At 59.9% G+C, this 57671-nt stretch carries 49 protein-coding genes and 1 pseudogene (1 of these 50 running past the window's edge); 16 read left to right on the forward strand and 34 right to left on the reverse strand.

All coding sequences use genetic code 11. The features are described 5' to 3' along the window. Positions 1 to 125: 125 nt before the first annotated feature. The 3 genes from ACEQFP_RS06060 to ACEQFP_RS06070 form a co-directional block, all read right to left on the reverse strand. Positions 126 to 1427, reverse strand: coding sequence for a TRAP transporter large permease (locus ACEQFP_RS06060; RefSeq protein WP_005282210.1), 1302 nt, complete (start codon positions 1425 to 1427; stop codon positions 126 to 128). Continuing rightward, entirely contained in the window at positions 1427 to 1930 is a 504-nt protein-coding gene (locus ACEQFP_RS06065) for a TRAP transporter small permease (protein ID WP_035598937.1), read from the reverse strand. Before ACEQFP_RS06065 ends, ACEQFP_RS06060 begins: the two co-directional genes overlap by 1 nt. Positions 1931 to 1996: 66 nt before the next feature. After that, positions 1997 to 2983 (reverse strand): TRAP transporter substrate-binding protein, encoded by a 987-nt coding sequence (locus tag ACEQFP_RS06070; RefSeq protein ID WP_035598940.1) that lies wholly within the window; start codon positions 2981 to 2983, stop codon positions 1997 to 1999. Positions 2984 to 3363: 380 nt separating this feature from the next. On the opposite strand from ACEQFP_RS06070, the gene ACEQFP_RS06075 reads away from it, so the two are divergent. The 6 genes from ACEQFP_RS06075 to pnuC all read left to right on the forward strand — a co-directional run bounded on the left by ACEQFP_RS06075 (position 3364) and on the right by pnuC (position 9183). Next, positions 3364 to 4284, forward strand: coding sequence for a LysR family transcriptional regulator (locus tag ACEQFP_RS06075; protein WP_005297531.1), 921 nt, complete (start codon positions 3364 to 3366; stop codon positions 4282 to 4284). A gap of 125 nt (positions 4285 to 4409) precedes the next feature. Further along, on the forward strand, positions 4410 to 5525 hold the full coding sequence (locus ACEQFP_RS06080) for an adenosine deaminase (RefSeq protein WP_005297528.1): 1116 nt from the start codon (positions 4410 to 4412) through the stop codon (positions 5523 to 5525). 3 nt (positions 5526 to 5528) lie between these two features. Beyond that, complete coding sequence (gene dcuC / locus ACEQFP_RS06085; protein WP_005282227.1) at positions 5529 to 6785, forward strand: C4-dicarboxylate transporter DcuC; 1257 nt, start codon at positions 5529 to 5531, stop codon at positions 6783 to 6785. A gap of 183 nt (positions 6786 to 6968) precedes the next feature. Continuing rightward, the gene (locus ACEQFP_RS06090) at positions 6969 to 7700 is read left to right on the forward strand and encodes a Crp/Fnr family transcriptional regulator (RefSeq protein ID WP_337977659.1); all 732 of its coding nucleotides are present in this window, start codon (positions 6969 to 6971) and stop codon (positions 7698 to 7700) included. Between the two features lie 8 nt (positions 7701 to 7708). Further along, entirely contained in the window at positions 7709 to 8455 is a 747-nt protein-coding gene (locus tag ACEQFP_RS06095; RefSeq protein ID WP_047059135.1) for a nucleoside phosphorylase, read from the forward strand. A gap of 2 nt (positions 8456 to 8457) precedes the next feature. After that, a complete protein-coding gene (gene pnuC / locus ACEQFP_RS06100; protein WP_035594290.1) occupies positions 8458 to 9183 on the forward strand; it encodes a nicotinamide riboside transporter PnuC in 726 nt (241 codons plus the stop codon). Between the two features lie 36 nt (positions 9184 to 9219). Here the strand turns inward: pnuC and ACEQFP_RS06105 are convergent, their stop codons facing one another. From ACEQFP_RS06105 to ACEQFP_RS06120, 4 genes are all read right to left on the reverse strand, one after another. Continuing rightward, positions 9220 to 9660 carry a GNAT family N-acetyltransferase gene (locus ACEQFP_RS06105; protein ID WP_047059133.1) on the reverse strand — a complete coding sequence of 147 codons (441 nt, stop codon included), beginning with the start codon at positions 9658 to 9660 and terminating at the stop codon, positions 9220 to 9222. Positions 9661 to 9761: 101 nt separating this feature from the next. After that, on the reverse strand, positions 9762 to 11015 hold the full coding sequence (locus ACEQFP_RS06110; RefSeq protein WP_005282243.1) for a nucleoside permease: 1254 nt from the start codon (positions 11013 to 11015) through the stop codon (positions 9762 to 9764). Between the two features lie 361 nt (positions 11016 to 11376). Further along, positions 11377 to 12639 carry a nucleoside permease gene (locus ACEQFP_RS06115; RefSeq protein WP_068870372.1) on the reverse strand — a complete coding sequence of 421 codons (1263 nt, stop codon included), beginning with the start codon at positions 12637 to 12639 and terminating at the stop codon, positions 11377 to 11379. A 220-nt stretch (positions 12640 to 12859) separates the two neighbouring features. After that, positions 12860 to 13717, reverse strand: coding sequence for an SDR family oxidoreductase (locus tag ACEQFP_RS06120; protein WP_012849808.1), 858 nt, complete (start codon positions 13715 to 13717; stop codon positions 12860 to 12862). Between the two features lie 28 nt (positions 13718 to 13745). On the opposite strand from ACEQFP_RS06120, the gene ACEQFP_RS06125 reads away from it, so the two are divergent. After that, positions 13746 to 14681 carry a LysR family transcriptional regulator gene (locus ACEQFP_RS06125; protein WP_370547202.1) on the forward strand — a complete coding sequence of 312 codons (936 nt, stop codon included), beginning with the start codon at positions 13746 to 13748 and terminating at the stop codon, positions 14679 to 14681. Between the two features lie 59 nt (positions 14682 to 14740). Here ACEQFP_RS06125 and ACEQFP_RS06130 read toward each other — a convergent pair whose 3' ends face one another. Next, on the reverse strand, positions 14741 to 15829 hold the full coding sequence (locus tag ACEQFP_RS06130) for an FUSC family protein (protein WP_396464019.1): 1089 nt from the start codon (positions 15827 to 15829) through the stop codon (positions 14741 to 14743). Further along, positions 15820 to 16842, reverse strand: a complete 1023-nt coding sequence (locus ACEQFP_RS06135) for a hypothetical protein (RefSeq protein ID WP_370547200.1) — start codon at positions 16840 to 16842, stop codon at positions 15820 to 15822. Before ACEQFP_RS06135 ends, ACEQFP_RS06130 begins: the two co-directional genes overlap by 10 nt. Before the next feature lie 296 nt (positions 16843 to 17138). Between ACEQFP_RS06135 and cfa the strand changes: the two genes are divergently transcribed. Both cfa and ACEQFP_RS06145 read left to right on the forward strand, forming a co-directional pair. Beyond that, positions 17139 to 18284: a cyclopropane fatty acyl phospholipid synthase gene (gene cfa / locus ACEQFP_RS06140; protein ID WP_370547199.1), complete on the forward strand. Its 1146-nt coding sequence runs from the start codon at positions 17139 to 17141 to the stop codon at positions 18282 to 18284. Between the two features lie 91 nt (positions 18285 to 18375). Further along, positions 18376 to 19338 (forward strand): LysR family transcriptional regulator, encoded by a 963-nt coding sequence (locus ACEQFP_RS06145; protein ID WP_370547198.1) that lies wholly within the window; start codon positions 18376 to 18378, stop codon positions 19336 to 19338. A gap of 48 nt (positions 19339 to 19386) precedes the next feature. Here the strand turns inward: ACEQFP_RS06145 and ACEQFP_RS06150 are convergent. The 12 genes and pseudogenes from ACEQFP_RS06150 to hyaA form a co-directional block, all read right to left on the reverse strand. Further along, positions 19387 to 20714: pseudogene (locus tag ACEQFP_RS06150) on the reverse strand (IS4 family transposase). A 117-nt stretch (positions 20715 to 20831) separates the two neighbouring features. Beyond that, on the reverse strand, positions 20832 to 21590 hold the full coding sequence (locus ACEQFP_RS06155) for a DUF1275 family protein (RefSeq protein ID WP_370547197.1): 759 nt from the start codon (positions 21588 to 21590) through the stop codon (positions 20832 to 20834). A gap of 173 nt (positions 21591 to 21763) precedes the next feature. Next, on the reverse strand, positions 21764 to 21853 hold the full coding sequence (cbdX, locus tag ACEQFP_RS06160) for a cytochrome bd-II oxidase subunit CbdX (RefSeq protein ID WP_015462307.1): 90 nt from the start codon (positions 21851 to 21853) through the stop codon (positions 21764 to 21766). 12 nt (positions 21854 to 21865) lie between these two features. Further along, positions 21866 to 23002, reverse strand: coding sequence for a cytochrome d ubiquinol oxidase subunit II (appB, locus tag ACEQFP_RS06165; RefSeq protein WP_005282265.1), 1137 nt, complete (start codon positions 23000 to 23002; stop codon positions 21866 to 21868). Positions 23003 to 23019: 17 nt separating this feature from the next. After that, the gene (gene appC / locus ACEQFP_RS06170) at positions 23020 to 24558 is read right to left on the reverse strand and encodes a cytochrome bd-II oxidase subunit 1 (RefSeq protein WP_005282268.1); all 1539 of its coding nucleotides are present in this window, start codon (positions 24556 to 24558) and stop codon (positions 23020 to 23022) included. Between the two features lie 216 nt (positions 24559 to 24774). Continuing rightward, complete coding sequence (locus ACEQFP_RS06175; protein ID WP_005282271.1) at positions 24775 to 24972, reverse strand: rubredoxin; 198 nt, start codon at positions 24970 to 24972, stop codon at positions 24775 to 24777. Then, complete coding sequence (locus tag ACEQFP_RS06180; protein ID WP_005282274.1) at positions 24965 to 25822, reverse strand: hydrogenase expression/formation protein; 858 nt, start codon at positions 25820 to 25822, stop codon at positions 24965 to 24967. Before ACEQFP_RS06180 ends, ACEQFP_RS06175 begins: the two co-directional genes overlap by 8 nt. Further along, positions 25819 to 26223 carry a hydrogenase-1 operon protein HyaE gene (gene hyaE, locus ACEQFP_RS06185; protein WP_005297516.1) on the reverse strand — a complete coding sequence of 135 codons (405 nt, stop codon included), beginning with the start codon at positions 26221 to 26223 and terminating at the stop codon, positions 25819 to 25821. The genes ACEQFP_RS06180 and hyaE overlap by 4 nt, the downstream gene beginning before the upstream one ends. Next, positions 26217 to 26810 carry a hydrogenase 1 maturation protease gene (gene hyaD / locus ACEQFP_RS06190; RefSeq protein ID WP_035600273.1) on the reverse strand — a complete coding sequence of 198 codons (594 nt, stop codon included), beginning with the start codon at positions 26808 to 26810 and terminating at the stop codon, positions 26217 to 26219. Before hyaD ends, hyaE begins: the two co-directional genes overlap by 7 nt. Continuing rightward, positions 26807 to 27541 (reverse strand): Ni/Fe-hydrogenase b-type cytochrome subunit, encoded by a 735-nt coding sequence (gene hyaC / locus ACEQFP_RS06195; RefSeq protein ID WP_005282280.1) that lies wholly within the window; start codon positions 27539 to 27541, stop codon positions 26807 to 26809. The genes hyaD and hyaC overlap by 4 nt, the downstream gene beginning before the upstream one ends. 18 nt (positions 27542 to 27559) lie before the next feature. After that, the gene (hyaB, locus tag ACEQFP_RS06200) at positions 27560 to 29353 is read right to left on the reverse strand and encodes a Ni/Fe-hydrogenase large subunit (RefSeq protein WP_005282283.1); all 1794 of its coding nucleotides are present in this window, start codon (positions 29351 to 29353) and stop codon (positions 27560 to 27562) included. Beyond that, positions 29350 to 30468 (reverse strand): hydrogenase 1 small subunit, encoded by a 1119-nt coding sequence (gene hyaA / locus ACEQFP_RS06205; RefSeq protein WP_005282286.1) that lies wholly within the window; start codon positions 30466 to 30468, stop codon positions 29350 to 29352. The genes hyaB and hyaA overlap by 4 nt, the downstream gene beginning before the upstream one ends. 805 nt (positions 30469 to 31273) lie before the next feature. Here hyaA and speFL point away from each other — a divergent pair. The 5 genes from speFL (at position 31274) to ACEQFP_RS06230 (ending at position 38519) form a co-directional block, all read left to right on the forward strand. Next, the gene (gene speFL / locus ACEQFP_RS06210; protein WP_109579372.1) at positions 31274 to 31378 is read left to right on the forward strand and encodes a leader peptide SpeFL; all 105 of its coding nucleotides are present in this window, start codon (positions 31274 to 31276) and stop codon (positions 31376 to 31378) included. Between the two features lie 311 nt (positions 31379 to 31689). Further along, complete coding sequence (gene speF, locus ACEQFP_RS06215) at positions 31690 to 33855, forward strand: ornithine decarboxylase SpeF (protein ID WP_109728498.1); 2166 nt, start codon at positions 31690 to 31692, stop codon at positions 33853 to 33855. A gap of 106 nt (positions 33856 to 33961) precedes the next feature. Then, positions 33962 to 35293 (forward strand): putrescine-ornithine antiporter, encoded by a 1332-nt coding sequence (gene potE / locus ACEQFP_RS06220; RefSeq protein ID WP_370547196.1) that lies wholly within the window; start codon positions 33962 to 33964, stop codon positions 35291 to 35293. A gap of 15 nt (positions 35294 to 35308) precedes the next feature. Continuing rightward, positions 35309 to 37450, forward strand: a complete 2142-nt coding sequence (gene cadA, locus ACEQFP_RS06225) for a lysine decarboxylase (protein ID WP_047059123.1) — start codon at positions 35309 to 35311, stop codon at positions 37448 to 37450. Positions 37451 to 37877: 427 nt separating this feature from the next. Then, the gene (locus tag ACEQFP_RS06230) at positions 37878 to 38519 is read left to right on the forward strand and encodes an RpiB/LacA/LacB family sugar-phosphate isomerase (RefSeq protein ID WP_068872210.1); all 642 of its coding nucleotides are present in this window, start codon (positions 37878 to 37880) and stop codon (positions 38517 to 38519) included. Positions 38520 to 38586: 67 nt separating this feature from the next. Here the strand turns inward: ACEQFP_RS06230 and ACEQFP_RS06235 are convergent, their stop codons facing one another. From ACEQFP_RS06235 to ACEQFP_RS06265, 7 genes are all read right to left on the reverse strand, one after another. After that, entirely contained in the window at positions 38587 to 39810 is a 1224-nt protein-coding gene (locus ACEQFP_RS06235) for an MFS transporter (protein WP_005290015.1), read from the reverse strand. A 146-nt stretch (positions 39811 to 39956) separates the two neighbouring features. Continuing rightward, positions 39957 to 40691 (reverse strand): LytR/AlgR family response regulator transcription factor, encoded by a 735-nt coding sequence (locus ACEQFP_RS06240; RefSeq protein ID WP_370547537.1) that lies wholly within the window; start codon positions 40689 to 40691, stop codon positions 39957 to 39959. Then, positions 40672 to 42363, reverse strand: a complete 1692-nt coding sequence (locus tag ACEQFP_RS06245) for a LytS/YhcK type 5TM receptor domain-containing protein (RefSeq protein WP_005290011.1) — start codon at positions 42361 to 42363, stop codon at positions 40672 to 40674. The genes ACEQFP_RS06240 and ACEQFP_RS06245 overlap by 20 nt, the downstream gene beginning before the upstream one ends. A gap of 89 nt (positions 42364 to 42452) precedes the next feature. After that, entirely contained in the window at positions 42453 to 43832 is a 1380-nt protein-coding gene (locus ACEQFP_RS06250) for an alpha-glucosidase/alpha-galactosidase (RefSeq protein ID WP_370547195.1), read from the reverse strand. Between the two features lie 39 nt (positions 43833 to 43871). Continuing rightward, positions 43872 to 44837 (reverse strand): ABC transporter permease, encoded by a 966-nt coding sequence (locus ACEQFP_RS06255; protein ID WP_005290007.1) that lies wholly within the window; start codon positions 44835 to 44837, stop codon positions 43872 to 43874. A gap of 4 nt (positions 44838 to 44841) precedes the next feature. After that, complete coding sequence (locus ACEQFP_RS06260; RefSeq protein ID WP_005290005.1) at positions 44842 to 45591, reverse strand: ATP-binding cassette domain-containing protein; 750 nt, start codon at positions 45589 to 45591, stop codon at positions 44842 to 44844. Further along, positions 45591 to 46589, reverse strand: a complete 999-nt coding sequence (locus tag ACEQFP_RS06265) for a substrate-binding domain-containing protein (RefSeq protein ID WP_005296267.1) — start codon at positions 46587 to 46589, stop codon at positions 45591 to 45593. Before ACEQFP_RS06265 ends, ACEQFP_RS06260 begins: the two co-directional genes overlap by 1 nt. 352 nt (positions 46590 to 46941) lie before the next feature. Between ACEQFP_RS06265 and ACEQFP_RS06270 the strand changes: the two genes are divergently transcribed. Beyond that, the gene (locus tag ACEQFP_RS06270; protein WP_005289998.1) at positions 46942 to 47358 is read left to right on the forward strand and encodes a hypothetical protein; all 417 of its coding nucleotides are present in this window, start codon (positions 46942 to 46944) and stop codon (positions 47356 to 47358) included. A 42-nt stretch (positions 47359 to 47400) separates the two neighbouring features. On the opposite strand, the gene ACEQFP_RS06275 is transcribed toward ACEQFP_RS06270, so the two are convergent. From ACEQFP_RS06275 to uidA, 5 genes are all read right to left on the reverse strand, one after another. Then, a complete protein-coding gene (locus tag ACEQFP_RS06275; protein ID WP_047059118.1) occupies positions 47401 to 48102 on the reverse strand; it encodes a 2'-5' RNA ligase family protein in 702 nt (233 codons plus the stop codon). Between the two features lie 245 nt (positions 48103 to 48347). Then, entirely contained in the window at positions 48348 to 49652 is a 1305-nt protein-coding gene (locus tag ACEQFP_RS06280) for an MFS transporter (RefSeq protein WP_109579371.1), read from the reverse strand. A gap of 472 nt (positions 49653 to 50124) precedes the next feature. Continuing rightward, positions 50125 to 51384, reverse strand: a complete 1260-nt coding sequence (gene uidC, locus ACEQFP_RS06285) for a glucuronide uptake porin UidC (protein ID WP_005289990.1) — start codon at positions 51382 to 51384, stop codon at positions 50125 to 50127. Positions 51385 to 51505: 121 nt separating this feature from the next. Beyond that, the gene (uidB, locus tag ACEQFP_RS06290; RefSeq protein WP_005289988.1) at positions 51506 to 52870 is read right to left on the reverse strand and encodes a glucuronide transporter; all 1365 of its coding nucleotides are present in this window, start codon (positions 52868 to 52870) and stop codon (positions 51506 to 51508) included. Beyond that, positions 52867 to 54678: a beta-glucuronidase gene (gene uidA / locus ACEQFP_RS06295; RefSeq protein WP_370547194.1), complete on the reverse strand. Its 1812-nt coding sequence runs from the start codon at positions 54676 to 54678 to the stop codon at positions 52867 to 52869. The genes uidB and uidA overlap by 4 nt, the downstream gene beginning before the upstream one ends. Positions 54679 to 55020: 342 nt before the next feature. Between uidA and ACEQFP_RS06300 the strand changes: the two genes are divergently transcribed. Continuing rightward, complete coding sequence (locus ACEQFP_RS06300) at positions 55021 to 56835, forward strand: cation:proton antiporter (protein WP_370547193.1); 1815 nt, start codon at positions 55021 to 55023, stop codon at positions 56833 to 56835. 75 nt (positions 56836 to 56910) lie between these two features. Here the strand turns inward: ACEQFP_RS06300 and ACEQFP_RS06305 are convergent, their stop codons facing one another. Further along, positions 56911 to 57671, reverse strand: the 3' portion of a protein-coding gene (locus ACEQFP_RS06305; RefSeq protein WP_116605390.1) for a LacI family DNA-binding transcriptional regulator. 274 nt of this gene lie beyond the right edge of the window; only the last 761 of its 1035 coding nucleotides appear in the window; its start codon lies beyond the right edge, outside the window; the stop codon is at positions 56911 to 56913.

The following is a 57671-nucleotide window of genomic DNA, read 5'->3' on the forward strand; positions in this document are numbered from 1 at the left end:
CTGGCATGGGCTTCCTTCAGGCTATAGCCTCACAGGGACAATCACCACCTCCCGAGGAGGTGGTTTAAAGCTGACAATAAAAAAGGCAGAGCCATGCTCTGCCTTATGTTGATGCCCTGTCTGGCTTACATCAGACCAAACAGGCGCGGTACAAACAGCGAAATCTGCGGGATGTAGGTGATCAGCATCAGTGAAGCAATCAACGCTAGGTAGAAGGGCAGCAACGGCTTGATCAGTTGCTGGATCTTCACCCCAGAGATGGAGCAGCCGACGAACAGGGCACTCCCCACTGGCGGCGTCAGCAGACCGATACACAGGTTAGCCACCATCATGATGCCGAAGTGGACCGGATCCATCCCCAACTCCTGCGCGATAGGCAGGAAGATCGGTGTGAAGATCAGCACCGCCGGCGTCATATCCATGAAGATACCGACGATCAGCAACACGATGTTGATCAGCAACAGGATGATGAGCGGATTCTCGGAGATCCCCATCAACGCATCGCTGATCATGTAGGGGATATCGGCATTGGTCATCGCCCAAGACATACCGACGGAGAAACCGATCAACAGCAACACGATCGACGTCGTCACCACCGACTCCAGGATCAGCTTCGGCAGATCGCGCCACTTCACCTCACGATAGATCAGCACCGACAACACGAAGGTGTACACCACGGCGATCGCCGAAGCCTCGGTCGCGGTAAACACCCCACCCAGGATGCCGCCCATCACGATAAACACCAACAGCAGACTCGGCCAGGCGTCCCAGAAGGCCTTCCCCGCCTGACGCAGCGTCGGACGCGCGCTAACCGGATAGTTACGCGACTTGGCGATAAAGGCGCACACCACCATGATCGACAGCCCCATCAGGATCCCCGGCAGATACCCCGCCAGGAACAGCGAGGCCACGGAGACACCACCGGCCGTCAGAGAGAAGACGATCAATACGTTAGAGGGCGGAATCAACAGACCGGTGATACAGGAGGAGACGTTCACCGCCGTGGAGAAGGCCGGATCATAGCCTTCCCGCGTCTGGATCGGATGCAGGGTACCCCCCACCGCCGCCGCCGCCGCCACGGCGGAGCCAGAGATGGAGCCAAACATCATGTTCGCCAGCACGTTAACATGCCCCAAGGAGCCAGGTACTCGCCCGACCATCACCTGAGCCAAGTTGATCAAACGGATGGCGATACCGCCGCTATTCATCAGCGTACCGGCAAAGATAAAGAATGGGATCGCCAGCAACGCAAAGTTATCCAACCCATTGGCCAGGCGCTGTGCCACGGTGATGGTGGCGATCTCCCAGGGGAACATCAGCAGCATCGAGGCGAAGGTGGCGATACCGATAGAGAAAGAGATCGGGACGCCGACAAACACCAGGAAGAAGAAGCTACCGAACAGGGTCAAGGCAATATAGCTATCCATCAGTGACTCACTCCTTGCTGGCCGGTCAGTTTCTTGATGCCATGGGCGACGAAATAGAGGTTATAAAAGATGATGATGGCGCCGCTCAGCGGCAGAATGAAGTAGACGTACCCCATCGGGATCTGCATCGCCGCCGACAGCTGCGCCGTCGCCAGCGTCTTGTCGATCAACATCCGCCCACCGACGATCATGACCAGGAAGGAGAACACCATCACCAGCAGATTCACCAACACGCTCAGCATGGCCTGAGTGCGGGCTCGAACCGACATGGCCAGCAGATCGATGGACAGGTGGCGCTGCGCGCCCACGGTGTAGGCGGCACCCAGCAGGCCAACCCAAATCATCAGAAAACGCGCCAGCTCATCGGTCAGGGTACTGGGCTGACTAAGCACATAACGGCTGAATACCTGCCAGACGACACAGGCCACCAACGCCACCATCACCACCACCGCAAACGAGGCGATGCAGCGGTCGACGATTTTTTTGATCCGATCGAGAATCATACAGTCTATCCAAATAGCGGGATGAAACGGCGCGGACAACGGATGTGCCCGCGCATAACGGCCTGATTACTGCGCGGCGGCTTCGAACTTGTCCAACAGGGCAGCCTGCTTCGGATCCTTACGGAACTCGTCATACAGCGGCTGAACGGCGGCACGGAACGGGGCCTTATCGACGCTAACAATGCTGGCGCCCATCGCTTTCGCCTGAGCACGAGATTCGGCATCGACCTGATCCCACAGCTTCTGCTGATACACTTCGGAGTCACGCGCGGCCTTGGTCAGGATCGCCTGCTGCTCCGGCGTCAACTTCTCCCAGGTCTTGGTGGCGATAACCAGGTAATCCGGAATCGAGGCATGTTCGTCTTCAGAGAGGACGTTAGCGATTTCGATATGGCGGGTCTGTACCCAGGACGGTACGTTATTCTCGGCGCCATCCACCACACCCTGCTGCATCGCGGTGTATACCTCGCCGAAGGAGATCGGCGTCGGTGAGCCGCCCATCAGCTCGATCATCTTGATGGTGGTCGGGCTAGCCTGGACGCGGATCTTCATCCCCTTCAGATCGGCCGGTGAGGTGATCGGCTTCTTGGCGTAGAAGCTACGCGTACCGGCGACATAGGCGGCCATAGAGAAGAAGCCCTTATCCTTGGTCGAGTCCATGATCTCTTTGCCGACCGGACCGTAAACGACGTTATTAAAGTGCTGCTGATCCTTAAACAGGTACGGCATATTATAAATGGCATACACGTTATCGAAGGATTCCAGATCGCTGGCGGAGCCTTTCGTCATATCCAGCGCCCCGTTCTGCAACAGTTCTAAGGTCTCACGCGCGCTCCCCATCTGGCTGCTGGGGTAGATGCGAATACGCATGGTGCCGTTAGAAAGTTGTTGTACCTCTTTCGCCATCTGCTCGAAGGCCTGATGTACCACGTGGCTGCGCTCCAGATTATGCGCCAGCTTCAACGTCACCTTCTCAGCCGCCTGCACGCCACCCGCGATCAGAGAAAGCACCGCTGCACAGAGGATATGACGGGAAAAAGTTTTCAGTTTCATATAGCAAGGCTCCCTGATATTGGTTGAATATGTGTTACTTTTGGTCTGGACAAATAAGTAATTGCATTAATTTCTGTATGACATCTTATTTTAGCTATCGGATAAGTAGGCAGTGCATGCCTCACATTTCCGTTAATTCATTTACCAGAGATACAATTCTGCGCTTGTGATCACCAAATAGTTCGCATTGAACAACTTAATTACATCGTAAATACCGATGTGTTTATGCCGTTATTTATCTCGCGAATTATTTTTCCCCAGCGCTTCTCGTCGAGAACGGGTTAGAATCGGTACGGCGGGGTTGTCATACCACCTGCCCTACAGGCAGGATAGCGCGATGAGAGATGAGGTTAACGAGGTTAACGAGGGGGGAGAGCGCAATGGAGATGGGGTGGCTGGAAGACTTTCTGGCACTGGCGGAGTTGCGTAATTTTTCCCGCGCCGCCGCCAGCCGTCATATTACGCAGCCCGCCTTCGGGCGCCATATCCGGGCATTGGAAGAGAGCGTGGGGCAACAATTGGTCGATCGCAGCACCACCCCTGTCACGCTGACACCGGCCGGCTATCAGTTCCGTTTACTGGCCCACGCCATGGTGACCCAATGGCGCGAGGGGTTAAATAGTCTGCAGGGACGCCCGCCGGTTCTGCTCCATCCGATACGCTTCAGCGCCCCACACTCCCTCTCTTCGCCCTTTCTACTCGATCTGGTGGCGGCGGTCGGCGCCGACGAGGCCACCCCCTTGCCTTTCGCCGTCGACATCCTACGTGTCGACTTCGCCGTCGAGGCCTTGATCGAAGGCGCCAGCGACTTCCTACTGGGCTTCGACAGCCACGCCCTGTTACAGCCCCCTTTCGACAATCTACTACTCGGCCACGGCGCGATGTTGCTGGTCGGCGCCCCCGGCCCCGACGGCAGGGTACGCTTTACGCCGGGCGAACAAGCGGTGCCGGTGCTACGCTACACGCCAGACTCCTACAGCGCGCGCATGGTCGAACGGCTAATGCCACAGCATCCGTTTGCGGCTCAACCGGTGTTCGAGGCCTCACTGTGTGACCTACACCGCCAGATGGCGCTACGCGGCCACGGGCTGACCTGGCTGGCCGACTGCCAGATCCACGCGGAGCTGGCCGAGGGCCGCCTGGTGGCGGTGGATCGCCAACGCTGGTGCGTGCCCTACCAGATCCGCCTGTACCGTAACCGCGCTCGTCTGCACCAACGCGCCGAGGCCTTCTGGCAACGCCTGGCGGCGCGCATCGCCGCCGGTGAGCGTTTCTGGCCGCCACGCGACGAACCGGCCTAAGCACCGCGTGGCGCCGAGCCAAGCATCATGCCGAATCGGCCTGGGCCATGCCGGAATAGCATTTCCCTGGCATGGCCGGCTCCCCTAAGATGCGCCTTTTCTCCCCGCTGTCACGAGAGACGGTCATGCCTGCGACGCAAACGATTACCTGGACTGAGTTCCTGACGCAATTTCCCAAGGTCGATCTGCACTATCACCTGCTGGGTGGAGTGCGCCTCACGACCATGCGTGACCTGGCGCGGCGCGCCGGTGTGGCGCTGAGTGAGCAAGAGGCCAAGAGTTTCTACCGCCGCTATCAGGCGGAAACCGGCCAGGCCAAAGGCGGCATCGCCGCGCTCAACTTCCTCTACCCGCTATTGCGCAGTCCGCAAGACTACTACCGGGTGATGCTGGAGGTCGCCGAAGACGCCGCCGCCACCGGGGTTCGTCATCTAGAGCTCTTCTGGAATCCCTCGGATACCCCGCTGCCTTATGACGAGGTCACCGCCGCCCTGGCGCAGGGGTTAGCCGACGCCGCTCGCCGCTGGGAGATCCACGCACTGTTCCTGCCGGCGATCAATCGTGAGAAGAGCCCCGAAGAGGCCGTGCGCATGGTGGAGACGGTATTGGCCCATCCCCATCCGCTGGTGGCCGGGATCGGCATCGACTACCGTGAACACGACGCGCCGATCGAGCACTTCTGGAAAGCCTACCGTCTCGCGCAACACGGCGGTCTGCGCCTGACCGGCCACTGTAGCGAGTTCGGCCTACACTGGCGCAACGTGGAGAGTGGCCTGGATCTGCTCCAGCTGGAACGCATCGACCACGGCTATAGCATCATCGACAACCCCGCACTGCTGGCGCGCTACGCCCGTGCCGGCATCCCCTTTACCGTGGTGCCGAGCAATACCTATTTCCTCAAGTGCTGGCCCGATCACGACGACTGGCGACGTCATCACCCGATCCGCCGCATGGCGCAGGCCGGCCTCACCCTGATCCCGGCGACCGACGACTGGCATATGCACGACACCAACGGTGCCGAATGTTACCGGGTGATGGTGGAGGAGTTTGGCTTCGATCTCGATGGTGTGCGCCACCTGCTGGCCAACGGTATCGATGCCTGCTGGCAACCGGAGGCGCTCAAGACGCGCTGGCGCGCGCAGTGGCTGGCGGAGTTTGATGCGTTGCGCGCCCGCCTGGAGCGAGAGCCCAGCCCCGAGGCGGGACACCACCTTATCTACCAACCTCATCATGGGGAGTAAGTCATGTTAATTCTTGTCGGCATCGCGATCCTGATCGTGACGATCATCCTGCTGATCAAGCGCCAGGATACCCGTACCGTCCTGCTGTTCTCCGGCCTGTTGATGTGCCTACTGGCCGCCGATCCGATGGCGGCGATGAACAGCTTCGCCCAGAAGATGGTGTCCGAAGGGCTGATCCAGGCGATCCTCTCCGCCATCGGCTTCGCCACCGTGATGAAGTTTACCGGCTGCGATCGCCATCTGGTGCGTCTACTGAGTGTTCCGCTACGCCGTGTAGGGCTGCTGCTGATCCCCGGCACCATCCTGCTGACCACCTTCGTCCAGCTGGCGCTACCTAGTGCGGCCGGAGCGGCGGCGGCGGCCGGTATCACCATGATCCCGCTACAACTGGCGGCGGGCATCCACCCGGTGATGGCCGGGGCCTCGGTCTTGGCCGGAACCTTCGGCGCCAGCCTGCTGAACCCCGGTAGCCCCCATATGGCGTTAGTCGCCAAGATCGTCGGTGGCGACGTGATGACCATCATCGCCTCACGCGCCATGACCGTGGTGTGGTTGGGGCTGCTGATCATGGTCGGCATGACCCTGACCGCCCTGTTACGTCGCGAACACAAGGGCTACCACTCGACGCTGGAGAGCGACATCCAGGCCGACCACCAGCCGATCAACCTACTGGCCGCGCTGATGCCGCTGCTGCCCGTCACCCTGCTGATGCTCGGTGCCTTCGGCGGCGTCGCCTGGCTGAAGATGGGGGTACCGCAGGCGGTGATGTGGGGCATCCTCGCCACCCTGCTGGTCACCCGAACCCATCCCGGCAAGGCGATCCCGGCCTTCTTCGACGGTATGGGCAAGGCTTACAGCGACGTATTCGGCATCATCATCTGCGCCGGGGTCTTTGTCGCCGGCCTCAACGCCATTGGCCTGATCGAGGCGGCCAAGACCCTACTGATCGACTACCCGCAGGCCGCCCGTTTCGGCGGCACCATCGGCCCCTTCCTGATGGCCATCGTGATCGGCTCCGGTGATGCGGCGGCCTATGCCTTCAACGAGGCGATCACCCCCCATGCCGCCGCCTTTGGCATGGATGGCACTAATCTGGGTACCGCCGCCGCCTTCGCCAGCTACCTGGGGCGCACCGCCTCGCCACTCTCCGCCGCGGCCATCGTGGTCGCCGGCATGGTCGGTGTCTCGCCCCTCGATCTGGTCAAACGTACCGCTCCCGTCATGTTGGTCGGGCTGCTATTACTGATCGCCCTGATCTAACCCGCGCTCCACACTGGCGATGGGTGAAAGCCGATCGCCATCACACATTACTCTCCCTTTCTCTCCGCCCGAGACATTTGTCCCGGGCGGATGTGTAATATCAGACCCCATCGACACTTTTTCTCCCGCTATCATGGTGAGTGCGGACGGGCGTCCTGTCCGTGAATTGAAGGAAAACCTATAGTGTTCAAAGTCAAACACACGCTGCAGAACGAGACCTGGTTAAGCCTCGTCGAGCTCGTCACCCGCAACGCCGTCTTATACGAGTGGGTAAAAAATTGTCCGCTGAGTGTCATGCGCAGCTGGATTGGGCAAACCGTCACTCCCGGCGAACTAATCTGCCGCCAAGGAGACACCTGCCAACACTTTTGGCTAATACTTCAGGGAGAAGCAGACATTTTCTTTGAGGCCGAGGACGGACGCCGTTATCGGCAAGCACGCTACCACCAGGGAGACATCTTGGGGGAGTTGGAAATATTTGAACAACGCCCCTATATTTGCTCGGTCGAAGCCACCCGTGAGACGCAACTGTTACGGCTCAACCGGGAAGACTTCCACCGTTGGCTGGCGCTGGATAACCATTTTAATCAACGCATATTGCGCACCAGCAGCCAGCAGTATTACCACTTGTCCGCCAAGGCGGGCGCCGACAGCCTGTATACCCTGCAACAACGGGTTGCGCTGGCATTGTGGCAACGTTTTACCCAACAGGGGCACGATCGCATCACGCTGGACAAGCAGCAACTCAGCCTCGAGTTCGCCGCCGCCATGCGTAGCATCAATCGCATCCTGTTTACGCTGAAGGAACAGCAGATCATCGCCGTCGAAGGCGAGAGCATTATCCTGCTAGACGCGGCGCGTCTACAGCGTGAGGCTGGCCTGCCAGGTGCAGCGGCCTATCATCCAGAGTCATAAGGAACCCGATGGAACTACAACCGCATATTCGCCTGAGCCGGGCCATGACCCAGGCGCGTTACGCCTTATTGCCCGGCGATCCGCAACGCGTAGAACATGTCGCCCGCTTCCTGGATGACGTCGAGCCATTGGGGCAAAACCGCGAATACCGCGCCCTGCGCGGCTATTTCCACGGTATTGAGATCCTCGTGCTCTCCACCGGTATCGGCGGCCCCTCCACCGCCATCGCCGTCGAGGAGTTGCGGCGTATCGGCGTCGATACCCTGATCCGCATCGGGAGTTGCGGCGCCCTGCAAGACGCCATGGCGCTGGGGGATCTGGTGATCGCCAACGCCGCCGTACGCGACGAGGGCACCAGCCACGCCTATGCCCCCGCCGCCTATCCGGCCTGCGCCGATCAGAGGCTCGTCGAGTTACTGCGACGCGAAGCCGCGCGCCTAGGCTACCCGGCACACTGCGGCTACGTACGCAGTCACGACAGCTTCTATACCGATCGCGAGATGCAGTTGGATGCCGAATGGTCGGCGCGCGGCATCCTGGCCGCCGACATGGAGACGGCCCCGTTGATGGTCGTTGGCGCGCTACGCGGCCTACGTACCGCCTCCATCCTCAACGTCGTGGTGACCCACAACGCCGAGCTGGAGCAAGGCATCAACGATTATCAGCAGCAGGAAGCCTGTAGCCTGCGCGGCGAGGCGCGGGAGATCGAACTCGCCCTGCACGCCATCCGTCTGGATCATAACAAGGAGAATTGATGATGGATTTCTTTAGCATTAACAATGTGATGGTTAACATTCCACTCGGCGAGGGTGGCTATGCTCTCTCTTGGATCGAGGCGATCGGTACCCTGTTCGGCCTGCTGTGCATCTGGTTCGCCAGCAAGGAGAAGATCATCAACTATCTGTTCGGGCTGATTAACGTCACCCTGTTCGCCGCCATCTTCTTCCAGATCCAACTGTATGCCAGCCTGTTGCTGCAGGTGTTCTTCTTCGCCGCCAATATTTATGGCTGGTATGCCTGGAGCCGCCAGAATGCCGATAACGAGGCCGCGCTTAAGGTTCGCTGGCTGTCGCGTGGTAAAGCGCTGACCCTGACACTGGTCTGCCTGGTCGCCATCGCCCTGATGACACGCTTCATCGACCCGGTATTCGCCGTGCTCACCCGCATCGCCATCGATCTGCTGCAAGGCATGGGTGCCAACGTGGTAATGCCGGAGCTGCAGCCGGATGCCTTCCCGCTCTGGGACTCCACCATGCTGGTCCTCTCCATCGCCGCGATGGTGCTGATGACCCGCAAGTATGTCGAAAACTGGCTGCTGTGGGTGGTGATCGACGTCATCAGCGTGGTGATCTACGCGATCCAAGGCGTCTACGCCATGTCGCTGGAGTACATCCTGTTGACGGCCATCGCCGTGATGGGCTCCTACACCTGGATCCACAGCGCGCGTCGCCACGGATCTCGCCCGCTGGCTAGCCTGGCCTAACCCCTCTGACACGCCGCGCCCGGTGCGCGGCGTGCTTCACGCGAGCGGCAAGCGGTAACGCACCCGCCGCGCTCCCGGCGTAAAACCCAACGCCTGATGCATCTGCTGCTGTCCTCGATCGTCTAAGCTGACCTCCGACACCAGCTCGTCACAGCCATGTTGCCGCCCCCAGGCGCAGGCCACCGCCACCAGCTCGGTCGCGACCCCCTGTAAACGCCGCTCCGGCAGGACAAACAGGCAGCCTAAACGCAACTGGGCCGGTGCCTGACGATGCAGCGCATCCGCTTGCAATGCCAGCTCGATAAATCCCAGCCCCTCCCCCTGCTGACCTAATGCCAGAAACGCCATAAAGGGCTCGGCATCCAGCAAGGCACACCCTTCGAGCCACTGCTGGCTCAACGGCGTCTGCGGTGCTAACTGGGCGCGCAGCCCCACCCACAGACGCATCATGGTCTCATCCAACGGTACAATCGTCATCGCTCCTCCGCAGAATTCGGCTCACCCTAACGCAGCCAAGCGTAGCCCAATCCCGGCGTGGCGACGGACAGTGAATGCGCCGCCGCCTCGGTGCGTCCCTGTCAGGCGTCCGACGGCACCCCCGCTGGCCGCTGATGATGGTAACGGAACAGGAAGGAGAAAATGATGGCCAACAACACCGAGTAGGCGGCAAAGATCAGCCATACCATCCGCCAATCGGTGGCGCCGTCAGCGTGACTATACAGCTCAACCACCTTGCCGCTGACCAGTCCACCCAAGATCGCCCCTAATCCACTGGACATCATCAGGAACATACCCTGCGCACTGGCGCGGATGGCCGGCTTCACCTCTTGATCGACAAACACCGAGCCGGAGATGTTGAAGAAGTCGAAGGCACAGCCATAGACGATCATCGACAGCGCCAACAGCACGGTACCGAACGGCGACGGATCGCCATAGGCAAACAGGCCGAAACGCAGCATCCAAGCCACCATGCTCATCAGCATCACATTCTTGATGCCATAACGGCTCAGGAAGAACGGGATGGTCAGGATAAACACCGTCTCAGAGATCTGCGAGAGCGACAACAGCACCGAGGCATGCTCGACGATAAAGCTGCCGCTAAATACCGGGTTCTGATCGAAGCTATGCAGGAATGGGTTGCCGAACATGTTGGTGATCTGTAACTCGGCGCCCAGCAACATGGCAAAGATGAAGAAGACCGCCATACGCGTATTCTTAAACAGGCTGAAGGCGTCTAACCCCAGCATCGCCACCCACCCTTGCTGTGCTTGACGGTGGGCCACCGGGATCGTCGGCAGCGTCAGCGCGAACAGGCTCAGCAGCAACGAGACCAGCGCACCGATATACAGTTGCATATGGCTCAACTCAAAGCCGGCGAAACTGACGCCCCACATCGCCAAGATGAAACCGATGGTGCCCCAGATACGGATCGGCGGGAACTCACGCACGATATCCCTACCGGCACTCTGCAAGCGATAATAGGAGATGCTATTCGCCAGCCCCAGTGTCGGCATATAGGCCAGCGAGTTCAGCAAGATAATCACGAACATGGCCCCGGGCGTCGTCACCTGCGCGGCCAGAAACAGGGTAATGGCGTTCACCAGGTGACAGAGGGCATACACCCACTTGGCGCTGATCCACTTGTCCGCCACGATTCCTAACAGCGCCGGCATAAATAGCGCGGCGATACCTTGTGAACTGTAAATTGCCCCAATCGCCGTCCCGTCAAACTTCAGCGTAGCGAACATGTAAGAGCCGAGGGTGGTCAACCAGCATCCCCATAGCCCGAATTGCAAGAACGACAGGATTTTTAACTGCAGCGTCAGATTCATGTTAGTTCCCTCACAGATAGCCGTCCCGATAGATGAAATAGCGTGTGCGATGCTGCTTGCGTGCGCCTCACCTTATCACTGCGTGACACAGCCAGAGTGTTAGCAAGCTCGAAAAACACGGGGGCGACGGCGAGAAGATTTCGACACTAACTCATTAAATTTAAATATATTTTTGTGATTTATCAGTGCCAGCACGGCAAAATCTCGCGAATATGCGGGAACAACGCCGGCGAGGATAGCCGCATGGCAAGCGTGAGGAGAGTAAGAAGCGTGGCGGTACAGATAGGAGATATTCCGTACCGTAACCCATAAAATGGGCCACGCCTTGATGGCATGGCCCAGAGAGTGAAAAGCGGTGTGATTAAGCCTGTTGTCCCACGCTCGCCGCCTGTCCCTGCGGGCGCACATAGTGATAGCGGAACAGAAACAGGAAGGCGACGGCCAGCAGCAGCGAATACCCCGCGAAGATCAGCCACACCGTCGGCCAATCGGTCACGCCGCCCTGCGTGTAGTACTCCACCACCTTACCGCTGACGATGCCGCCCAAGATGCAGCCGAAGCCGTTGGTCATCATCAGGAACATCCCCTGCGCACTGGCGCGAATGGCCGGTTTTACCTCTTGATCGACGAACACCGAGCCGGAGATATTAAAGAAGTCGAAGGCGCAACCGTAGACGATCATCGACAACACCAGCAACACGGTGCCGAACGGTGACGGGTCACCGTAGGCAAACAGACCAAAGCGCAACATCCAGGCCACCATGCTCATCAGCATCACGTTCTTGATACCGTAGCGACCGAGGAAGAACGGGATGGTCAGGATGAACACCGTCTCAGAAATCTGCGAAACCGACAGCAGTACCGAGGCGTGCTCGACGATAAAGCTACCGGCAAACAACGGATTCTGATCGAAACTATGCAGGAACGGGTTGCCGAACATGTTGGTGATCTGCAACTCGGCGCCCAGCAGCATGGAGAAGATGAAGAAGATCGCCATACGCGAATTCTTGAACAGGCTGAAGGCGTTCAGACCCAACATCTCCACCCAGCCTTGTTTTTCCTGAGTTTTGTTCACCGGAATATAGGGCAGCGTGGTAGAGAACAGACTCAATAGCAGCGAGGCGCCGGCACCGATATATAGCTGCATATAGCTCAGCTCGAAACCGGAGAAACTCACCGCCCACATCGCCAGGATGAAACCGATGGTGCCCCAGATACGGATCGGCGGGAATTCGCTGACGATATCCATACCCGCATTCTGCAGACGATAATAGGAGATCGTGTTGACCAAACCCAACGTCGGCATATAGGCCAACGAGTTCAGCAAGATCACCACAAACATGGCGCTGGGGGTGGTGACTTGGGCCGCGAGGAATAGCGTCAACGCGCCGACCAGATGGCAGGCGGCATAGACCCATTTGGCGCTGACCCATTTATCCGCCACGATCCCCAACAGGGTTGGCATAAATAACGCGGCGATACCCAACGAGCTATAAACCGCCCCGATGGCCGCCCCGTCAAACTTCAGGGTGACAAACATATAGGAGCCGAGCGTGGTCAGCCAGCTCCCCCATAGATAGAATTGCAGAAATGACAGTATCTTCAGCTGTAGCTTCAGATTCATGTTATTTTCCTCACACATAGGGCCGGATATAAGATTAGATAAAAACATTTTTTCTTTATTATGATTTAATCCTATCACCCCGCTGGGGAAATATTTTGCTACCGCGCTCAAAAAATGAAAAAGCATATTAATTGCGGCATGAATTAGTGATGGAGATAACATTTATGCCGCAAAGCAAGGAGCGCCGACGCCGGACGAGAGGGGGCGCCAAACCGGGATCTCAGCCCCACGCCGCCCCGCCGTCCAGGTGCAGAACCTCGCCGTTAAGATCGGGATTCGCCATGGCAAACAGCGCGCTGCGCGCGTAGCTCTCCGGCTGCCCCAGCCGCCGCAGTGGCAGTCTCGCGGCGATCGCCCGCAGCGCCTCGGGGTCACCGCCCGTCGCCTGCGCCAGCAGCGGCGTATCCATCGGACCGGGGCTAATCACATTAATCCGGCGCGGCGCCAGCTCACCGACCAGACTATGGGCCAGCGTCTCAACCGCGCTCGCGGCGGCGGCGGCGATGGACTTACCCGGCGACGGCCGCCGCGTGATCATCCCCGAGGTCAGCACCAGCGATCCCTCGGCGGCCATCTTCGGCACCGCCGCGCGCAGGGCATACACCGCGCCCCAAAACCGGCTCGCCATATTGACCCGCAGCGCCGCCATATCGCCGTGCAGCAGCGGCGCCGGCGCGATCTGTGCCGCGGTGATAGCGACATGATCGATCCCGTCAAGCGGGGCAAAGAAGGCGTTGACCGACGCCTCGCTGGCCACATCGATCGTCTCACCGCGGGCCCCTCTCCCTAGCGTGGCCAGCGCGGCCATCAGCCGCGCGGGCGAACGCCCGCCGAGATACACATGCGCCCCGGCCTCCAGCGCCATGCGGGCCGTCGCCAGCCCCAGTCCCGACGTACCGCCGATAATAACGATCTGTTTCCCGCGCAGGGTGTGAAAAGGCATCGCGTGATATTTCCCCATGGTGTGCCGCCCGGCGCCAACGCGGCGCAGGCGTAGTGAATATGCTGTAGGGTAAACGCGATACTGTTTATTATTTAGCGCAAAGATATCCCCGATTTGGGGAGTTAAATTCCCCAATGTCGTCACCGGCGGGAGTGCGAAAACGATGATGTCAGACGAACAGCTTAATGGTATTCAGGCCTTTATCGCCGTCGCCCAGAGCGGGAGCTTTACCCTGGCCGGTGAACGCCTGTGCCGCTCACGCTCGGCCATCGGCAAGGCCGTGGCAAAGCTGGAGAGCCGCCTCGGCGTGCGCCTGCTGCAGCGAACCACCCGCCGCGTGGCGCTGACCGACGAAGGCGCCGCCTTCCTGCAGCACAGCCTGCGGGCCTTTAACGCCCTGGAGCAGGCAGTGGATGTGGCCCATGCGCAGCGCGGCGAGGTTCAGGGGACGATCCGCCTCTCCGTCCCCGTCGCCTTTGGTCGCTGCTGGATCCTGCCCGTTATTCAGCGCCTGGTGCAGCGCTACCCGGCGCTGCGCCCGGAGGTCAGCTTCGCCAATCAGCCCATCGCTCTCGACGACGAACGGGTAGATATCGCGGTCAGAATCGGCCCGCCGCCCAATGCCCCGACGCTGATCGCCCGTCAGATTGGCGTTCAGCACGCCTGCCTCTGCGCAGCTCCGGCCCTGCTGGCGCGCTGTCCCTACATCGACGCGCCCGAGGCGCTGGCGCACACGCCGTGCCTGGTCAGCCAGCCCTATCAGCGCTGGCCGCTGCGCGATCGGGACGGGGAGACCCGGCACTACGCCGTGCGACAGGCGATGGTATTGGATGACGTCATGGCGCTGCGCGACGCCGCGCTGGCCGGGCTGGGGGTCGCCCGGTTGCCCGACTGGCTGGCCGCGCCGCTGATCCGGCGCGGCGCGTTGATCGCGCTGCTGACGTCGGCGGCCCCCGCCGGACGACCGATCCATCTTCTCTGGCCGAGCGATAAATACGCGCCCCGACGCCGACGGGTGACGATCGATGCGCTGACGGCGCACTTCTCGCCGACGCCGCCCTGGCTGCGCGACCCGCCAGACGACCGCGGCGATGCATAGACGCCAACGCCGCGCAAAACCGCCTACCCCCTCCGCGCCGCGCGACGAGGCGGGCCGGACTACGGACGTAGACGGCGATCCTCCCGGGCCTTATCGCACAGGAAAGTCAGCGATACCCCGTTCAGCATCGCGGCCACGTCATGCTCTATCGACAGCAGCAGCGCAGAAACCTGCGCTCGCCGCTCGCCGTCCTCTCCCGCCGCAGCCAGGGCCTGACGCCCGATCAGCCGGTTAATCCATTCCAGACGCCGCAGGCGACGGCGCGCCAGATCGAGCCGCAGCGCCACGATAGCGTCGATAACCCGGGTCAAGGCCACGCTGTTCAGGCACAGCGCGCGATACCAGGGGTCATCCACAGCCAGATGCAGGCGGGTCGTCAGGCTGTGCAGCAGGTTCAGCGTCAGCATCAGGCGGCTGATACGGTGGGTAAACAGCTGGAAGCGCGCATAGATATAGCGATCGAACAGCAGATCGTAGGACCAGATGGGCAGGTTGCCGTGCACATAGTGCTCCAGCTCCTCAAAATGGTGAAAAAAGGCCCCCTCCGGCACCCGCCACTCTCCCCCGGCTGCCAGTAGGCAGGTGCGGTTAAACCCGGCGATACGGCGCAGCAGGCCGGTCAGGGTCGCAAAGACCTGATCATGCTGGTGACGCGGCATTATCAGCAGCGAACAGAGGTAGGCCACCAGGGCACCGCACAGCGTATCGAGCAGGCGGTAGCTGAGCAGCGTCCACAGCAGCGGGCGCTGATGATTAAAAAAGCTGGCCAGCAGCATCGCCACCAGGGTGGTGATCAGGCAGACAAACAGGCCGTAGTAGCGGCTCAGGCACTTGCTCCAGTAGGCCAGCGTCCCGGTTAGCACTAACAGAATCAGGAAGATAGCCGTATGATCGATCAGCAAGATCCCGCAGCTGCCCAGCGCGACCCCGCACATCGTTCCCAGCACGCGCTGGAAACCGCGGCGAAACGCCGCCGATGAGGAGGTGATGGTCAGACTGACCACCAGCGCGGTCAGGGGAACCCAAAATCCCTGAACCAGCGGCACCCACGCGATCAGCAGCTGGGCCACCACCATCGAGACCGCGGCGCAGGCCATCTGGTGCAGCACCAGCGGTGGCAGCGACTTCTTAACACCGTTCAATCGCATATAGCCTCCTGCGGCGTCGGGCACGCCAGCGGCGCGCATTGCTCGACCAGCCCCTGCAGCAGCGAAACCAGCAGGCGCAGCGTGGGATGCGCCCCATCGGGCAGTGAGGCCGACAGCCACTGGCGCAGCGCCGTCAGACGCTGCGCACGCTGACGGTAGTCCAGCGACTCCACCCGGCACAGCAGCGAGGAGAGCGCCAGAAAGCAGCGCCGACGCAGTGCGTTGACCCGGCGCAGATCGTCCTGCCCCAGCGACTCCACCGGCCAGTAGCTCAGGGTGATCACCCCCTCCACCAGCGCCATCAGCATCGCGGTGTAGGACGACGGCGGCGCGCCACCGCCGTCGTATCCTGCATGGTATGCGCTCAGCAGGCGCTGCAGCGTCGCCTGACGGTTGAAGGTGGCCTTTTTCAGCGCCGGCGACAGCTGGTTAAAATCGCGTACGGTGGGCAGATAGGCCAGCCAGCGGCAGGTTTCGCCCAGCTGGTGCAGCAGTACGCGCGGCAGGCGCCGCCGGTAGCAGCGGCTGGTACGGGCGGGAAGCACGAGAAAGGCCGCCAGCGCGCAGGCGCCGCCGGCCAGCAGCGCCGGGAGCAGCTGGCCCATCACCGGGGGCCGCGCCTGCGCCAGGCCGTTGGCAATAATGGCGAACAGCGTCACAAACAGCGACACCATGGCCATCGCGGGCCGGCGGGAGAATAGGTACAGCGTCAGGGCCGCCAGCAGCGCCACCATCACCACCTGCAGCGGGAGAATACACAGGCTACCCAGCAGCACCGCGCTACCGATCAGCAGGGTATTGATCAGGACGCTCAGCGCGTGGCTGACGAAGCGATCGCCCATCACCACCTGCACGGAGAATACGCCCAGCAAAATACTGTAGATCCCCCACTCGGCGAACGGAGCGCACTGATCGACCACGATCCCCAGCGTCAGCCCAATCGCGGTTCGCATGGCGTTGAGCATAAAGCGGCCGTCGGGGTCGGCCAGAATAACGCGATCGCATACCCTCATCGCGGGCGCTCTAGATCATGGTGTGGGGAAATGCCGAGGCCGCGCGCAGCCGCGCGCGGCCTCGGCATCCTTGACGTATACAAACAGGATAGACTATCCCGAAATACCATAAAATCGCAGACCTAAAAACACATGAATCCAGTGTTAAATAGCATATCAATCCGGGTGTTGGGTTGGAATATTTATGCCGGAATGATTTTATTCTATTAATTTATTCTAAGCTGGAATTTTTATATGCTTTGTTATCAATAATAAACGCCGGATATTATGCGAAAAAATTCATCTCAGGAATAAATATGAGCACCGTTGTCAGCGAAATAGATTATCAGTCCCGCAGTTACCATATCCTGCAGCCGTTACTGCAGCAGGCCGGCATTGGCCTTGAGGGGCAGCAGCCCTATGACCTGCAGATCCATAACCCGCAGCTGTTCTCCACCGTACTCAAGGCTGGCTCCCTGGGGCTGGGCGAGAGCTATATGGACGGTTGGTGGGACTGCGAACGTCTGGATATGTTTTTTGACCGCGCCCTGCGCCACGGCCTGGACAAAAAGCTGCCCAGCAACCTCAACGATCTGATCTATGCCATCAGCGCCCGCCTGTTCAACCTGCAGTCGCGCCGACGCGCCGGTCAGGTCGCCCGCGAGCACTACGATCTGGGCAACGATCTGTTTGAGGCCATGCTCGATCCCCATATGCAGTACTCCTGCGCCTACTGGAAAGAGGCCAAAACGCTGGAGCAGGCCCAAGAGGCTAAGCTGGATCTGATCTGCCGCAAGCTCGATCTGCAGCCGGGCCAGCGGGTGCTCGACATCGGCTGCGGCTGGGGGGGGCTGGCGGCGTACATGGCCCGCAACTACGGCGTGGAGGTCACCGGGATCACCATCTCGCAGGAGCAGTGCGAGCTGGCCCGCCAGCGCTGCGCCGGTCTGCCGGTGACCCTGCGCCTGATGGACTACCGCGATCTGGATCAGCCGTTTGAGCGCATCGTCTCCGTCGGCATGTTTGAGCACGTCGGCCCTAAGAACTACGCCACCTACTTCAACACGGTCAAACGCTGCCTGCACCCCGAGGGGCGTTTTCTGCTGCACACCATCGGCAGTAATATCTCCGATCACGGTGTCGATCCCTGGATTAACCGCTATATTTTCCCTAATGGGCGTCTGCCCTCTATGCGCGATATCGTCAGCTGCAGCGAGGGGATGATGGTTATGGAGGATTGGCACAGTTTTGGGAGCGATTACGATAAGACGCTGATGGCGTGGGAGGCCCGCTTCCGCGCCGCCTGGCCACAGCTGAAGGATCGCTACGGCGAGCGTTTTTACCGTATGTTCCGCTACTATCTTTGTGCCTGCGCCGGCGCCTTCCGCGCCCGGGATATCCAGCTATGGCAGGTGCTGTTTAGCCCCCACGGCATCAGCGGCGGCGTGCGGGTCGCACGCTAACCACGGCCCTATTTTCTTACAGTCGACCGCCGCGGTGGTCGGCCTGTCTATGATCTATAGCGGTGAACACGACACCGCAACAGGTGACGCCATGTCGCACGATAATTTTCTGAAGTCCATGTATGACACCCACTACGGCGCCCTGATCGCCCTCGCCGCACTGAACGAAGAGCAGAGCGTGAGCCGGGCCGCCGAGTGTCTGAGCATCAGCCAGCCCTCCATGAGTAAGCTACTGATGGAGCTGCGCAAAGAGTTCAACGATCCGCTGTACACCAAGTGCAATAATCTGTTTACCCTGACCCCCGTCGGCGAGACGCTGTGCACCATCGTACGCAATACGCTGTACGCCAGCCAATCGATGATCGACCAGCTGCGCTGCGGGGTGAAGCATCGCTATAACATCTGTCTGCCCCACTGGTTCAATATCCAGGAGGTCTCCGCCCTGATCGGCAACGTACGCACCCTGTACCCCAACCTGGTAATCAACTTCCGTCCGCCCAGCGCCACCACCGCAGAAGATATCGTGCAAAGCCTGAAGCAGGGGAGCGTGGACGTCGCCGTACGCCACTTCCCCCACGCCTGCCCCAGCGGTATTCACCTGAAGACGCTCGGCTCCTCTGAATTCATGTTCCTGCGCCGCGTCCGCGCCATCGGCCAGCAGCCGACGCAGATGCTGACCATGACCCGCGAACAGCTGCTCTGCACGCCGCTGATTATCTACAATATCAGCCCCTACCTGCAGGACAGCTTCCTGCAGGCCAACCGCCTGGATGAGGGGCTGCTGAATATCACCATGACCCTGACCAACAACTTCCGCCGCTGGCTGGATGAGTTGGTGGACGATGATACCCTGCTGATAACGCTGCGCAGCGTCGGCGACGCGCTGGTCGAAAGCGGAGAGTACCGGGCGGTCGCCATTCCCGGCATGGCTATCCACTTCCCATATCATCTGATGTGGCACGAGCGCTCGTCGCAGGATCCGGTTCATCTCCTGATCCGCAAGGCGCTGATCGCCATGAGCAGCGCCAGCCTTCCCCAGCCGACCGAACGCTGAGGCTCCCCCCAGACACAAACGGCAGCCTGCGGCTGTAATGCCAGTCAGTTAAGCAACTGACTGGCTCTTTTTTGGGGCTCTGGGGTATTTCCAGGGTCTCTCCTTTACCACTCTCGGGAAGGCTCTTTCCCTTCTTGTCGGTAATTTTACCAGGTGTCCCATACTTGCAAGATCGTGCATCAGCTCCGGGATTCGGCCCGGTGACGCGCCCTGCAACGTCATCAGCATTCTCATGACCATTCCACATGACTCTGAGAAGCTTAGCTGATTCGGCCAGTACCCTTTCAGATGTCCTGCCATTTTAATCATCTGATATCTCACTAGGTTATAAGCCAGTAATACCCCCCAGAGTTCCTGCTCCACAAGCTCCGGCTTTTACTTCTCAGCGTCAGTCTGCTCAGTTGCATTGTCTGCTTTATCTCTCTGTATCCCAGTTCGATTTCCCAGCGATGACTGTACAGCTCTGCCATTTCTGTGCCCGGGTAACGCATGGCGTCCGTCATCGACGTCAGCAGCTGGCAGACTTTTCCTTTGCGCGTCACAGTCAGCAGGCGGGCTGTCACCTCATTTCCCAGAGCAGGCCACTTTTTTCGTGCCTGTGGACTGGTTTTCAGCTTCACTAGATGGTCGCCTTTACCCAATTTTTTGACCTCTTCATACTGGGCCCCCCTTCTGAGCGGTATCATCCAGTGACGCTCTTCTCCCGCCTGGCTCCAGGCATTTAACAGCCCCAGTGAGTAATACCCTTTATCCATTAACGTCAGCGTGTTATCGCCGGTTTGTTCTATAAGTTGCTCAGCAAGCTCAGTTTCGCTGTTTTTCATCGTGCCGAAGGCCGCCGCCGTCAGCAGATGGCTGGTCAGCTCCATCTGACAGACCATTTTGACCTGTGGGTAAAGTGCCGGGTTCCCGCCATGTGTCTGGCGGGGGAAGGCTATATCGTTTTCTGGCATGTCCGGTGTACGCCAGAACACGCCATCGATGGCCAGCAGGGTCAGGCCACACCAGTGCGGATGCGGGGTGGCGTTATGCCAAAGTTGCGCTGTTTGCGTGAACACGCGGCGTACGGCCTCGCTTCCCAGACGCTGCCGAGCCTGAATAACAGCGCTGGGGACAACGAAAGGACGACTGCCCGGCAGCATGATGTCCAGCCGGTTCACGATCTGATGAAGGGGCTCCTTACGTTCAAGCGCCATACCGACAATACACCAGACCATCATTTCCAGCGGAAGGCGACGCTTGCGCAGAGTGACGGTGCCGGATTCAGCAAGACAACGGGAAATCAGTTCCGGGTCCAGATAGTCGCCCAGAGAAGTCAGTGGGTTACGCAGTGAATCGTAACGGGATATCAGATCAAGAGCCTGTCCAATGTGCATAAAAAAATCCGGAAACGGGTGAGCATTTCCGGATTCTTACACAGCCACTGGATCGGTCAACCGATCCTTAACTGATCGGCATTACAGCCTGCGGCTGCCGTTTTTTCTGCGTCCAGACTAGATCAGCGCCGCCCGGTGGCGCCCATGCACCACCCAGATGCGCAGGGTAAACAGCAGCAGCGCCAGCAGCGCCAGGCTCAGGCTGTAGAAACCGATGTGTCGGCTCAGCAGCGCGGTCACCAGCGCTCCGACAAAGAAGTGCGCGATCACCATCAGGTAATGCAGGCTCTCATGGTACAGGCGTACCCGCTCGCGCCGATTACGCTGGCGATCGAACACGCTAAACAGACGGCTCATCATCAGCACGTACACCGTGGTCACCACCGAGGTCGCCGTCGGCTGACGGGTTCCCCCGTGCTTAATCACAAAGTTCTGGATATACATAAAGATCAGCCCGATGGTCACCAGCGGCATCACCACCGGCGTCGGCTTAGCCCCCAGCAGCCCATAGCGACTCATCGCCGCCCCCAGCAGCATAAACACCAGCAGCAGCAGGCAGTTGATGCTCATGGCGATGGCATAGCCGTGCCACGGACTGTGCAGGCGGGAGTGATAGCGGTTGACGAGCAGCTGATGCAGCGCCGCCAGCACCATCCAGATCAGGATGATGGAAATATGGTAGACCGACTCAAAGTCCATCCCCCCATTGGCCAACGCCGCAATGCCGAAGATCATGTTAGAGGTCATATAGCCGATTAAGGCCTTGTATAAATACATAAAACTGACGATTTCCAGGCAGCCGCCAATAAAGCTCATCATATAGTGAATTTCATGATTGAGCGTGCGGTAGACCCGGGATAGGGGCTTATTACGCATTACGTCACTCGATAAAAATTAACACGTAGAAATTTTATCACTCGATAATAATATCTGGTGGTTATGATGATTATATTATAGACGAGAATAAAAAAGGCGTCGGACGACGCCGGGTGGGACGGTAACAGTGACGGCGTCGGGGGCGGCATCGGCCCGCCCCCGGCTAACTCAGGCTATTTCAGCCGCGGCTCAAGCCATACCAGGATCAGGGTAGACAGCGAACACATCAGCAAGATGCCGACAAACCACAATAAATACCACATCGCTTCCCCTCCTCAATACAGTTCATGATCGTGACGGCGGATGGTCTCCGGCGTGATCCGCCCCAACATCTTGTAATAGCTCCACAGGGTGTAGAGCAACACAATCGGCAAGAAGACCAGCACGATCACCAGCATGATGCTCAGCGTCATCTGGCTGGAGGTACTATCCCATAGGGTCAGGCTCGAGATCGGATTGATGCTGGAAGGCATCACAAACGGGAATAGCGTGACCCCGGCGGTGAAGACCACCCCGGCCTGCGCCAAGGAGGCCAGCAGGAACGCCCAACCGGCGCGCGCCCGTGCGCTGGCGAGTAGCGTCAGCAGCGGGCACAGCACCGCGAGCGCCGGGAAGATCAGCAACCACGGTGAATGGAAGAAATTCCCCATCCAGGCGCCAGGCAGCACCGCCACCGCCTTCAGCAACGGATTGGAGGGGCCATTCGCATCCTGGCTGAGCAGCACGTAGCCATCGATGCCGACCCACATCCAGTAACCGGCCAGCACGAAGCACAGCACCACCAACAACGCGCTGCGGTTGGTGGCCGACTGCGCCCGCTGGCGGATCACGCCATCGGTCTTCAGCTGGAGCCAAACGCCGCCCTGCATGATCACCATACACAGGCTTAACAGGCCACACAGTAAGGCGAAGGGTGACAACAGCTGCCAGAAGGTGCCGAAGTATTCGACGCGCAGTTGCGGGGTAAAGGCGAAGGGAACCCCGAGGAGCAGGTTACCGAACGCCACGCCGAAGACCACCGGGGGCACCAGGCTACCGATCACCAGCCCAATGTCCCACAGGGTGCGCCAACGCGCATCGGCGATCTTACCGCGATAGTCGAAGGCCAGCGGGCGGAAGAACAGGGCGCACAGCACCAAGATCATCGCCACATAGAAGCCGGAGAAGGCGGCGGCATACACCCGCGGCCAGGCGGCAAACAACGCGCCGCCCGCCAGGATCAACCATACCTGGTTCCCTTCCCAGTGCGCGCCGACGCTGTTGATCAGCACCCGGCGCTCGTCGTCGTTACGCGCCACCAGCGGCAGCAGGCAACCCACCCCCATATCGAACCCGTCGGTCACCATGAAGGCCACCAGGATCACCCCGATCAGCAGCCACCAAATGAAGCGCAACGTTTCATAATCAAACATGACAGTCTCCTTTACCCCTATTGCTGCGCCGGTTGTTCACTCTGCATCGCACTCGGCCCAAGACGCGCATACTTCTGCATCAGGTAGACCTCGGCGATTAAGAACAGGGTGTAAAGCCCCAGGATCAGCCCCATTGAGAAGGCTAACTGACCGGTGGTCAGCGCAGAATGGGCGGAATAGGTCGGCAGAATATCCTGGATAGCCCAGGGCTGGCGGCCAAACTCGGTCATAAACCAACCGGCCTCGATGGCGAGCCAGGGTAGCGGCAGGCTATAACACACCATACGCAACACCCAACGTTTCTGATCGATACGCCGACGTAGGGTCTGTACCAGAGCGATCACCATCACCAGCAGCAGCAACGAACCACAGGCCACCATGATGCGGAAGCTCCAGAACACCGGTGCCACCTGTGGGATGGCGCCGCGTTGGGCCGCCTGATACTGCGCCGGGGTGACATTATTCATATCCGGAGCATAACGGGTCAGCAGCATGCCATAACCCAGATCAGGCTCTACCGCGCGGAAGGCGGCCAGGGTTTGCGGCGAGCGATCGCCCTGCGAGATTTGCTGCATCAGCAGCCAAGCTTCGCGCCCACGTTGCAGACGCGGCAACGCGTCGGCCATCAGGTTTTTCAACCCAGGAACCGGCGTATCCAGCGAGTGGGTCGCCAACAGGCCGAGTAGCGCCGGCACCTTGATGGCGAAGGCGTTACGCTCCTGCTCTTGCTCCGGCCAAGCCACCAGATGGAACGGGGCCGGGGCCGGTTCGGTCTGCCACTCCCCTTCCATCGCCGCCAGCTTGACCGGTTGAACCTTGGCAACTTCATAGGCTGAACTGTCGCCCAACTGCAGCGTACCGATGATCGCCAGGGTGCCAAACACCGAGCCGATGGCGAAGGAGCGCAGCGCCACGTCACGCTCACGACCACGCAGCAGATACCAGGCGCTGATGGCCATGATAAACATCGCCCCCGCTACATAGCCGGACATCACGGTATGCACGAATTTCACCTGGCTGACCGGGTTAAAGACCAACTCGCTGAAGCTGGTCATCTCCATACGCAGGGTATCGATGTCGAAGTGCGCCCCGGTCGGGTACTGCATCCAACCGTTGGCATTCAAGATCCACAACGCGGAGATGTTGGAGCCGAAAGCGACCAACCAGGTCACCAGCAGATGCTGATACTTAGTCAGACGTTGCCAACCGAAGAAGAACAGGCCGACGAAGGTCGATTCGAGGAAGAAAGCCATCAAGGCTTCCATCGCCAAGGGGGCACCGAAAATGTCGCCCACATAGTTAGAGTAGAACGACCAGTTGGTCCCGAACTGAAACTCCATGGTCAGGCCGGTCGCGACCCCGAGCGCGAAGTTAATGCCGAACAGTTTACCCCAGAAACGCGTCATATCGCGGTAGATCGCTTTGCCAGTCACCACGTAGATGGTCTCCATGACGGCCAGCAAAAAAATCAATCCCAGGGTAAGCGGTACAAAAAGAAAGTGATACAGCGCGGTCAGTGCGAACTGCCAGCGCGATAAGTCAATGACATCCCACATGCGGACTCCTGTAGGCGATAAGAGAGAGGGAATTGCCTAGTAATAGTAGATCGTCAATCTCTCTCCCGCCGTCCAAGAATGTCGTTATCGGCCAATCACGCTACACAAAAGCCCAAAAACCTTATTTTTTTCCAGGATAATCACTCACCGCCCGCAATATGACTACGCCGCCCAGAAGGCGGCGTAGTCATCGCGAACGGGGAGTAACACCCCGCCTCACTCCAGTAACAAGAAGTGTTGCTTATCGGCATCGCACTGTGGGCAACGCCACTGCTCCGGCAGGGCATTAAAGGGCGTGCCCGCCGGGATCTGGCCGATGGCGTCGCCCAATGCCGGATCGTATACCCACCAACACAGGTTACACTCCAGACGCGCCTCGTCCGGGATGGCATGGCCATAGCCGCGCTCAAACATCGGCGCTCTCCTCAAGCCAGCGGCACACATCGCCCAGGCGCTGAGCCGAATCGGCCAGATCCTCAGGCGCCGCCAAGACCAGCTCCGGCAACACGCACACCTCATAGCTATCGAGCAGCGTACCCTTCAGGGTATCCAAGCAACGCAGATGCCAGACATGGCGTAATCCCGTCGAGTCGATGCGGCTCTCACCATAACCGAAGGTGCGGATCTGGATCCGCCCCTGCCCGCACAGGCGTGCCAGGAACAGACGGTCGGCCTCGCTCAGCGGCAACTGGGTGAGGTTGATGCTGTGGGGCTGCCCCGCCGGATCGCGCACATGGGCTAACAGCTCATGGGCTAACGGCAGGCCATTCATCAGCCCGTCGATGGGGGGCGGCAGTAACGAATCGTTGGGTAGCGTGTCGGCGTTTGCCGCCTGCCACAAGGGCAACGGCGCACAGCCCGCCTCCAGTCGATCCGCCAACACCTCGCCATCCCGCAGGCATCGTACCCGCCACAGGCCGCAGAAGATCGCCTCCTGGATCTCACTTTCGCTGCCATCGGCATGCTGAATGCGCACCGAGACCTCGCCCTCGCCCAGCAGGGCGTTGAGGAACTGAATGTCTTCCGCCTGCAGCGTGGTCAGATCCCAAGCCAGCACCTCACCTAACGGCGGAATACGCTGGGCCAACTGCGCCAGCAGTCGATTCAGCAGCGTCATCACCGCCGCGCTGTGGGCACAGTGCTCCAGCGCCGCCATGCTCGGATCGCCGTTCACCTGACAGGTGATCGGCAACGGGTTCATGCTAAAGCTCTCATCGTTCGGCTGGGTTCCCGGCCCTAACAGATGGAAAAAGGTCTCACTCATGACTCTGACTCCTGCGGGGTGGGGCTTTCAACCAAAGGACGCATCAGGGCGATCAGATCGGCCCAGGGATGAATGCCACTCAGCACGCCGCGCAGCTCGCCACTGAGAAACACCAGCGTGGCCGGGAAACGCCGCACGCCGAAGCGATCGCCGATCGCCTCGCTCTGCGCCAGATCGGCCATCGCCACCCGCCAGTCGATATGCGGAAACTCGCGCAATAGCTCGGCGATCATCACCGGGTTGTCGCTCACCTCCGGCGTACGACGCGGATCGCAGCTCAGCAACACCACGCAATCCGGCGCCTGCGCCAGCCAATCGTCCAGATTCGTCTCATCCACCGGCTGCCAGCCGCGCGTCAGCATGCGCTGCCACAGTGCGGAAAATGGGTTGTCGTTTAACACTCCTCTTGCCCCTCCAACGTCATGCGATACTGGCGAATGCGTACCCCCTCGTAGTTTTCCATCGACAGACATTCATAGTTCAGGCAACGCCCCTCCTCGCTCGGCTGTGGGACGATCCCCCAGGCGGCCAGTTGTGCCAGGGCCGCCTGCTCCGCCGCGGGCAACTGGGCGCGCGCCACCTCGGTCAGGCTGCCGCCATAGTCATCCAGCAACGCCGGCTGCAAGCCGACCAGCGCGACATGAGACGGCATGTGGCCGCGAATATCCGCCAATGCCAACACCTCGGAGAAGCTGCTCTGATGCAGACTCATCTTCTTGGCGCTGAGGTAGGCCGGCACCATCTCCCCGGCGTAAGTACGCAGGGTACCTGGCGCCAGACCATAGTCGATGGCATCGAGGATCAACAGGTGGCTGGCGCTCTCGACATAGCCCAGCAGGTTGAGCCCCTGGGTACCGCCGTCGACAATCTCCACCGTCTCCGGCCAGTGATAATGGGCATACAACCGCTCGGCCACCCGTACGCCGAAGCCTTCATCGGCCCACAGCAGGTTACCCAGCCCCATCACCACCACGCGCTGCTCACTCATGACGCCTCCTTGTCGCGTTTGCCTTTGCCAAACTTATGGCTGCGGAATCCGTTGATCATCGTCGAGATCACCGTGTCGTTAGACATGATGTCCTCGCGGATAGCCATATACACATGGCCGATGATAAAGGCGCCGATCAGCCACATGCCGAGACGGTGCCAACTGTGAATGTCGATGGAGTTGCCCCCGGTCCAGTAGAAGAACTCGATCACATAGTGGAACGGGGCGAAGATGGCGTACTGACTATGCTCGCTAAACAGCGCCAAGCCGGTAAGGATCATAAACACCGACATCAGGAAGTAGCCAAACATCGCCGCCTGCGCCACCGGATTATGGCCGATGTCGCCGCTCGGACGCTTCTCCAGGAACAGATACCAACGCACCTCGTACCATACCCCCTGCCACCAACTGCGACGCCAGACCGGCACCACGAACAGTTCACGCGAGTAGTGGTTACCGACGAAGGCCCAGTAGATGCGCCCCAGCAACAACACGGTGAACAGCATCCCTGCGCTGAAATGAACCAGACGGATATAGCCCATGTAGAACAGATAGGTGGCCTCCCCGCTGACCGACGGTAACGGACGGCCGATGAAATAACCGGTCACCATCAGTACCAACATGCAGCCAACCGTCAGCCAATGCCAGAGGCGCACCGGCGCCTCGAACACATAATGACTGACGGCATCATCACGCGCCTCCTCGGCGCGTGGGGATGTCTTTTCACTCATCGCTCTTCTCCTTAGCCCTTAACGAACCTGGACAGAGATCAGTTCACTGCCGTCGTCGCCGAGCACGTGGGTGGAACAGGCCAGGCAGGGGTCGAAGCTGTGCAGGGTGCGCAGGATCTCCAACGGCTGATCGGGGATCGCCATCTGGGTGCCCATCAGCGCCGCCTCATAGGCGCCGATCTGCCCTTTAGGATCACGCGGACTGGCGTTCCAGGTGGTCGGTACCACGCACTGATACAGCTCGATCTTCTGATCACGGATCGACGCCCAGTGACCCAAGGCCCCGCGCGGCGCCTCGGTAAAGCCGATGCCACGGCAGTGTTGCGGCCAGGTGGCCGGTTCCCATTTCTCGGTATTGGCGGTAGCCAGGTTGCCGTTCTTCAGGTTGGTCATCAACTTGTCGAAGAAGTATTGCAGCTTGCCAGCGGCCCATTGCGCCTCGTGCGCACGACACAGAATACGCCCCAAGGTGGATTGGATGCCGGACAGCGGCAGCTTCAACGCAGACATCATGCGATCCACCGACTCGACGGTCGCCGCGTCGCCCTTGTGGTAGGCGATCAGGGTACGCGCCAGCGGGCCGACCTCCATCGGATGACCGCGCCAACGCGGCGCCTTGATCCAAGAGTACTGCGCCTGCTCGTCGAGCTGCTGGATATCGGTGGCGCTCCCCTTGACGTTGCCCGGGTTGTACCACGGATCGGTGATGCCATCGAACGGATGACGCCCCTGCTGCTCGTTGGGATAACGGTACCAAGAGTGGTCGACGAACTCCTGCACCTGCTGCGGATCGGCCAGATCCACCGGCAGCACGTTGGCGAAGTCACCGTTGATCACCGCACCGCCCGGCAACAGCAGGCTCTTCTGGCTGAAGTCGTTGGCAATATCCGGGAAGGCACCATAACTCAGCACGCACTTATCGGACAGGCCGGTACCGATCTGGCTCCACGGCTTGTTAAACAGGCCGATGGCCAGGGCGTCCGGGATCATCACGTTATTGATAAAGTCGGCGGTGCGCGTAATGATCGACTGCACCAGGTTGAGACGCTCCATGTTGACCGCCCCGACCGCGCCACTCTGATCGATGTTGATCGCACACGGCATGCCGCCGACGATCCAGTTCGGGTGCGGGTTCTTACCGCCGAACACCGTATGGATCTTGACGATCTCACGCTGGAAGTCGAGCGCCTCCAGATAGTGCGCGAAGCCCATCAGGTTGGCCTCCGGCGACAGCTTGTACTGCGGGTGACCCCAGTAGCCGTTGCGGAAGATACCCAGCTGGCCGCCTTCGACGAACTTCTTCAGACGATTTTGCACGTCGAAGAAGTAACCCGGCGAGGACATCGGCCAGGAGGAGAGACTCTGTGCCAGCTGCGAGGTGGCGCGTGGATCGGCCTTCAGAGCATCCAGCACATCGATCCAGTCCATCCCGGCCAACTGATAGAAGTGCACCAGGTGGTCGTGGCACCACAGGGTGGCCAGCATGATGTTACGGATGATGTTGGCGTTATCCGGCACCTTGATACCGATGGCATCTTCGATGGCGTAGACCGAGGCCAGGGCGTGCACCCCGGTGCATACCCCACAGATACGCTCCACGAAGGCCCAGGCATCGCGCGGGTCGCGCCCCTGTAGGATGATCTCCAAGCCTCGGAACATGGTGCCGCAGGAGACGGCGTTGGTGATAATGTTCTGATCGTTGATGTTCACTTCACAGCGCATATGTCCTTCGATACGCGTGATCGGGTCCACCACCAGACGACGGCCGGCATCGCTTAAGGTATATCCTTGGGTTTGATACTGGTAACTCATGCCTGTTTATCCTCATTGCCCGGCTGTTGTTCTGCCTGTTTTAGTTGTTGGTTATGGCGTTTACGCTGGTTGACGGCGCTGGCCACCGCATGTACCCCTACCCCGGCGGCGACCACACCCAACGCGGTCAGGCCGACAGTATCGGCGGTAGAGTGGGTCCCCATCTGCGGAATGTCGACCACACGGCTGTAGAAGGAGCCGCGATCCCAGAAGCCGTTCTCGGAGCAGCCTAGGCAGCCGTGACCCGACTGGATCGGGAAGGAGACCCCGTCGTTCCAACGGGTGGAGGAGCAGGCGTTATAGGTGGTCGGTCCCTTACACCCCATCTTATACAGGCAGTAGCCCTTACGCGCGGCGTCATCGTCCCAGCTCTGTACGAACTCACCGGCGTCGAAGTGGGCACGGCGGTAGCATTTATCGTGGATACGCTGGCCATAGAACATCAGCGGACGGCCCATGCGATCGACCTCCGGCAGGCGGTCGAAGGTCACCATATAGGTGATGATGGCGCTCATCACATCGGGGATCGGCGGGCAACCCGGTACCTTGATGATCGGCTTGTCGGTGATAACCTTATCGATGGGGGTGGCTTGAGTCGGATTGGGACGCGCGGCCTGTACGCAACCCCAGGAGGCGCAGGTACCCCAGGCGATGATGGCGCTGGCACCAGCGGCGGCGCGCTTCAGTTTTTCGATGAAGGGTCGGCCGCTGCTGATGCAGAACATCCCCTGCTCGCCCAGCGGCGGGTTACCCTCCACCGCCAGAATGTATTTGCCGTTATAACGGGTGATGATGTCTTCGAAGACCGCCTCGGCCTGGGTACCGGCCGCCGCCATCAGGGTATCGTCGTAATCGAGGGAAATGAGCGAAAGGATGACATCTTTCGCCAGTGGGTGTGAGGAGCGAATGAACGATTCGGTACAGCAGGTGCACTCTAGACCATGGATCCACACCACCGGGATACGGGGTTTATTCTCCAATGCCCAAGCAATCTTCGGTGCCATCCCGGCTCCCAGCCCCAGCGATGTGGCGGCCAGACTGCAATACTTGAGAAAACTACGCCGTGTCACTCCTTGACGGCGCATGGCTTGGTAAAAAGTATCCTCATTATTCATAACGCACGTCTCTTCTCCTTGCCGCACCGGCGGGGACACCGGGCGCGTTTAATCGGCCAACGGCATTCCCCCCGCGGCAAAGGATAAGGCCGCTCCGTGCATGCAGGGCACGGCGAGACGGCAACCATCCCCTCTGCGCGGGCCTACGCCGTCAGGTGATGTTGTAAAAAAAGCGTAGCTAAATTTTTGCAAAAAACAATATAAAACCTATGGATATGTCTTTTTACGACGGATTAAGAACCGTAATTTATTTTTCTGCGATCACCGTCATTTCCCGCTACATTTCGACAAGTTAAGCGTTATCTTCCGCCAAGTCTCACACCCGCGACTGATGCGGAGTCAGACGCCATAACGCACAAAATGTCTCTACCCTACACGCATAACGCCAGTGTGCCATCACCCGATAATGCTATTGGGTATTTTGCTGCCATTTCTACTCGCGCCCATTCAGTGATAGTTACAATACAATGATTTCACCATGAGAAATCATCAATAATGAATAACATTACGCCTTGGGAGTAAATTTAACTATTATTCAACAGGGCCACATTCATTATTGAAATATAATTATCCGTGATGCTCATCGCCTGAATAAACGAAAAAGTAATAACATGAAACAATTGCCAATTAAATTTAATGATAAACATGAGTTAATAAATCAATTTCATCAATAGTGATGAAAATCACAGTATCGTCAGGGCGACGACTTACACTATCGATGCAGTCCAAGATGATCCGAGTACCATACGACCATCTCATCCGCGTTTAGGTTTGCTTTATTTATCTCATAGCGAGAGAGTCGACAATGGAAAACAACAACAAAAACTGGCCGCATATCCGACGCGTGACCCACATTATGATGATGGCTCACCGTAGCTGCTTCGATTTTCATCTGTTCAACGCCCGATAACTCCCCCCACTCGGCAGCCGCGCAGTGCGGCGTGTCATCCCATTGATCTCAATAGCCGATTAGGCCGCATTCATACGCAGCTCTACCCTGTTTATGGCCGAGATCAAACTGATTTCAGACACCCCACAGCGCAGCTATGCTGCATGATGGCGTAAGCCATTCGACAACGCTATTTCCCCGTTACAGTACGGTCTTTGCGATCCGTTACTGCGCTTAGCGTTGCCTAGGAAAAATGAAAAACTTCAACGAATTTATCCCTAATAAATTCGACGAACTTCGTTTGCCTGAAATAATCTAGCGAGATGTACCAAATGGAAAAGTTAACAATAGCAGTGAGTGACGGCATTAAGCCGAGCATTAATAGCGAGCGTCCGATTGTAGCGCTAAATAATAGTGACCTCTGCGAGGTCGCGGCAGTGGTCCTCTCCGTCGCCGATATCCTCGCCGGTGAGTTAGACAAGATCGAACAGAGTGCCTTCGGCTTGCCGGTCTTCGCCGCGCTACACAACGATGAGAGCCTACCCGCCGATTATTTGCCACGCCTCGCCGGGGTATTTACCTGCGACGATGGCAACCAAGATTTCTATGGCAAACAATTGGAAAGTGCCGCGCAGAAATATGAGGCCGCCCTGTTGCCGCCCTTTTTCGGCAGCCTCAAGGCTTATGTTCAACAGGGCAACGCCGCCTTCGACTGCCCGGGGCACCAAGGCGGCCAGTTCTTCCGCCGCCATCCCAGCGGTCGCCAATTCTTCGACTACTTCGGGGAGACGCTATTCCGCTCCGACCTGTGTAACGCCGACGTCTCGATGGGCGATCTGCTGATCCATGAGGGGGCGCCTTGCGCCGCTCAGCAACACGCCGCCCAGGTGTTCAATGCCGACAAAACCTACTTCGTGCTCAACGGCACCTCCTCCTCCAACAAGGTGGTACTCAACGCCCTATTAACGCCTGGTGATCTGGTGCTGTTCGACCGTAATAATCATAAATCTAACCACCACGGCGCATTGATTCAGGCCGGCGCCACGCCGGTCTACCTGGAGACCGCACGCAACCCGTTCGGTTTTATTGGGGGCATCGACGCACACTGCTTTGACGAGAAATACCTGCGCGACCTGGTGCGTGAAGTGGCACCGGAGCGGGCTGGCGAGCGGCGGCCGTTCCGCCTGGCGGTGATCCAGCTCGGCACCTACGACGGCACCATCTACAACGCCCGCCAGGTGGTCGACAAGATAGGTCACCTGTGCGACTACATCCTGTTCGACTCCGCCTGGGTCGGCTACGAGCAGTTTATTCCGATGATGAAAGAGTGCTCGCCGCTGCTGCTGGAGCTGAACGAGAACGATCCGGGGATCCTGGTCACCCAGTCGGTCCACAAGCAGCAGGCCGGCTTCTCCCAGACCTCGCAGATCCACAAGAAAGACCGCCACATCAAGGGACAGGCGCGCTACGTCAACCATAAACGGCTGAATAACGCCTTCATGATGCACGCCTCCACCAGCCCGTTCTACCCGCTGTTCGCCGCCCTGGATGTCAACGCGCGCATGCATGCCGGGGAGAGCGGGAAACGCATGTGGATGGAGTGCGTACGCCTCGGGATCGAGACGCGCAAGCTGCTGCTGCAAACCTGCCACCATATCCGCCCCTTCGTCCCGGAGACGGTCGATGGCCGCCCGTGGGAATCGTTCGACACCGAGGAGATGGCCAACGATCTGCGCTTCTTCGACTTCATCCCCGGTGAGCGCTGGCACGCCTTCGACGGCTATGCCGCGCACCAGTACTTCGTCGATCCCTGCAAGCTGATGCTGACCACGCCCGGCATCGACGCCAAGAGCGGCGAATACCAGGCCTTTGGGGTGCCGGCCACCATCCTGGCCAACTTCCTGCGAGAAAACGGCATCGTGCCGGAGAAGTGCGACCTTAACTCGATCCTGTTCCTGCTCACCCCGGCGGAGGATCTGGCCAAGATGCAGCACCTGGTGGCGCAGATCGCCCGCTTCGAACGCCTGCTGGAGCAAGACGCCCCGCTGGCCGAGGTCCTGCCTTCGCTCTACCAGGCCCATGAAGCCCGTTACCGGGGCTACACCCTGCGCCAACTGTGCCAGGAGATGCATGACCTGTATGTCAGCCACGACGTGAAGCAGTTGCAGAAGGAGATGTTCCGTAAGGCGCACTTCCCTCGTGTGGCGATGAACCCGCAACAGGCCAACATCGCCTTCGTGCGCGGCGAGGTCGAGCTGGTGGCGCTGGCGCAGATCGAGGGGCGCATCGCGGCGGAAGGGGCGCTGCCCTACCCGCCGGGGGTGTTGTGTGTCGTCCCGGGCGAGATCTGGGGTGGCGCGGTACAGCGCTACTTCCTGGCGTTGGAAGAGGGCATCAACCTGCTGCCCGGCTTCGCCCCGGAACTGCAGGGGGTCTACCTCCAACAGGATGCCGATGGCCGCACCCGTGCCTACGGCTATGTCATTAAGAATAATTAATTTACATCAATAAATTAACTCATCGATTGAACAAGGCTCGCGGGGGAGCGCGCCACCAGCGTCATCACGTGCGGCGCGTTTCCCCGCCCATTGCGAGAGAGAAACTATGAGTACGTCTAACGGTAATAAAATGGGCGTAGTACAGCTCACCATCCTGACGGCGGTGAACATGATGGGCTCCGGTATTATCATGCTGCCAACCAAACTCGCCTCCGTCGGCACCATGTCGATCCTCTCCTGGCTGGTCACCGCCTTCGGCAGCCTCTGCCTGGCCTATGGCTTCGCCAAGTGCGGGATGTTCAGCCGCAAGTCCGGCGGGATGGGGGGCTACGCCGAGTACGCCTTCGGCAAGTCTGGTAACTTTATGGCCAACTTCACCTATGCCATCAGCCTGGTGATCGCCAACATCGCCATCGCCATCTCCGCCGTCGGCTACGGCGCCGTGCTGTTCGACTGGCATCCGTCGCCGATCATGACCTGTATCGCCACCATCGCCGTCATCTGGCTGACCACCGTGGCCAACTTCGGCGGGGCGCGCATCACCGGGCGCATCGGCTCCGTCACCGTCTGGGGGGTGATCATCCCGGTGGTCGGCATCTCCATTCTCGGCTGGTTCTGGTTTAGCCCGAACATGTACATCCAGGCCTGGAACCCGCATCACCTCTCCTTTGCCTCCGGTCTGGGCGCCTCCATCGCCATGACCCTGTGGGCCTTCCTGGGGCTGGAGTCCGCCTGCGCCAACTCTGACGCCGTGGAAAACCCGGAGAAGAACATCCCGGTGGCCGTGTTCGGCGGCACGCTGATCTGCGCCATCGTCTACATCCTCTCCACCAACGTGATGGCCGGCTTCGTCCCCAATATGGATCTGGCTAACTCCACCGCACCGTTCGGTCTGGCCTTCTCCTACATGTTCGATCCGACGGTGGGTAAGGTCATCATGGCGCTGATGGTCGTCGCCTGTATCGGCTCGCTGCTGGGCTGGCAGTTCACCGTCGCCCAGGTGTTCAAATCCTCCTCCGACATCGGCTACTTCCCGCATATCTTCGCCAAAGTCACCGCCAAGGATGCGCCGATCGCCGGGATGATCATTCTGGGGGTGGCGCAAACCATCCTGTCATTAATGACCATCAGCCCCTCGCTGAATAATCAGTTCAATTCCTTGGTTAACCTGGCGGTGGTCACCAACCTGATCCCCTACATCCTGTCGATGGCGGCGCTGATCCCGATGCACCGGCTCTACAAGATGGCCAACAAGACCCATGTGATGATCCTGTTCACCGCCATCATCGGCACGGTCTACAGCTTCTACGCCCTCTACTCCTCCGGTTCCGACGCCATGCTGATGGGATCACTGGTCACCTTCGCCGGTTGGAGCTGCTACGGCTTGTTCGTGCGGGACAACAACACCTGCCCGAAAGACAAGATCCAACATGTTTAACATGGAGACGGTTCAATGAAAGACATCCTATTTTTGTGTAACCCGGCGCCGACCTTCAAGCGCATCCCGCTGGACGAGTTGTATGCGCAACTGCGCCAGCGGGGTTTCAACATCGTGGAAAGCACCTCGGTCGACGATCTGCTGGATCTGGTGCGTAACAACGCCCAACTGGCCGGGGTGGTGTTTGATTGGGACAGTTACAGCCTGGATCTGTGCACCCAGATCAGCGCACTCAACGAGCTGCTGCCGCTGTATGCCTTCGCCAACACCCACTCCACCCTGGACGTTAGCCTGGGTGATCTGCGCATGAATATTCGCTTCTTCGAGTACGCGCTGGGTGCGGCGGCCGATATCGCCGCCAAGATCCGCCAGGGCACCGACCAGTACATCGACGCCATCCTGCCTCCGCTGACCAAGGCGCTGTTTCACTACGTGCAAGAGGGCAAATATACCTTCTGTACGCCCGGCCACATGGGCGGCACCGCCTTCCAGAAGAGTCCGGTCGGCAGCCTGTTTTATGACTTTTTCGGCGCCAACACCATGAAGTCCGACATCTCCATCTCCGTCTCCGAGCTGGGTTCGCTGCTGGACCACTCCGGGCCCCATAAGGAGGCCGAAGAGTACATCGCCCGCACCTTCAACGCCGATCGCAGCTACATGGTGACCAACGGCACCTCCACCGCCAATAAGATCGTCGGCATGTATGCCGCACCGGCCGGTAGCACCATCCTGATCGACCGCAACTGCCACAAGTCGCTGACCCACCTGATGATGATGAGCGACGTGACCCCGATTTATCTGCGTCCGACCCGTAACGCCTACGGTATCCTGGGTGGTATTCCGAAGAGTGAGTTCGCCCACGACACCATCGCCGAACGGGTGAAGAACACCCCGCACGCTACCTGGCCGGTGCACGCCGTGGTGACCAACTCCACCTACGATGGCCTGTTCTATAACGCGGAATATATCAAGCGGACCCTGGAGGTAAAATCCATCCACTTCGACTCCGCCTGGGTACCCTACACCAACTTTAGCCCGATCTACCGGGGCCTGAGCGGCATGAGCGGCGAGCGGGTCGAGGGCAAGGTGATCTATGAGACCCAGTCGACCCATAAGCTGCTGGCCGCCTTCTCTCAGGCATCCATGATCCATGTGAAGGGGGACTACAATCCCGAGACCTTCAACGAAGCCTACATGATGCACACCTCCACGTCGCCGCACTACGGCATCGTGGCCTCCATCGAAACCGCCGCCGCGATGATGAAGGGCCAGGCGGGCAAGCGACTGATCCAAGGCTCCATCGAACGCGCCATTCGTTTCCGTAAAGAGATCAAACGGCTACGTGCCGAGTCCGACGGATGGTTCTTCGATGTCTGGCAGCCGGATAACATCGACGACGTCGCCTGCTGGAAGCTGGAACCCAACGCGACCTGGCACGGCTTCAAAGAGATCGACGACAACCACATGTACCTCGACCCGATCAAGGTCACCCTGCTGACGCCGGGGATGAAGGCCGATGGTACCCTGGCGGACGAGGGCATTCCCGCCGCCATCGTCGCCAAGTATCTCGACGAGCATGGCATCATCGTCGAGAAGACCGGGCCGTATAACCTGTTGTTCCTGTTCAGTATCGGCATCGACAAGACCAAGGCGCTCAGCCTGCTGCGGGCGCTGACCGACTTCAAGCGCGCCTACGACTTGAACCTGCGCGTCAAGAACATGCTGCCGTCGCTGTACCGCGAAGATCCCGAGTTCTATGAAAACATGCGCGTCCAGGCGTTGGCCCAAGGGATCCATGCCCTGATCCAACACCATAACCTGCCGGATCTGATGTACCGCGCCTTCGCGGTGTTGCCGACCCCGGTACTGAATCCGCACGACGCCTTCCAGCAGGAGTTACGCGGCCAGGCCGAAGAGATCGCGCTCGACGAGATGATAGGCCGGGTGAATGCCAACATGATCCTCCCCTACCCACCGGGCGTACCGCTGGTGATGCCGGGAGAGATGCTGACGGAGGAGAGTCGCCCGGTGCTGGAGTTCCTACAGATGCTGTGTGAGATCGGCGCGCACTATCCCGGCTTCGAGACCGACATCCATGGCGCCTATCGCCAGGCCGACGGGCACTATACTGTCAAGGTGCTGAAGTCGGCCTCATGACGCCGCGCCGGCGCCCGCTCACGGGGCGACGCTGATCGCCTCACCGTGTGGGAGCTCCCACCCACACGCCATTGATGACGCGGCGGGCCGTCGCCGTGTCATCCTGCCCACGGCCCGCACGTCACCCGGCGCGGTATGCGTCGACGTGTCTCGGCCGTAGGCCTTGATGCCGGCGGATGAGGAGGTGCTCCTCAGCCAACCTTCCTCGGTCCACGTCCCCTCCGTCGGCTTTTTTTTCACGCACCTGACCCGCGAGGGCAGGCTGTGTGCCACATCGCAAATAATAAAACACAATTTCAATTTAATTGAATTGATAGACCGCTGACAGTAGACTACCCCCAGACACGCGGATGGATTTCCGCCCCCGCGGGCCTTCCCCCGGCGGAGATCGCCGCCCTTCTCTTGGGTTACGATGTAAGGATATGTTGTGAAAATTGCACTAATGATGGAAAACAGCCAGGCCACCAAGAACGCCGTGGTGTTGCAGGAGCTTAACGCCGTCGCGCAGGCTGGCGGACATCAGGTCTATAACGTCGGCATGAGCGACGAACAGGATCACCATCTGACCTACATTCACCTGGGGATCATGGCCAGCATCCTGCTCAATGCCAAGGCGGTCGACTTTGTGGTCACCGGCTGCGGCACCGGCCAGGGCGCCCTGCTCTCCCTCAACGCCCATCCGGGCGTGGTGTGCGGTTACTGCATCGATCCGGCCGACGCCTTCCTGTTCGCCCAGATCAACAACGGCAACGCCCTCTCCCTGCCGTTCGCCAAGGGGTTCGGCTGGGGCGCCGAGCTGAACCTGCGCTACATCTTCGAGAAGGCCTTCGCCGGTGAGCGTGGCCAAGGGTATCCGCAAGAGCGTCGCGAACCACAGGTCCGCAACGCCGCCATCCTCAACCAGGTCAAGGCCGCGGTGATCAAGGATGACTACTTAGACACCCTGCGCGCCATCGATGGCGATCTGCTGAAGACCGCCGTCGGCGGTGCTCGCTTCCAGCAGTGCCTGTTCGAACAGGGCCAGGATGCGGCGATCATCGACTTCGTGCGTAGCCTGCTGGCCGCCTAAGGCGATACATCCATAGCGCAACGCCGCCCAATGGGCGGCGTTGTCGTTTCGGCAAAAGCCGAGGGCGTTATGACTCCAGCGCCAGATTCCCGGAAGGGAGCGTCGCCTGCTGCGGACGCGAGACTCGCAACGAGCAACACAGGGTGACCAGCAACAGGGCGAAGATCAGATAGAAGGTCGCCATAAAGCCGCCGAACAGCGCCGCGACGATCGAGCCGATGATGCTGCCGACGCCGAAGCCCAGGTAGATCACGCCGTAGTTTTTGGTCAGGTTATTCAGGCCGAAGAAGTCGCTGACCAGCGAAGGATAGACGGTGATGGTGCCACCGAAGCTAAAGGCGATACAGGCGACCGCCAGGTAAAACAGCGTCTCATTCAGCGGTACGAACAGCAGCAGCGCCATCCCCAGCAGCGTCACCACTTGCGCCAACGAGATCACCCGAATGCGCGCCATCTTGTCCGACAACACTCCCAACACCAGACGCCCAGCCAGGTTGGCGACGGCGATCACCGCGACCGCCCCGGCGGCGATGCCGCTGGCGAGATGTGCCATATGCTCGCCGATATCCTTCGCCACCCCGATGACATACAAGCCGCTCATGCAGGCGGAGAGGAAGATCAGCGCCAAGACCCAGTACTGCGGCAGGCGCATCGCCTGAGCCAGCGTGAAGTCGACCCGGCTGCCCGCCTCGGCACTCTGCGCGCTGGCCTCCTGGCGCTGCGGCGCGTCGCGCATCAGCAGACTGCCGCACAACACCATCACCATGGCGATGATGCCCCAGTAGACGAAGGCCTGCGCCAGGCCGACGTGGCTCAACAGCACACCGTTAATAAACTTGAAGCCCAGACTCCCCAGGCCATAGGCGCCGATGGCGCAGGCGGAGACCAGCCCCTTGCGCTGCGGGAACCATTTCACACAGTTGGAGAGCGTCATCAGGTAACCGGCGCCGTCGGCCAGCCCGACCATCACCCCGGCGCACAGGTAGAGCATCAGCAGATTATGGGCGTGCGCGGTCAGGAAGAAGCCGACTCCCAAGGCGATCCCCGCCCCCTGCGTCACGCGCCGCACGCCGAAACGCTCCTGTAACTTACCCGCCAAGGAGGAGGCCAGCGCCAACGACAGGCTGAGCAGGCCAAAGGTAAAGGCAACCTGACTCACCGGCTCATCGAGGCGCTGCGACAGTTGGGCGTTGAACAGGCTCCAGGTGTACACCGAGCCGAGGGCAAACTGGGTAATGACCGTACCGATCAGCGTCAGTACGCGGGTGCGTTGGCGGGAATGCGGATCCATAGTTACCTCGTGAATGTCAGTTGGCGGCAGCGGCGGGCTGCCGAATACTGGGCACTATAGGCGCACGCCCGCGCTAGGCGGGCGAAAAAGGCATGAGATGCACGATGAGAGGAATGAAATGCAGCCCATGGGGAATGGAATGCAGGCTATAAACGCATCAACTGGCGGAAGGCCTTGATGTTGCTGCGACTAACGGGCACCTCGAACGCCAGATCATGCAGGTGGATCAAGTAGGTGCTATTGAACCAGGGGACGATCTCGCTGATCTTATCGATGTTGACGCAGTAGGAGCGGTGGCAACGAAAGAAGCGCTCCGTCGGTATCCGACTGATAAACTCGCTTAGGCTCATCGACAAGACGAAACGATCATCGCGGGTATACACGTAGGTCAGCTTCTCGTCGGCCTCGGCATAGTAGATCTGCTCACAGGGGGTGACGATGATACGTTCGCCCTTGGTGAGGTTGACCGTCGCCGCCGGGGCGGCGCTCTCCGCCGTGCTGAGCGGCGGGCGACGCGCCTGCTGCTCCAGTTGTTGCAGCACCTGGATGATACGCGCCTCGTTATAGGGCTTGAGAATATAGTTAAACACCTCCAGCTCGAAGGCCTCGGCGGCAAACTCCTTGTAGGCGGTCACAAACACCACCGCCGGCCCCTCCTCGCCATGCTGCTGGCTCAACAGGTTGCGCGCCAGCATCATCCCGTCGATGGAGGGGATCTGGATGTCGAGAAACAGCACATCCACGCGATGCGTCTGGAGGTATTTGAACGCCGCCAAGCCATCCTCAAACTGCGCCTGCACCCGGATCTGGCTATGACGGCCGATCAGGTAGGCCAACTCTTCACGCGCCAGATATTCGTCTTCAACAATGATCGCTGTCAGCATGCGCCCCTCCCGCTTTCGGCAAATAGAAACAGACTTCGGTTCCCGGCTCCAGGCGGCGAATGCGCAACCCCTCGCCGTAGAGCAGTTGCAGACGCTGCTGGACATTGCTCAGGCCGATGCTATCCCCGCTCGGCTCGCCGCGCGCCACCTGCTCGATCACCGCCTGGCTGATGCCATAACCGGTATCGCGTACCGCGATGCGCACCCGCTCCGGCTCATCGCGCACCTCGATGGTCACCCGTCCTGGCCCGCTGCGCGGCTGAATGCCATGCAGGATGGCGTTCTCCACCAGCGGTTGCAACAGCAGGCTGGGCAGGGAGATCGACACCGGATCCAGGGCGAAGATCACCTGCAAGCGATCGCCGAAGCGCGCCTGTTCGATGGCGATGTAGTTACGCACCTGCATCAGCTCCTCCGCCAGATCGATCAGCCGATCGCCGCGCGCCAGATTGTAACGCAGGTAGTCGGCCAGTGAGGCGATCAACTGGCGCGCCTTATCCGGATCGAGGCGGATCAGCGACGAGATGGCATTCAGGGCATTAAACAGGAAATGGGGATTGATCTTGCTCTGCAACGCGCTGAACTCGGCCTTACGCGCCCCTTCGCGTAGCTGCTCCATGCGCGCCACCGCCATCTGCGTCGACATCAGTTGCGACAATCCCACCGCCAACTCGCGCAGCGCGCCGGTGATGCGATAGCGGCGACGGTAGTAGATCTTCAACGTCCCGGTCACCGCCTCCTGCTGCTCACGCAACGGAATAATGATCACCGAATGGAAGTCCGACAGATTGTAGCTACGTAGGTTATTGTTCAGCAGGATCTGCCCGCTCTCCACCGCCTCGCGTGTCAGCTGACTGATGGCGTGATGCCCCTCCAGCGCGTAGCATTCACGCCCGGTACCGGCATAGGCCAGCACATCCTGCGTATCGGTGATCGCCACCGCATCGGCGCCGATCTCGCGGCGAATGATCTCGCATACGGACTCGAAGGCGCTGCGCGTGATCTGGTGAAAATAGGGCAAGGTCTGGTTGGCGACATCCATCGCCAGCTTGGCCTGACGCGCGGCGATCAGCTCCTTCTCATCGTTGAGATCCTGCACCAGGCGGATGATCAGGCCGATGCAGATCGCCCCGACGATCATCGGCACCCCAATCTTACTGACGATGGCGATCCCCACGGCATGGGGCTTGGTCAGCAGCAGGATCAACAGCATGGTCAACCCCTCGCATGCCATCCCGGCCAGGATGCCATACAGCCAGAGGCGCGAACGGCGCGCGCGATAGTAGATCAGCGTCGCCAACAGCCCGGCCACCACGCTGCTCAGCAGACAGGGCAACGAGGTGTAACCGTCCACATCGATCAGATAACGATGCACCCCGGAGACGATCCCGGCGGGGATCCCCACCCAGGGGCCAAACAGGATGCCGCCAGCGATGATGGCGATGATGCGCACATTGATCAGCGCCCCTTCGACCCGCAGGCCGGTATAGGTGCTAAACACCGCGAAGGCGCAGAACAGTACCGACACGGTAGCCAGCTCCAGGGCCGAACGATTCTGTTTCTGCAATAACGATTGAAAGGGGCGGATGCGGGTCAGGAAGAACAGCATCATCAACATCAACGCCGCCCGCTCGAACACGGCCAGCAGCCGCAGGAAATCACTGATCACGTCGCTACCTCACCGGGTAGTAGGGCCGCTCGCGGCCGGAAGGAACCTGTGCGAGGCCGCGCCGGGTCACCCCCACGCGGCCCCGTCGCTTAGGCCGACATCCCTGCGGCGCGAAACTGTGGCAGCCACTGACGCTGGGCGGCGAACAGCTCATCGAACATCTGTTGGATCTGATCCAGGGTACAGACCGCGGCGGTCAGCGGATCGAGGGAGAGGGCATAGCGCGCCGCCTCCAGATCGCCGCTCAGCGCCGCCTGCACCACCAGCTCCTGCACCGCGATGTTGCTCTTACACAGGCTGGCGCACTGGGTCGGTAAGCGCCCCATCGCCTGCGGATGCAGGCCGTCGCCATCCACCCAGATCGGCACCTCCACCACGCACTCCGCCGGCAGGTTCTCTACCAGCAGCCCCTGCGGCTGACGGTTGGCCATATTGCCGTTGATACGGGTCCGCTCACCGCTGAGCTGCGCGCTGATCAGCTTCGGCGCGTTGAGCATGTTCGGCGCGATGACGAAGGGCCGCTCGCCCGCCAGCTGGGCATCGATCTCCGCCTTGCCGGCGGCGTGCACCTGCTCCTCCAGCGCCAACAGATTCCAGCGCTGCGGCAGAAAACGGTCGATCATCGCCGGGTTCTTGCGGAAATAGGGCAGATAGTCGCTACAGTGCCAATGGTTCTCGGTACACCACAGGCCGAAGAAGCGCAGCACCTCGCAACGCACCCCATCCGCCTGACGCACCCGCTCCTCCTCCGCCAGGGCGCGGACCCTTGGCAGCAGATCCTCGCCATGGCGAGACAGCGCCGTGATCCAGGTCATATGGTTGATACCGGCGAAGTCGTATTCGATGTCCTCCGGGACCTCATGGTACATCAGACGCTGCCAGCGCTGCGGCGTCGAAGGGTGGTCGACCCACGGCCCCAGCCCCAGGTAACCAGCCAGTTGCGCCACGGTATAGCGCACCCCGTAGCACAGGCCGATGCTACGCACCGCGCTGGCCTCCTTCGCCGCCCAGGTCAAGGGGGCCAGTGGGTTGGCATAGTTGATGAACAGCGCCTGCGGACACAGCTCCTCCATGTCACGCAAGATAGCCAGCATCGGCGGGATATGACGCAGGGCACGGAAGATACCACCCGGCCCCAGGGTGTCCCCCACCTCCTGGATCACCCCATAGCGCGCCGGAATCTCCATATCCAGCCGCCAGGGAGCCAGGCCGCCGACCTGGATGGCATTGATGACGAAGTCGGCGCCGCGCAACGCGCTGCGGCGATCGGTGGTGTGACGTACCGTCACCCTCACCCCGGACTGGGCCACCATCATGCTGATCAGCCGCTGGCTACGCGCCAGGACCTGCTCATCCAGATCCATCAGGATGATCTCGCTACCCTCCAGCACCGGGCTGGCCAATAGGGCGGAAATGATCTGACGCGAGAACATGATGCTGCCCGCGCCGATCAGTGTGATTTTGCTCATGGAATTGCCTTACTCAATACGCTGCGCCGCGGCGCAGCCTTAACGCCGCCGTGGGCGGCGTTGCAACAAGGCGCCGTGTGTCACCAGCGCCAGCAGGATGATCACCCCATACACCAACCGGGTCCAGAAGCCGTCTAGCCCGGCGCTGATGATCCCCGCCTCCAACATGCCGATGATGCAGGCGCCGAACAGACTGCCGATCAGCGAGCCGCGTCCGCCCAGCACCGAGGTACCGCCGATGAACACCGAGGCAAACACCAGCAACATGTAACCCTGCCCCTGATTCGGCCACCAGCTGCTCATCTCGACGCTCAGCAAGACCCCGACCAAGGCGGAGAGAATGCCCATCACCATAAACAGCCAGAAGCGGGTGGCGTTGACCGGTACCCCCATCAGACGCGCCGACTCGGGGTTGTCGCCGATGAAGTTGATCTGATCGCCGAAGCGGTGACGCGCCAGGTAGAGCCACATCACCAGGGTAGCCAGTAACCCCCACAGGCTCTGCGCCGGTAACCAATCGCCCAGACGCCCCACCAGCAGGGTGGCCAAGCCATCGTCACGCAGCGTCGGCAGGCTGATCGCCAGCCCATTAGCCAACACCGTCGACAAGCCGCCGAGGAAGAACTGAGTACCGATGGTGGCGATGATCGAGGGGATGTTGAGACGCACCACCAGTAGGCCATTCAACAGCCCGCACAGCAGACCGCTGAACAACGCCCCGATCAACGCCAGCAGACCGGAGCCGGTATGCTGATACAGCCAGGCGAAGACGAAGCCGCCCAGCGCCACCACCGAGGGGAAACTGAGGTCGATCTCGCGGGCGATGATCAACAGCGTCATCCCCAGCGCTAGCAGCACCGTCAGCGGAATGGTAGAGAGCAGCGAGGTATAGATCCGCGCGTGCAGAAAGGTCACCGGGCTGATGACGGCGAACAGCAGCCACAGCAGCAGCAAGATCAGGCCGGTCAGCAACGGCGCCCGATGACGGGAAAAAAACAGTTTCATCGACTCATGACCTCACGGCATCTAACAACGCCTGCTGCAGGCTGGCCAGCGTCAGCTGATCCTTACGATAGGCGGCGACGATCGCCCCGCGATCCATCACCACGAAACGGTCCGCCACCCGGTAGGCGTCGGCCATATTGTGGGTGATCAGCAGACAGGCGCGCGCTTGACTACGCAGCTGTTCGATGAAGCGCAACACCTTCTCCACCTCACCGAGGGAGAGAGCGGTGGTCGGCTCATCCAGGATCACTAGGCGCGCGTCAAACAGCATCGCCCGACCGATGGCTAGCCCCTGGCGTTCGCCGCCGGAGAGTTGGCCGACCAACGCATCGACGTTGGCACCAACGCCGCGAAAGTTCAGCTGGTGTAGCAGCGCCTGCGCCCGGCGCCGCTCCTCACGCTCATCGATAAAGCCCCAGCGATTGCGCAGATGGCGCCCGAGGAACAGGTTACGCCACAGCGATTGACCCAGTCCCAGCGCGCCGTTCTGGTAGACGGTCTCGATCCCCTGGCGGCGCGCGCCCAGCACGTCGTAACGCCGTCCATCGACCGCCTGCCCCGCCACCTTCAGCGTACCGCTATCGAAGCGCTCGGCGCCGGCGATCGCCCGGATCAGGGTCGATTTGCCGGCACCGTTATCCCCCAGCAAGGCCACGACCTCACCGGGGAACAGCTGAAAGTGAATATCGCGCAGGGCATGAACCGGGCCGAACCATTTGTTCAGCCCGATCAGTTCCAGCGCAGGTTGCGTCATCAACGCAGACCTTTGCTGGCCAGCGGCGCGATCAGCCCGATGTTCTCTTTAGAGACGAAGCCCGCGCCGGTGTTGATATCCAGACCGGAGAAGCCATAACGCTTGGTCAGGACGATCTGCACCACGGAGAAGTAGCCCATCAGGTAGGGCTGGGCATCGGCCACCAGCTGCACATAACCGGATTTGATCGCCTCGGCGGTCGCCGGTGACAGGCTGAAACCGGCCACATAGACTTCGCCCGGCTTGATACCGGCATTACGCATCAGGTTGCCCATCTGCGCGGTCAAGGCGCCGTGATCGACCAGCACCATCTTCACGTCCGGGTGGGTCGCCATGTAGGCGGTAAAGGCCGGGGCACCCAGAGAGGGATCTTTATCCACCTCCGGTGAAATCTGCAGGAAGTCGACCTTCACGCCGGCCTGCTCCAGCCCCTTGATCAGCCCCAGGGTCGATTCGCTACGCGCGGCCCGATCCTTCAGCCCCCAGACCAACGCACGATCGCCCGCCTTCAGGCCACTGCGACGCACCGCCTCTTTCGCCAGACGTAAACCACGCACCGCGTTGTTATCGCCGACGTAACCGAAGCCCTTGCTCTGCTCGGCCTCCATGGTGCCCGGCAGCTCGGTATCGATGGAGGTCACCAGGATGCCCTTATCGATCGCCTCCTTGATCAACGGCTGGTAGGCGGTATCGCCCGGCAGGCCGATCACCACGATGCCGGTCGGCTTGGCCGCCAACGCCTGCTTAAAGTTTTCGATCATCTTCTGCGGCTGCCAGTCGGAGTAGACCAGACGCAGATCGACGCCCAGATCTTCCGCCGCCTGCTTAGCCCCGTTCTGCACCACCGTCACGTAGGACTCGCCGACCGGGCCGCCCACGTCGAACCAGATGCTCATCCCCTTACCCGACGGCTCGGCCGACGCCGTATTCGCCCCGACGCAGCCCAATGCCAACAACGCGGCCGCCGCAATACCTTTAATCTTGCGAGAAATACCCATCATTATCACCTTAATTATTCGTAGGGTGAGCGGCCCTTACCGCTGACCGCCCCATCGTCGCGTCCGGGACATAAAAAAGACGACCCTCTCGTCGTCCTTCGTCATGCCACCCGCTTACGCGGAGGAAATATATTAGGCGTTTTTATGCTCGCGCTAAAGCCCCGTCTTGCCGCCGGGGCGATACCACTGCAACGCGCTCTGCGTTAAACTACACTACCGCTCTCCCCGCACAGCATCTCCTCGCGGCAGAGAGGCGGTCAACGAACAATAATAACGCACGGACCTCACCTGGGCGGCTCGACATTTGGCGGCCCCCAGAGATAACCATTTTCATCTGTTAAAGGAAAAGACCATGTCCAACTCACGGGCCGCACTTCTGGTCGAACGCATCAAGGATGCGCTGAAGGGCAACCGACCACAGACCAGCGAGATCAACGTACAGCTGGTCGAAGACAGTTCCTTTGGCCCCGTCAAGATCGTCATGTTTCTGTGGAGCGTGGCGGACAACGACCTCAATGCCGACATCGTCGCCCAAGAGGCGCTGTTTCTGCTGAGAGATGAAGACATCTACGTCTCTTTCCACAAGACGCGCCGCCGCGACGGCGAGCGCCTGCTGACCGTCACCCAACCGCTGGAACCGAACAACCCGAAATACAGCTATGGCAACCTGCGCGGCTTCACCTCGCTGTGGCTGATCCAGGCCACCGGGGCAGAAAAACTGAAACAGGCCAATGCCGAGCATGGCGACGGACGCATCATCCGCCGCTAAACGCCCGCGCGGCGCCGTCGCCACGGCGCCACCTCCCCCACCTTACGGTTTAGCGGCCGCCTGCGCCGCCGGGGCGCTAAAGTCGTAACGCGCCAGCACCGTACGGCTCTGACCATTACTATCCGTCTCGCTGATCCCCAAGCCGATCGCCTCGACGCGCTGCGCGCTAAAGTGTTGACCGTAGCGTTGCATAAACTGGCTCAAGGCGGCATGGTCGCTCTGCGCCAGCAGGGTGATATGGGGATCGAAGTGTGTAAAGACGTTCGGGCTACCATATTGGGCAAACGCCGCCTTCTTCTCCGGATAGGCATTGACCCAGGCTGGCATCGCCGCCGACTTATCACGATAGGGCGAGAGGCGCTGCACCAGGCTGTCCGACAGGCGCTGCAACGACGGGCTGTTTTGCACCGCGATCATCAGCCAGTCGCCACGCGTCTGGGTCAGATGGGTTAGCTGCAACGGGAAGGGCTGCCATTGGCGACTCAACGCCGCCACCTCACGCTGTAAGCGCGGCAAGGCATCCGGCCCATAATCGGCCAGATAGAGCGTGACATGGGGCATAAACCCCTGGCGCGCCAGGCTGGTAAGGCCACACTCTGCCAGCTGTTCGCTGGTCTGCGTGATCAGGGTGTTAACCCCCGCGCTCGGGATGATGAACACATCATAGCTTTTACCCGGCGCCGCTCCCCAAGCCGTCCCCGCCAACAGACACATCAGTGCGCACGCGCTTAACCCCCGTCTCATCTTGCCTCCTCGTCGCTCATCTCACCACCGGGCCAACGTCCGCGCGCTGCGCAGTTCGACCCGCTTAAGCGGATTATCATCCCCGGCTCACGTCGGTAAAAATGCGATCGCACTCAAGAAAGCGCCTGTCGATATAGCCAAAAGCCAGCAACGTAAGCCGCTATAGTTAACACTTTCACTCACGGCCCCGCGCTTCAGTCGTCGTACAACCCCTCGCGCCTAAGGCGCGGTGGCTACGCATCCGGCTAGCTCCGCGCCGTTCCCTGACGGCGCGCCGCCATGGCATAGTCGGTGAGCGCCTCATAACTGCGCCGATCGACAATGAAGAGAATACTGAACAGAAAGATCACCATGAAGATCACCGCGCTGCCAAACGCCAGCGGAAAACCATAGGCCGAGGCGATAGCGGTCAGGATCAGCGAGTTCAATGCCCCCATGATGTTCAACACCCCATTAAAGATGCCATACACCATCCCGGTCGATGCCTGATTGGGTGAGATGTCGATAATATTGACCGCCCAGGCACCGACGGTCAGATTCATAAACAGCTGCACCAGGCCGATCAAGATGGCGGTCAGCCGTCCCAGCCCGCTTTGAGCGGTCATCAACGACGCCACGACGCACAATACCGCTAAAAACATCGGCACGGCCGTACCAATACGGCGCGCCGTCAGACGGTTATAACGCCGTACCAGACGATCATTAAAGGGACCGGAGAGGAGAAAACCAATAAAGCCCATAAAGGCACCGAGGCTCGACCACAAGGCACTTTTCAGAATATCCATGTGGAAGGTGTAATACATGTAACTGGGCACCCAGTTAAGAAAGGTAAATAAAATATAACCGAAGGTCAGGTAAATCAGCAGCATCCCTACCCCGGTACGGGAGGTAAATACCCGGCGGATCCCCGGCCAGTCTATCTGCTCTTGACGCGCATCCACCATATTGCCAATCCAGGCCAACTCCTGCCGATTGACTCGCCGATCATCCGCCGGACTATCGCGCACCACCCACAGCCAGACCGGCAACAGGAGCAGACCTGCCCCACCAAAAATGACGAAGGCCCAATGCCAGCCCAGGGAAACGACAATCCAACCTACCAAAATACTGCCGATGGCAGGGCCAAGATATTGCCCAGAGCCGGCTAAGGTATAGGCCGTAGAGCGCTCCGTCGGCGCCGCCCAACTATTCGCCGCCTTGGCATTAAAGGGCCAGATCGGTGCCTCACCGACTCCCATCAAGCCACGGAGAATAAACCATCCGGTGAGCGTTGTGGCAAAGGGAGAGGCGATGGTAAAGAGTGACCACCAGCCAAAGGCGGCAAAGATCCCCCAACGTAGCCCTAATTTATCCGCCAACCATCCCCCCGGGAAATTAAACAGGGCATAGGCCATCCCCCAGACAAAAGAAATATCACCGATTTCTGCCAGGCTAAAATGCAAATCTTTTTGAATGTCAGGGATAGAGACAGAAAAGTTAACCCGATCCATGTAATTAATTGCGATGACTATAAACATCAGCAATATAATTAAGTAACGCCGTCTAGTCATAGAGACTCCTTAAAAATAAGGCAGCTATCTCAGCACTGAGCACGGCATATCATTTGTGACAGCAATCAAAGTCGCGGGTAACAGTTCTCACCATTTTATTGCGGTAGACCATTTTTTGTTAGGATCTATGTGAGATAGATCCACGAGGAAAATACGCGCTCTCGGCACCGAGCGTAATTCGACGGCGGTGCCCCAACAACAAAACCCACCGGTCGATACAGGCTACGTTTATCCCCTGCGAGATACGTCAGCGTCTGGCCGAAAATCGACGCTGGGCGCCGCGATTCGCGCATTTTCAAAGAGAGTGGCGGGAAACGCCGGCAGCGGGTTATTGATCAGGTCGACGCATTAATTCCCTAACCACAGCCTGGGCGCATTCACTGCGCTATCCATCGCGCAGTGAATGGCTGCGATATTAGCGGCGCCGGAGGATGGATAATCCGCCCGCGAATGGGCGGATGCCTACGCGGCGTTACTTCAGTACAAAGTCATATTGGATACCACTCTTGATATCCCAATAATTGAGGCGATCGCCCAGGTGACTGCCCGGGCGTTTCTCCCGCGTACGGTCGGCGGCGATAAAGGCCGTCAGCCCCGCCAACGGACCGGAGGATATATGCCCGTAGACGCCACCGAGCAGGCCGATCCCCTGCACCCGTACCCGTTTTTCTGATGACTCCCAGCCGTCGGTGTAGATCGGCGCCAACATCAGGCTAATAGCCGGCGACGGGCTGTAGCTCAACCCCACCTGATAGGACCACATCCCCTCATGATTACGATCCATCGACAGGGAAAACGGGTAGCCGATATCGGTATTAACGGCGTATCCCAGATCATGGGTTACTTTCTCAAACGCCGCCGACAATCCCCAATGCCCTACTTTCCACGCCGCCGAGGCAGAAGCAATTATGGATTCGTTCGGTTTCCCCGCCCGTCGGCTCATCCCGTCCAAGCTGGCATAATAGAGGATGGCATCGTACTGTAGCGCCGTGTCATTCTGCAGCGTCTGGGTATACTTCAGGGTACTGGAGGCCTGTAGGACCACATCGGACTGATAAGACACCCCGGAGCCAAACTGGCTGTGGTCATCCCGGTAAACCGCGGCGACCGCCCCCAGCGGACGATGCACATCGTATTCTCCGGTCTGTGGGTTAAACACCCCTTCATAGCGGACCCCTTTGTCGGCATCGTAGGAGGTAAAGACCCGCTGGCGGTATAGCATCCATAAATCGAGGCGATCTGTCAGGGCAAACTGCCCCATTACCCCCTCTGACACCCCCGGCAGAGTGCGGTTGGAGGAACCGTCGATCAGCGGCACCGAATAGGGCAGGCTGCCATACAGCGCGTCGGTGCCGAAGCGCCCGATTTTCAGCTTACCATACTCCCCTAACTTCACCTTTATCGCCCCCAGGGCATAGCCAAAGCTATCGTGGCCGTCGAGATAAAAACGGCTAGAGGCCGCCGCGCGGGTACCCAGCTTGTAGACATAATACGCGCCCCCTTCAACGCCGATCATATCGTTATAATAGTGACTGTTCGCATCCAGCAGCGCGCCCTGAACCCAGGCATAGACATCACGCCCATCCCCGGCGCTGGGCTTATCGGCCCGACGCAGATCGTTACGCAGGCGCAGACGGATATAGTCCTCTTCATCCTGTAGTGCGGCGGCGTAGCCCAGCGACGACGTCATCACGGCGCCCAATAAACCAAGGCATATTATTTTAATTTTCATTTTTATATCCCGGTGAAAATAATATAAAGTGGCGTGTTTATTTATTACGGTAGCGGCAGACTATTTTTCAGAAAATAGCCTGCCGATACGACATACCGCGACAGCATTCCATTATTTATTTTTACGGTGTAATCACACCTCCCTCAGAATGTATTTTCCGTTGTTTAATCTCACCGATAATTTCCGCAAAGCGCGCATCGGTCAGCGGGTAGAAAAACATAATCAGAAATCCGGCTAATACTAAAATGGCCGGAATCAGTGTCATACACAGCTTAATACTGAGCAGGGCGCTGGGGCTCTGGGTAGCGCTATTCGCGACATAACCGCTGTACCCCAGAATAAAGGCAGGAATTGAGCCACCGATGGCCTGCCCACATTTACGGGTAAAGGAGAATAGTGAATAGGTGAGCCCCTCAATACGTACACCGGTACACCATTCGCCATATTCGACGGTATCCGCTTCCAGCGCCCACATCACCGTCATCGAGGTGTACAGTCCCAGTGTGGTCACCACAAGGGAAATAAGCACTCCCGGCAGCGAGGCCATAAAGAACATGAGAAGGTACCCCAACGCGGCCAACAACAGCCCGGCCAGAAAGGTATTCCGCTTACCCAACCGACGAACCAGGAACGGCACCGAGGGTGCCGCCAGCAACATTCCCAACAGCGTCTGAATGGCCACAAACAGCGCCAAAAGCGACACATCATTTAAGATATAACGGGCATAAAAGATGGTGCTCGCGCTGACCGAGAAAGAGGCCCCCAGGGTACACAGCGCACAGACGCATAACATAAACAGCGGTCGGTTCCGACGTAGTGTCCCCAGACTTTCCCTAAACGATGGCTGGGCTACCTGGCGCTGGACAACCTCGCGGGTGCAGGCGAAGCAGAACAGATACAGCGCGATCCCGACCACCGCCAGTACCAGCGTCAGCTGGGTATACAGGGTCTGTAACTCAGCCGGCGTCGAGGAGCTGAGACGCGGTGAAATCACAAAACTTATCAGCACAAAGGTCAGTCCGGCGCCGATAGAGCGCGCCATCCCCAGCTTGGCCCGGGACGCCGGATCCTGCGTCATCACCGTCGCCAGCGAACCATAGGGAATATTGACGAAGCTGTAGCAAATATTCAGGGCAATATAGGTCGCGTAGGCATAGAGCACCTTACCGCCGTGCGACCAGTCGGTGGGCACGGAAAACACCAGTATGCTGCACAGCATCAACGGCAGGGCACCGAACACCAGGTAGGGGCGGAATTTGCCCCAGCGGGTATTAGTCTTATCCACCACCCGCCCGGCGATCACATCGATAAAGGCATCCAGTATCCGCACCGACAGCAGCATGGCCCCCGCCGCTGCCGCACCGACGCCGGCCACGTCGGTGTAATAGCTCAGCAGAAACAGCGCCCCCATGGCAAAGGCAAAGTTATTGGCCATGTCGCCACAGCCATAGCCAATCACCGCCCTCCAGCTCAGTGACTGACTCATTGCGCTCCCCCCTTGTCACCCGCGGGTTTCACCCCGTATTGCACCGCCGTCCAGCGCGCCTTGAGGGTAAAAGCCGCCGCCTTGGGCTTTCTGTCGCGGGTAAACACCCCTTTCTTGTTGCCGCCGGCGCGCAGGATCCCCTGCGCCGTGGCGAAATCGGCGAAGTTCCACACCTGTTCCCCCACCACGTAGGGCAGACGATCAAATACACGGTGATAGGTGGTTAAAAACTGTGCCTGAAACTCCTCGCTCCACATCTCCGGATATACGCTGTGCAGCCCGGCCAGGGTGTCGGCCCCGTATTCCGTAATGATGATCGGCTTGTGGTGCCGCGCATGCCATACCGACAGCTCCTGCTCCAGCTCACGCCCGGCGGTAGCCAGATCGCCGCTGTTGACATACCAGCCGAAATAACGGTTCAGACACAGCACGTCAAACAGATCGCTGATGGTGTCCTTGTCCGGCGGGCAGAGCATAATGTTGACGCAGCACAGCGGACGGGAGGGATCCAGCTCTCGGGCCGCCTGTACCAAGGGAGCAAAGTAGTCGCGCGCCGCCGCCTCGCGGACATCAGGTTCGTTCGCCAGGCTCCACATCACTACGCTGGGGTGGTTTTTATCGCGGGCGATAAGCTCGCGGATTGCCTGCAGGTGGGCCCGCTGGGTCTGAGAACCGATGCGCTCCTCACAAAACAGTTTCTCCTCCCGAGAGGAGAGATCCAGCGTGAAGCCGTTCAGGGCCATCATTCCCACCGCCGGCGTCTCATCGATCACCACGATCCCGTGCTCATCGGCCCAGTCCAGCATCTCCTCGGCATAGGGGTAGTGGGAGGTGCGATACGAGTTGGCGCCGATCCAGCGCATCAGGGCGTGATCGTGCACCATCAGCACAGGATCCAGCCCTCTGCCGCGCAGATCCGCATCCTCATGACGGCCAAAACCGGTAAAGTAGAACGGCTTGCCATTGATCAGGAAGGCGCTCTCCGTGACCTCCACGGTGCGGATCCCCACCCGCAGGGTGTATTCATCGATACCCTCCCCGGCGCATACCTGCAGGGTATACAGATAGCCCTCCCCCGGCTGCCATAGACGTGGGTTGGCGACCGTCAGCGTCCCCTCGCCCCCCTCGCTCTCGGCCACACAGTTCTGCTGGCCATCCAGCAGGCGGCACTGCACGCTGGCATCGCCAGCATCGACCGCATAGTGCACCAGCCCCTGCGCCCCATCGGCGCTGATTTCGGTCGTCACGCGGACATCGCGGACATAATCCTGCGGCGTAGAATAGAGCCACACCGGACGATGGATCCCCGCATAGTTAAAGAAATCATAGCTATACTGCAGGCGGCGCTCACCGTTGACCTCGGTGACCCGCCCCGGCGGGATGGTGTGCCAGGAGAGTTCGTTATTGACGCAGACGGTGACGCGCACCTGCTCACGCCCGGCCAGCAGAGCGCTGATGTCCGCCTCAAACGGGGTATATCCCCCCTGATGCACCATCACCAGGGTTTCATCCACCCACACCGTCGCCCCATGGGTTACCGCGTCAAAGCGCAGCACCACCCGCTGCCCGGCCCAGCCGCGCGGCACGCGCACCTCGGTCTGATACCACACATCCCCCACGTGGTTGCGGATGGCCTCATCGGCAAACTGATCGTTAAAACTGGCGGGTACCGCAATGGCTCTAGCACCCGGCAAAGGCCCACACCACCACTGTTCACGGTGACCACAACGCTGTACATCCGGCACAAACTGCCACAGCCCGCTCAGGTTCTTACGCTCACGGGAACGGCTTTCAATCGGCTTTAACATGGCAACACTCCAGTGTGTAGAGAAAAAAACAGGGATCATCTCTACACCCGTCGGAGACGGTAAAAGTTACCTTAAAGATCGAAGAAATTTTCTACCGAACAGCCCCCGGGCCGAGGGACAACGCGGGTAAAGCACGATATCGCCGGGCTTAGGGTACGCAGCCTCGCCGATCGGCGCGATACAGATTCAGATAATTCCAACCCATTGATTATCAATATTAATCAAATTCAGAAATACAATGAGCGATTCGCATTTATATAAATAATGACTAAAGATAGACCCGCTAGAATAGAGAGAGAAGCCTGTCTCCATTAACCGCACTGTCTACAGGAAGGGATCGTTATGGCGTTATCTGCCCCGCTGATGTTGGTGCTGATTGGATTAAGCGCCCTGCTGGCGCAATGGGCCGCCTGGTCACTGCGCCTACCGGCCATACTGCTGCTGCTCTTGTTTGGGATTGCTCTCGGCCCGGTCACTCACCTGGTACAGCCCGACCGGCTCTTTGGCGAGCTGCTGTTTCCCCTCGTCTCCCTGTCGGTGGCGATTATCCTGTTCGAAGGCGCGCTGACGCTGCGGCGGGAGGAGATACGCGGCCTAGGCGGCGTCGTGCGTAACCTAGTCAGCATCGGTATGCTGGCCACCTTTGTCGTCATCGGCCTCGCCTGCTGGTGGCTACTGCGGCTGCCGCCGGAGCTAGCGGCGCTGATCGGCGCGGTAACCGTAGTCACCGGCCCCACGGTGATCGCCCCCCTGATGCGTGTGGTGCGCCCGAACGCCCGCGTCAACCAGGTGCTGCGCTGGGAGGGGATCATCATCGATCCCATCGGCGCCATCTTCACGCTGCTGGTCTTCGAATTCATCGTCCTGCAACAAAGCGCCCGGTCTTACGGCCATCTTTTCTGGACGCTGGGCAGCACCGTCCTGTCCGGCCTGCTCGTCGGGCTGGCGTGCGGCTATCTTATCGGCATCAGCCTGCGCCGCGCCTGGGTGCCAAGCTATCTGCAAAACCTGGCGGTCCTCGCCTCGGTGCTGGCCGCCTTCGGCCTGTCGAACGCCATCGCCGACGAGTCGGGGCTACTGGCCGTCACGGTGATCGGCATCCTGCTGGCCAACATGCGCGATGTCGATACCAGCGATATCCTCGCCTTTAAGGAGGAGCTCTCCGTCATCCTGATCTCCGCCCTCTTCATTATCCTGGCGGCACGCCTCGATATCGCGGCACTCTGGCAGATGGGCTGGCCGCTCATCGGGGTGCTGTGCGCCGTGCAGTTCATCGCCCGGCCGCTGTGCATCGCCGTCTCTACCTGGCGCTCCTCGCTGCGGTGGCGCGAGCGGCTATTGCTCAGCTGGATCGCGCCGCGCGGCATCGTCGCCGCGGCCGTCAGCGCCCTCTTTGCCCTGACGCTACAACGCAGCGGCTACCCGGATGCCGGACGGCTGGTGACGGTGGTTTTCGCCATCATCATCGGCACCGTCATCCTGCAGAGCCTGACCAGCCGCTTCGTGGCCCGCCTGCTACGCGTCCAGCAGCGTAAGCCGCGCGGCGTACTGATCATCGGGGCCAACAGCGTAGCCCGCCTGCTGGCCCAGGCGCTGATCAAGCTGGAGATCCCCGTCATCGTCAGCGACAGCAGCTGGGAGTATTACCGCCAGGCGCGCATGGAGGGGATCCCCGCCTATTACGGCCACGCCTACTCCGAGCACGCGGAAAACTACCTCAATCTCGGCGAGACGGCGCAGGTATTCGCCCTGTCGCCCAACCGCCACCAGAACGCCTTGGCCATCTACCACTTCGGCCATATCCTCGGCGATGAGAACGTCTTCGCGATCCGCTCCGGCTCGCCGCTGAAGGGACGCGGCGATCGTGCGGAGAGCGCGCGTTTCCGCCGCCACGAGAGCCTTTTCAATCACGAGGCCAGCTACGGGAAACTGAGTAGCCTGATAGCCAGAGGCGCCATCATCAAGGTCACTCGCTTGAATAAGAACTTCGGCTGGCCAGAGTACCTGGCGATGCACCAGGGCGTCATTCCGCTGTTTACCCTGTCAGAGAGCGGAAAGCTCCAGCCCGTGCGTGCCGATAGCGCGCCAGCGGCCCCCTGCACCCTGATCGCACTGCTACAGCGTGATGGCGAGGCAGACCCCGCCCACCTCGCCTGATGTCGTATGGGAAGCGCGGCCGGGGCTATCTCTGCCGAGCTGGGATTTAATGGGTAGACCGCCGTCGCAGCGCGCCTAGGCGCTCTGTCGGGCGACAAACTTATAGGGGAAGATCACCGTCTGCGGCGCGCCGGGACGCTCGCCATCCGGGGCGGCCAGCCATTGCTGTAGGCGTTTCGCCGCCTCATGCGCCATCTTGTCGTAATCGATGCGTAGCGAGGTTAACGAGGGGTGGATCTGGTCGCAGTTGGCGGAGCCTTCGACGCAGGCCAGCGCCAACATGCCGGGCAGCTTAATCAGCCGCCGTTGGCATTCAAACAGCACCCCCAGCGCGATCGCCTCGTGGCTGCATACCACCGCCTCCAGCTCCGGCTGGCGGGTCAACATGTCGCTGATAGCCTGGCGGCCAAACTCCATCGTCGCCACATAGGGCGTGGTAATGCTCTGTTCGGCGCTGTAGTTATGGTGCAGCATCGCCCGGCTCCAGCCGCTCAGCTGTTGCCCTTGCATCTTGCGCCCCATCTGGGCGCCGATATAGCCGATGCGCTGGTGCCCCTGCCGCAGCAGGTACTCGGTGAGGAAGTAGGCCGCATCGCCGATATTGCTCTGCAGGTTCAGGGCGAAGGGGTATGCGTCCTCGCCGGCGGCGCAGATCACCGGTAACGCGCTGTTGGCGAGCAGCTCGACGGCCTGCTCCGCATTCAGCGCACCGAACACCACCAGGGCCGCCGGGCTACTCTGCAGCAGCGTAGAAAGCACCTCGGCCTCCCTCTTCGCCTGGTAATCGTGACAGCCGATGACCACCTGATAGCCGTTGTCGTTCAATGCCGCCTGCA

The sequence above is a fragment of the Edwardsiella sp. A.80236 genome, from assembly GCF_044540725.1.
GTDB classification, from domain to species: Bacteria; Pseudomonadota; Gammaproteobacteria; order Enterobacterales; family Enterobacteriaceae; genus Edwardsiella; species Edwardsiella tarda.

Coding starts and splice junctions, on each gene's coding strand:
- ACEQFP_RS06060 (WP_005282210.1), bottom strand. CDS start 1,427: ATGGATAGCTATATTGCCTTGACCCTGTTCGGTAGCTTCTTCTTCCTG.
- ACEQFP_RS06065 (WP_035598937.1), bottom strand. CDS start 1,930: ATGATTCTCGATCGGATCAAAAAAATCGTCGACCGCTGCATCGCCTCG.
- ACEQFP_RS06070 (WP_035598940.1), bottom strand. CDS start 2,983: ATGAAACTGAAAACTTTTTCCCGTCATATCCTCTGTGCAGCGGTGCTT.
- ACEQFP_RS06075 (WP_005297531.1), top strand. CDS start 3,364: ATGGAGATGGGGTGGCTGGAAGACTTTCTGGCACTGGCGGAGTTGCGT.
- ACEQFP_RS06080 (WP_005297528.1), top strand. CDS start 4,410: ATGCCTGCGACGCAAACGATTACCTGGACTGAGTTCCTGACGCAATTT.
- dcuC (WP_005282227.1), top strand. CDS start 5,529: ATGTTAATTCTTGTCGGCATCGCGATCCTGATCGTGACGATCATCCTG.
- ACEQFP_RS06095 (WP_047059135.1), top strand. CDS start 7,709: ATGGAACTACAACCGCATATTCGCCTGAGCCGGGCCATGACCCAGGCG.
- pnuC (WP_035594290.1), top strand. CDS start 8,458: ATGGATTTCTTTAGCATTAACAATGTGATGGTTAACATTCCACTCGGC.
- ACEQFP_RS06105 (WP_047059133.1), bottom strand. CDS start 9,660: ATGACGATTGTACCGTTGGATGAGACCATGATGCGTCTGTGGGTGGGG.
- ACEQFP_RS06110 (WP_005282243.1), bottom strand. CDS start 11,015: ATGAATCTGACGCTGCAGTTAAAAATCCTGTCGTTCTTGCAATTCGGG.
- ACEQFP_RS06115 (WP_068870372.1), bottom strand. CDS start 12,639: ATGAATCTGAAGCTACAGCTGAAGATACTGTCATTTCTGCAATTCTAT.
- ACEQFP_RS06125 (WP_370547202.1), top strand. CDS start 13,746: ATGATGTCAGACGAACAGCTTAATGGTATTCAGGCCTTTATCGCCGTC.
- ACEQFP_RS06130 (WP_396464019.1), bottom strand. CDS start 15,829: ATGCGATTGAACGGTGTTAAGAAGTCGCTGCCACCGCTGGTGCTGCAC.
- ACEQFP_RS06135 (WP_370547200.1), bottom strand. CDS start 16,842: ATGAGGGTATGCGATCGCGTTATTCTGGCCGACCCCGACGGCCGCTTT.
- cfa (WP_370547199.1), top strand. CDS start 17,139: ATGAGCACCGTTGTCAGCGAAATAGATTATCAGTCCCGCAGTTACCAT.
- ACEQFP_RS06145 (WP_370547198.1), top strand. CDS start 18,376: ATGTCGCACGATAATTTTCTGAAGTCCATGTATGACACCCACTACGGC.
- ACEQFP_RS06155 (WP_370547197.1), bottom strand. CDS start 21,590: ATGCGTAATAAGCCCCTATCCCGGGTCTACCGCACGCTCAATCATGAA.
- cbdX (WP_015462307.1), bottom strand. CDS start 21,853: ATGTGGTATTTATTGTGGTTTGTCGGCATCTTGCTGATGTGTTCGCTG.
- appB (WP_005282265.1), bottom strand. CDS start 23,002: ATGTTTGATTATGAAACGTTGCGCTTCATTTGGTGGCTGCTGATCGGG.
- appC (WP_005282268.1), bottom strand. CDS start 24,558: ATGTGGGATGTCATTGACTTATCGCGCTGGCAGTTCGCACTGACCGCG.
- ACEQFP_RS06175 (WP_005282271.1), bottom strand. CDS start 24,972: ATGTTTGAGCGCGGCTATGGCCATGCCATCCCGGACGAGGCGCGTCTG.
- ACEQFP_RS06180 (WP_005282274.1), bottom strand. CDS start 25,822: ATGAGTGAGACCTTTTTCCATCTGTTAGGGCCGGGAACCCAGCCGAAC.
- hyaD (WP_035600273.1), bottom strand. CDS start 26,810: ATGAGTGAGCAGCGCGTGGTGGTGATGGGGCTGGGTAACCTGCTGTGG.
- hyaC (WP_005282280.1), bottom strand. CDS start 27,541: ATGAGTGAAAAGACATCCCCACGCGCCGAGGAGGCGCGTGATGATGCC.
- hyaB (WP_005282283.1), bottom strand. CDS start 29,353: ATGAGTTACCAGTATCAAACCCAAGGATATACCTTAAGCGATGCCGGC.
- hyaA (WP_005282286.1), bottom strand. CDS start 30,468: ATGAATAATGAGGATACTTTTTACCAAGCCATGCGCCGTCAAGGAGTG.
- speFL (WP_109579372.1), top strand. CDS start 31,274: ATGGAAAACAACAACAAAAACTGGCCGCATATCCGACGCGTGACCCAC.
- speF (WP_109728498.1), top strand. CDS start 31,690: ATGGAAAAGTTAACAATAGCAGTGAGTGACGGCATTAAGCCGAGCATT.
- potE (WP_370547196.1), top strand. CDS start 33,962: ATGAGTACGTCTAACGGTAATAAAATGGGCGTAGTACAGCTCACCATC.
- cadA (WP_047059123.1), top strand. CDS start 35,309: ATGAAAGACATCCTATTTTTGTGTAACCCGGCGCCGACCTTCAAGCGC.
- ACEQFP_RS06235 (WP_005290015.1), bottom strand. CDS start 39,810: ATGGATCCGCATTCCCGCCAACGCACCCGCGTACTGACGCTGATCGGT.
- ACEQFP_RS06250 (WP_370547195.1), bottom strand. CDS start 43,832: ATGAGCAAAATCACACTGATCGGCGCGGGCAGCATCATGTTCTCGCGT.
- ACEQFP_RS06255 (WP_005290007.1), bottom strand. CDS start 44,837: ATGAAACTGTTTTTTTCCCGTCATCGGGCGCCGTTGCTGACCGGCCTG.
- ACEQFP_RS06260 (WP_005290005.1), bottom strand. CDS start 45,591: ATGACGCAACCTGCGCTGGAACTGATCGGGCTGAACAAATGGTTCGGC.
- ACEQFP_RS06265 (WP_005296267.1), bottom strand. CDS start 46,589: ATGGGTATTTCTCGCAAGATTAAAGGTATTGCGGCGGCCGCGTTGTTG.
- ACEQFP_RS06270 (WP_005289998.1), top strand. CDS start 46,942: ATGTCCAACTCACGGGCCGCACTTCTGGTCGAACGCATCAAGGATGCG.
- ACEQFP_RS06275 (WP_047059118.1), bottom strand. CDS start 48,102: ATGAGACGGGGGTTAAGCGCGTGCGCACTGATGTGTCTGTTGGCGGGG.
- ACEQFP_RS06280 (WP_109579371.1), bottom strand. CDS start 49,652: ATGACTAGACGGCGTTACTTAATTATATTGCTGATGTTTATAGTCATC.
- uidC (WP_005289990.1), bottom strand. CDS start 51,384: ATGAAAATTAAAATAATATGCCTTGGTTTATTGGGCGCCGTGATGACG.
- uidB (WP_005289988.1), bottom strand. CDS start 52,870: ATGAGTCAGTCACTGAGCTGGAGGGCGGTGATTGGCTATGGCTGTGGC.
- uidA (WP_370547194.1), bottom strand. CDS start 54,678: ATGTTAAAGCCGATTGAAAGCCGTTCCCGTGAGCGTAAGAACCTGAGC.
- ACEQFP_RS06300 (WP_370547193.1), top strand. CDS start 55,021: ATGGCGTTATCTGCCCCGCTGATGTTGGTGCTGATTGGATTAAGCGCC.